Source organism: Aeromonas sp. 25-248 (assembly GCF_053005425.1).
Genome location: NZ_JBRKTB010000001.1, coordinates 1 through 57,671 on the forward strand (window position 1 = coordinate 1; position 57,671 = coordinate 57,671).

The following is a 57,671-nucleotide window of genomic DNA, read 5'->3' on the forward strand; positions in this document are numbered from 1 at the left end:
CACCGTCGTTCGGGTTGAGGGTGTAGGTGTAGGTGCCGTTGGCATTGAGCACCAGGCTGCCGTAGGTCCCGCTCAGGTTGGCGGCCGTCACCGCCGCGCCATCCGCCCCCTGCACATCGTTGGTGATGACGTTGCCATTGAGGACCAGGTTGTCCTCGCTCGCCGCCGTCGGGTTGACGTCGCTCACCGCCGTCGGCACGTCGTCCACTATCTGCACGCTCAGGGTGTTCGAGGCCGAGTCCCCGTCGCTGTCCACCAGGCTCACCGCGAAGTCTTCGAACAGGCTGTTGTTGCCGTTCGCCGTCGGGTGCGCCTCGTTGTCGTTCAGGGTGTAGCTGTAGCTCACCAGCCCGGTCGCCGGGTTGTACCCGGTGATGGTCAGGGTGTTGCCCAGCGGCGTGGTCACCCCGCTCAGCGGGAAGCCCGCCACCACCCCGTTCACCACGATGTTGATGCCACCCACGCTCAGGGTCTTCACCCCGTCCGGCGCGCTGATGGTGAAGTCCCCTGTCACCGTGGTCGACTCCTTGCTGCTGTCCGACCCCGCCGATTCGTTCTCGCCGCGGGTCGCCAGCAGGTCGTCTTCGTACACCTTCGCATCCCCGCCCTCGCCCTTGGGCGTCAGGTTGGTGATGGTCACCCCGTCATCGTCGTTCTTGATGGTCAGGGTCAGGGTCGCCGTGCTCACGTCTCCGTCCGCATCCGTCAGGGTGTAGGTGAACACTTCGCTGCCCACCCCGCCCCCGGTCAGCGCCTTGAAGTCACCGTCGTTCGGGTTGAGGGTGTAGGTGTAGGTGCCGTTGGCATTGAGCACCAGGCTGCCGTAGGTCCCGCTCAGGTTGGCGGCCGTCACCGCCGCGCCATCCGCCCCCTGCACGTCGTTGGTGATGACGTTGCCATTGAGGACCAGGTTGTTCTCGCTCGCCGCCGTCGGGTTGACGTCGCTCACCGCCGTCGGCACGTCGTCCACTATCTGCACGCTCAGGGTGTTCGTCGCCGAGTCACCGTCGCTGTCCACCAGGCTCACCGCGAAGTCTTCGAACAGGCTGTTGTTGCCGTTCGCCGTCGGGTGCGCCTCGTTGTCGTTCAGGGTGTAGCTGTAGCTCACCAGCCCGGTCGCCGGGTTGTACCCGGTGATGGTCAGGGTGTTGCCCAGCGGCGTGGTCACCCCGCTCAGCGGGAAGCCCGCCACCACCCCGTTCACCACGATGTTGATGCCACCCACGCTCAGGGTCTTCACCCCGTCCGGCGCGCTGATGGTGAAGTCCCCCGTCACCGTGGTCGACTCCTTGCTGCTGTCCGACCCCGCCGACTCATTCTCGCCGCGGGTCGCCAGCAGGTCGTCTTCGTACACCTTCACATCCCCGCCCTCGCCCTTGGGCGTCAGGTTGGTGATGGTCACCCCGTCATCGTCGTTCTTGATGGTCAGGGTCAGGGTCGCCGTGCTCACGTCTCCGTCCGCATCCGTCAGGGTGTAGGTGAACACTTCGCTGCCCACCCCGCCCCCGGTCAGCGCCTTGAAGTCACCGTCGTTCGGGTTGAGGGTGTAGGTGTAGGTGCCGTTGGCATTGAGCACCAGGCTGCCGTAGGTCCCGCTCAGGTTGGCGGCCGTCACCGCCGCGCCATCCGCCCCCTGCACATCGTTGGTGATGACGTTGCCATTGAGGACCAGGTTGTTTTCCGTCGCCGTGGTCGGATTGCTGTCGTTTACCGCCGTCGGCACGTCATCCAGCACCACGACATCCAGCCCTGCACTGGTCGTGTCGCCATCGAGGTCCGTCAACACAACGTTGAAGCTCTCCGTCAGAGCCCCATCATTTGCAGGTTTGTTATGTGTTTCGTTATCGTTCAGGGTGTAGCTGTAGGTCACGCTGCCAACCCCTGTCACCGGGTTGTAGCTGACGCCGGTCACCAGCAGTTGATTTCCCAAAGGACTGGGGATCCCCTGGGGGAAGGTGGTCAAGACCTGGCCATTGCTGATCAGCGTCACACCTCCCAGCGTCAGGCTTTGTACTCCATCTGCCGCATTGAATGTAAAGGTACTGCTCTTGGTCAAGGCGGTGCCATCGGGGGCTGAGCCATCCGGCAATGCGGCTTCATCAAGGACAAGCTCACCACCCTCGACCTGCAATCCATTCAGCGAGACAGGCTCATCTACAGGGGTGATGGTGATGGTCAGAGTGGAGTCGTTGGTATCATCCCCATCCGTTACGGTGTAATTGACCGCAGGTACAGGGCCTGTGTAGTTCAGCGCAGGGGTAAAGGTATAGGAGCCGTCCGCATTGATGATCAGCGTACCAATCCCATCCAGCGTGCTCTCAACGCCGGCAGCAATTCCCTGATTGCTGCCCCAGCTATAGGAAATGACAGACGTATCAAGGGGACCATCCGGATTATTGCTGTTGTCGAGCACATTGCCACTGATGGCCTGATCTTCCTGGGTGACAGCAGACTCATCTTGATCATCGAGCTGATTCTCGGGCAGAAGATCGTCTTCCTGCAGCACATTCTGATCGATCAACGTGTCATAGCCGGTATCGAATCCGGCCTCGGCTATGGTCGCATCTCCGATGCGATCTATGACAACAAAACCACCATTGCCACTGGCCCCAGCGACCCCGCCGATACCGCCACCACCACCGGCGGCAGGTGCCCCACCGGCAGCAGAGGCTTCGAAGTTCTTGGTCGGGTCAACCCCTTGCAGGATGGATTGTTGCAACGCCGCAATTTCTGGCGACACTTCAGGCGAGCCTTGCTGATGATTGGCAACCGATGAGGAAGATTGCCCCTCTGGAGGCATCTCTGTCCCTGCCGGAACACCATTGTCCGCTGCAGGTTTGTCATCGTAGGGCGCCAGCATCAATTTGGCATCATCAGCGATATTGAGTCTGGCGCCAGGCTGCAGTATCTCGCCAGGCTGGAGAGGACGACTGCTGCCATCGGCAAGCAGGATCTGAACGTTGCCTTCTACGGAAGAGACGACCACGGTTTTGTCGATGATTTGGGTGCGCATATCCATTGCTCCAGGGTGACAGATCTTGATGCCTACACTCTAGATACGCCCCCGTCCTGCTTCCGTTGCAAAAATGTACAGGGTTGAGTCTCTTTGACTTCATCCGATGCAGCGAATCGAACGAATATTTTTTACATATAAAAATCAAATAAGTAACAGCGCGAGTTTTAGTGATATTACCTATATGTCGCGTAAAAATGATGTACATATTCTAAACAGATATAAAAAAGGGCCCTTAATGGGCCCCTTTCTATCGAGTTGTACCGCTTATACCAGTGGAAATGCAGGGTGAACGAACCCCTGATAACCATCGATATGCAAACTGGACAACAATTCAACCTGCCGTTGATCTTCCACCCGGGTGGCGATGGTCGTGACACCCGCGTTGTGGGCAGCCCGACAGACAGCCGCCAGGAAGGAGGTATCGGCGCCTGGTTCCATGACCTGGCTGGTATACCCGTGGTCCACCTTGACATAAGCGGGGGTCAGCTCTTCCAGATAGCCGAGGGACTGGAAGTGCCGGCCATAGTGATCGACCCCCCACAAGAAGCCGTGCTCTCGCAACAGCTCAACCAGATGAGTCACATACTCTTTGTGTTTCATGATGGCCGCTTCCGGGATCTCGAACAGCAGTCGCTCCTTCAGCTCCACGTTCAGCGGCAGATAGCCTCTGAGCCATGTCAGGAACTCATCCGAACAGAGAGAACCCGCCGTGATATTGACTGCCAACACCAATTCCGGTTGCTGCTTGAACAAGGGGACGCAGGCTTCCAGCACCGCCTTGTCAAACTCGGCCCCCATCTTGAACTGCTCGATCGCAGGCAAGAACTGCCCTGCGAAGTAATCCGTTCCATCTCGCGAGATGGCCGCGAACAACTCGGCATGCAGGCGGGTACCATCATCGAAGCGGCACGCAGGCTGTGCCTTGAAGCGCCAGAGATGTCTGGCAATGGCATCCTGCACCAGGTCTCGCCAGGCAAGGCGTCCCATCAGTCCCTGCTCATTGCCGCCTTCCATCACGACGGCACCGCGCCGCTCATTGCGCGCTTTGCCAAGGGCGTTATCCGCCTTCGTCAGCAGGGCCGAGAGATCGTCATTGCCATCACGGCCAGCGATGCCGACGACGGACAGCGCTCCGCTTTCTCCCATGGGATTGACAACCAGATCGGCGATACGGCTGTTGATGAGCTCTGCCAGCTCCTTGAGCTGAGACAGATCATCGGTGGGGCAGAGCAAGGCATACTCCGTCGCCGAGATCCGGGCCAGTGCCGCGCCATCCCAACCATCCAGCAGTTCCCTGAGCACCTGTGCAATGGACTTGACCATGTTGTCCCTTGCAGCAAAGCCCTCTTCCCGATAGAGATCGTCCAGCATGTCGACGGCCACCAGCATGACCCCGCCCTGCCCGGCCTCCGCAATCCAGGCATTGACCTGCCCGACGAAGTAAGAGCGGTTGCCAAGCCCGGAGACGGCATCTACATAGACGCGGGATCGCAGATTCTCGGCCTCGTCGGCCTGCTCTTTGAACTGCACGGCAAGCTTGCTGGAAAGGGTATTGATGGCCTGTACCACTTGCCGCAGCTCGCGGGTCTTGGGCTCGGGAATGGCGTGGCCGAAATGGTGCAGCTCGATTTCAACCGCCTGATCGCAAATCAGCTTGAGCGGTTTGAGCAGATAATTGAGCGCCCGCATCAGCAAGAGAGTGGTGACGAGAAAGCCGACCAGGAACCAGGTGGCCAGTTCGCTCATTCCTTTCCAAAGCTCGTAGTAGGCTTGTCCAGGGTGGCCGACGACCTTCAGCTTGCCCAGTTGCAGCCAACCCGACGTCAAAATCGATTCATTGGCCACTTCAGGGAACAGATCAAGCCCAATGAACCACTGTGGGACCCCTTCGATATGGCTGCTGTTCTCCAGCTCGATGACATCCTTGGAGGCCAGCAGATCGAGACGGACCAGCTTGTAGTAACCCCCGTCGAACACCGCCTTGATCACGGATTCGGCACTGACCTTGTCGCCGTTCTCCAGATAGGGGGTCAGCGCCAGACCCAGTGCGGTGGACGTATTGATGACGGTGGTCTCCTGCTGCTGCGCCAGGTAGTTGCGGGTCGAATTGAATTGCACCCAATAGGTGGCGGCAAACAGCAATCCGAACAGCAGCAGCATGGTTGCCAATAGTTGTCTGTAGAGCGTCATAGGTTAATCATCCAAATTGACCGCAGGCCGAGCCAATCGCCCCGATGTCATGCGATTGCGTAAGTCTGTCCATAATCCCAAGCGGGATGATTGCCCGGCCAGTTCCCCTTGACCACGCGCCTTCATCAGCCACAAGTGACTACCGTTAAAACTGTAAATTGGCAACAAATCCGCCCGTTGGGTCGCCGGGCGAATTGATCCGACAAGATTGTCCAGAATCAGGGGTACTGCCGCAGGCGTCTCATAGTAGGCAACGACCATATGAAACTGGTTATAATCCAATGCCTTGACATATACCATTCGCATTTTTTCATCAGGGATGCCAAGTTCCAGCAAGGTAAAATACTTGGAAATGCTGAAGTCTTCACAATCTCCCCCCGCTGCGCCCAGAAATTCCAGCGGTGTCGCCCAATAATCCTTCTTGTGCCACAACTTGATGTCATCGATGAAACGCATCTGGTTGAAGAACTGGTTCACCTTCTCCAGCTTCTGCCGATCCGTCAGCCCCGCCGCCTTGTTCTGCATTGCCAAAGTGCGCCAGCTGGTGACCCGTTTGCCGGCCCTGGGGCCATAGGTCTCCTCCGCGCGCTTGACCAGTTTCATATCCTCCGGTGAGAGTGGCTGGCTGGCGCTGAGCAGCAGGGGGATCGCCAGCAGTGCCAGCCACAGCAGGCGAACCCGCCAGGGCGCACGTGCACCTGCGACAGCTCGATACCCATCACGTCGGCTGCAGCCTGTCGATGCCACTTCTTTCTGTGTCATGACGCCGCCATCATCCCCTGACCACCGGACGCATAAAAGAATGACTGCAGCACGCTGCAGCCATTCCCCTTGCCTGATATGACATCAGTGGCAGGGCCATCAGTTGTTGTTGGCCTGCCATTCAGCCGGTTGCTGCACATTCAGGGCATTGAGCAGACCACCGGTGGCATTGAGGATACGATAATCTGCCAACAGGGAGTCGTACTCGGCCGTGATGTAGCTGCGGCGAGCCTCGAACAGTTCGTTCTCCGTGTTCAGCACGTCCAGCAAGGTCCGTTGACCCAGGCCGAATTGCTTCTTGTAGGCCTGTACGGTGTCATAGCTGGCGTCCACGTGCTCTTTGAGGAAGACTTTTTGCTTGGCCAGCGACTCTTTGGCGTTCCAGGCGAGGCGGGTCCCCTCTTCCACCTGACGGAAGGCATTCATGTGAATGTCTTTGGCCTGGGAATAGAGCGCTGAGGTTGCCTTGCTTTCTGCCAGATCGGACCCACCGCGGAACAGGTTGTAACGCATCCGGACCATGGCGGTGAGATCGTCGTTACGGCCTTTGACCGCATCGATGTCCTCGTTCCAGTTCTGATCCACTTCAAAGGCTACGTTCGGGTAGAACCCGGACTTGGAGCCTTCATGCTGGTACTTCGCCTCTTCGATGTCCTGCAGGGATGACAGCAGGGTCGGGTGAACCTCTGTTGCCGTCTTCAGAGCATCTTCCAGTGTTGCGGGCAGGAGTTGGGTGTTCGGTACGGGCTGAACGAGATCCTTGGGCACTTCATTGACGACACGGATGAACTCGCTCTCGGCATCCCGATAGTTGTTCTCCGCCGCCGCCTGATTGGAGTAAGCCCGAGCCACACGACCGTCGATCTGGGTCTGGTCAGCGGTCGACCCTAGACCGGAGTCGGTCCGTTTCTGGATGTCACTGCGGATCTGCTCGTGGGTTTCAAGGTTCTGCTTGGACAGCTCCAGGATCTCCTGCTGACGCAGCATGTTGAGGTAGACCTCGGCCACGCGCAGGGCCGTGTTCTCCGCCTCGGAGATCATCGCCAGGCGTTGGGCCTGGGCGGCGGCATCGGTCCGTGCCACGTTGCTGCTGACATCAAAGCCGTCAAACAGCATCTGGCGAAGGCTGATCCCGGCCTCCTTGCGCGTCATGGAGTCATCGATCGTCTGTGAATTCGGACCTGCGGCACGGGTCGAGGGACTGTCAGTCTTCTCGTAACCGACGCCACCACGCAGATCGATGGTGGGGTAATAGCCGCCCTTGGCTCCATCATGCTGATACAGTCGTGCCTGATAGAGATCAAAAGCTTCCTTGATTTTCGGATGGGTAGCCAGTGACTGCGCCACTGACTGTTCCAGCGTCTGTGCCTGGCTCAGGCCCGGGAACAGTATGGTGCCACTAACCAGCATGGCAACAATCGTCTTCTTCATGGTATCTCCAGTCATGTTGTTTTTAGATTGTTGGCTTATCGTTCTCTCAGTGCCGACTGCTTAGCCCTCAAGATGGGTTTCAGCAAGTAGTCTAGGACACTTTTTTTACCAGTAATAATATCTGCACTGGCTAACATACCGGGGATGATGGGAAGTGCGTTAAGCTCATCGCCCAGATAACTCTTCTCGGTTCGTACTCGCACCAGATAGAAGGAATTGCCCTCCTCATCCTGGATTGAGTCGGCACTTATCTGTTCAACCTTGCCATGTAAACCTCCATAAATAGTGAAATCATAGGCAGTTATCTTGACCACGGCCTCCAGTCCGGGTCTGAGGAAAGCGATGTCCTTGGGCGACACCTTGGCTTCAACCAGCAGGGTATCTTCCAGCGGCACTATCTCCATCAGGTCCATGCCCGGCTGAACGACCCCACCCAGCGTATTAATCTTGAGCTTCTTGATGGTCCCCTTGAGAGGCGCGATCACACTGGTACGATCGACTCTGTCCCTGAGGCCGACCTGGCCCTCCGACAACTGGCTCAACTTGCCTTGACGTTCGTTCAGCTCGGTCTGGGAGTCCGCCCGGAATTTCAGGGCGATATCATTTCGCTTCGAGATGGTCTCCCGCAGTACCGAGTTGAGCTTGGGCACCAGCAGGCGGTTCGCCTCCAGCTCCCCTTGCATTTCGTTGACCTGCCGCTCCAGTTTAATTAGCTCCACTTGAGGAACTATACCCTCTTTTGCGAGAGGACGGCTGATGTTCAGCTCCTGACGAGCCAAATCAACGCTGCGACCTACGGTCCGGATCTTGGCATTGAGCTCTATGGTCTCCTGCTCTTTCTGCTCGATCTGCTGTCCCAGGATGTAGAGCTGGTTCTTGAGGTTGTTTAACCGCGCCTCCTGCACCGATCTTTCACGGGCGGCATATTCGGCAAATACATTCTCGTACCCTTCGGGGAACTCGATGGCCTGTTTGTCGATGGCTACCTGTTCACGCCAGCCCAGATTGGGCTCGTTCTTGACCACCACGCTGCGAATTTCGGCGCGCAGGCGGGCGATATCCCCCTTGAGGGTGACCAGCTCCTGCTCCCGTTCGCGAAAATCCGACTTGAAGCGGGTATCGTCGATGCGCAGCAGTGGCTGTCCCTTCTCGACGATGTCCCCCTCCTTGACGAAGATCTCCTTGACGATCCCCCCTTCCAGGTTCTGGATCACCTGCAACTGGCGCGACGGTATCACCTTGCCCTGGCCGACGGTCACTTCATCCAGCTCTGCCCAGGCTGCCCAGACGATGGCGCTGACAAAAAACAGGAAGCAGGCCCACAGCAGGACTCTGGCACGGGTGGGTGTCGTCAGCAGCACGGCGGCGGCGCCGTCATCCACGTACTCGAGATGCTCGGGTGCAGGCAAGACCGTATCTGAGGGCGTTTTCTTGAACCAGTGGTTAGCCATTCGCCGTCTCCTGCACCCGCACCTTGCCTTCCTTCAATTGCTGCAACACCACCTCTTTGGGACCATCCGCCACTATCTTCCCCTGCTCCACGACGATGACCCGGGAAGCGACATCCAGCATGGAGGTCTTGTGGGTGATGAGGATAAGGGTGGTTTCGGGGCCGAGCCGCGCCAGCTCCTGCTTCACGTGCATCTCTGACTGGTTGTCCATGTTGGAGGTCGGCTCGTCCATCACCAGAATGGGGGGATCGTTGAGCAGGGCGCGCGCCAGCAGGATGGACTGACGCTGGCCACCGGAGAGCTGACGTCCCCCTTCGCCTATCTGTCTGTCGAGGCCGTTGGGATCCCGGTTGGTAAAGTTGGTGACCCCGGCCCGCTTGGCGGCGCGCAAGACACGGGCATCATCCACCAGGGGATTACCCAGCATGATATTGTCCCGCACGGAACCAAAGAAGAGGGTCACATCTTGCGGCACGCAGCCGATGTTGCGGCGAATGATGGTCGGCGGCAGTTGGTCCAGCTCAAAGCCGTCCAGACGCACCAGACCGTCAGTCGGACGGTAGAGACCCATCAGCAATTTCTCCAGCGTGGTTTTACCCGCACCGATGCGCCCGATGATGGCCACCTTCTCACCCGGCTCGATGCGCAGGTTGATGTTGTGCAGGGTGCTGCTCTCCATGCCCGGATACTTGAAGGAGACATTTTCAAACTCGATGCGCCCCTGGATGACCGGATGGTGGATGTACTGCCTGCCCTCCTCCTGCTCACCCGGCGTCATCATGATCTTCTCCAGGATTTCGAGCGCCGACTTGGCCTGGTTGTAGCGGGTGGAAAGCACCGAGAGCTGCACCATGGGGGCGATGGCCCGGCTCGACAGCATCACGGCCGCTATCATGCCCCCCATGGTCACCAATCCTTCCGAGATCTGGTAAACACCGACGATCACCAGTCCCACTGTCACCACCTGCTGGATGTAGCTCGCCAGAGAAGACATGGAGTTTGTGATGCGCCGGGTCTGCACGCCCCAGGTCGAGATGTGGGACACCGCCTGCTCCCAGCGGTGCTGGAACATGCTCTCGGCCCCGAAAATCTTCACGGTCTCAAGGCCCGAGATGCTTTCGATCAGATTGGCGTTCTTCTGGGAGGCGAGCCGGGACCCCTCCTCGATGGATTGCTTCAGCGGTGCCTGAATGTAGAAGCTGTAGGCCACCAGGATCAGGATGGCGATGATGGGCACCACCACCATCACACCGGCGAAAATCCAGATGATGAAGAGGAAGAAGATGGCAAACGGCAGATCGATCAGGGTGGAGACGGTGGCCGACGTGAAAAACTCGCGCACCGATTCAAACTCCTGCAAGTGCTTGGCAAAGGCACCGGTCGACGCAGGCCTGGACTCCATCTTCATGCCCATCACCTTGGCAAAGATTTTGGCCGACAAGAGCACGTCGGATTTCTTGCCTGCAATATCGATGAAGTAGCTGCGCAGCTGGCGCATCACGAAGTCGAAGGTGAACACCACCATGGCTCCAACCGCCAGCACCCAGAGGGAGTCGAATGCCAGGTTGGGCACAATCTTGTCATAGACGTTCATGGTGAACAGGGGGCTGGCGATAGCAAACAGGTTGATGAGGATCGAGGCCACCAGCACATCCCGATAGATACCGCGGGACTCGAACAAGGTGCTCCAGAACCAGTGACCATCACGGGTCTCCAGCACTTTGGGCGAGCGCTCATCAAATTTGAACTGCCGCTTGACGTAGAACAGACGACCATTGTACTCGTCACCCAGCTGGGCAAGACTGACCCATTGAGCCGCGTCTCCGGCCTGGGGAAAGATGACCCTCGCCTGGGTCCGTTCTTCATTCCATTCAAGCAAGATGCAGGCGCCGCCATTGCGCGTCTGCAAGACGCAGGGCAGCAGCAGGGAGGAGATCTGTTCAAGGGGCTGGATCACTTCGCGGGCAGAGAGACCGCCCCGCTCGGCGGCACGACTGAAGAGCGCCGTGCTGAGACGCCCGGAGACCAGTGGCAAGCCGGTGGTGAGAGCATCCTGACTGTTGGGCACCCCGTAAAAGCGGGTCAAAAAGACCAGGCACTCCAACAGTTCATCTATATGGCTGGTTTCTGCTTGCATAGCATCCCATCAAACATGATTCAGAAGGTTGTCTCGGGGCCGAATATCCAAAGCCCGGTGGCGATCCGGAAAAACAGAACAGACCTCGCCACCCAGACCCACAACCCGATTAGCGCACAGAGCCGGGACACTGCATGTCTCGCCTCCCTTACAGATTTTCATGCCGGAAACGGAGGGGACATACCAAGCACCTGATGTTGCCAAGAAATATGCCACCCGGTTCGAAGAGACACCGCCCGGTATACAAACTGCAAAGAGTTATTGATAACTATATCTTTTTTCAAGCCGACCATCTTATCAAGGTGACTTGAACGAAACTATACTCCAAAGACTGAATTTCATCTAATAACCCACTGTTTTTTTGACAAAATTAGAGTTGGCACTCGCCCGTGGAAGGGAGAGAAAAAGGGCGTCCCAGGCAGTGCCCCTGAGGGCCTGAGCGTGCCAGCGCCGCGGCAATGGCGGTCATGGCGCTCCAGCGATTCTCGCACCAGGCGGGGGCCAGCAGGGTCGGGCGGCGCGCCGACGCCGAGACCCTGTGATAGACCACCTCGGGAGGCGTGTACTGGATCATGGCGACCGCCGCCGCCACATACTGCTCCATCGTCAACACATCCAGCCGTCCCGCCTGCCACGCCTTGCCAAGGGTGCTCCCCTCCACCACATGCAGTGGGTGAAGCTTGATCCCCTCGACGCCGGTCTCCACGACACGGTGCAGGGTTTCCAGGCTGTCCATCGGCGCCTCGCCGGGCAGGCCGACGATGAGGTGGGCACACACCTTGATGCCCCGCAGATGGGCTCTGGTTACAGCGTCAACATAGGCGGCATAGCCGTGGCCCCGATTGATGCGTTGCAACGTCTTGTCGTTGGCGCTCTGCAGCCCGAGCTCCAGCCACACCTCGTAGCCGCGGGCCTGATAACCTGCCAGCAGATCCAGCACCGCATCGGGTACACAATCAGGGCGAGTTCCGACGCAGAGCCCCACCATGTCGCTCACCGACAAGGCTTCTTCATACATGCGCTGAAGGTACTCCACTTCGGCATAGGTGCTGGTATAGGCCTGAAAGTAGGCCAGATAGCGCCTGGCCCGGGTCACCTCGTCCCGGCGTGCCAGCAGTTGCTGCACCACGGAGAGTTGCTGGGCCGACTCGTCGGCAAAGGAGGAGACATTGCAGAAAGTGCAGCCACCCCGGCCCAGGGTGCCGTCCCGGTTGGGGCAGGTAAAGGCCCCATGGATGGAGAGCTTGTGGATCTTCTGGCCGTGGCGCTGCTTGAGATCCTGGCCAAATGTATTGATGAGTTCGTGTAACTGCATGACACCTCCGAAATGAGGTGTCATTCTAGCGACGCAGCCCGGCGGGCAGGCTGCGCTGGATCAATCCCGCTCTCTACCCAAAAATCATATAAATATTCACGTTAGATGCGATAAATACCCAACAGTCAGCATTCACGGTCACTTTTGACAACCTGTCACTCCTGCCACCTGGAGAAAAGTGCCATAACCTCTCGCCCATAACCGGCTGTAACTACTGAAAAAATCCTGTTTAGCCTGCTTATGGACAAATGCAAGACGCAGGATCCTGAAATGTGATCCCCGCCAAGCACACCAGAGATGACTTTGTAAAATTACTACAGTTTCCCGCCACCATGCAGTCAACCACTAAACCGTCCACAACCAGAATATAAATCCAACAAATAAATAAAAAGCAGTTATAAATACACAAAAATGCTGATTGAGTCTCAAAAACCCACATTTTGTTATGGCGATGTAACATTGCAAACAAGCGGGATGTCCAATTGACCTTGCCCGAAAATCCCATTAGTTTGGAGATTCGCCACCTCAGGCGGACGGAACCACAAGAGCCAATCGCAATTTATGCAGTCTGTTGATGACAGTGCGATGGAAGGCCGAGCAAGGGAGAAATGCAATGTCACTATATGATCCAAAGCTGGAGAGGGATAACTGTGGCTTCGGCCTGTTGGCCCACATGGAAGGGGAAGCCAGCCACAAGCTTGTCCGTCTCGCGATGTCAGCCTTGGCTCGCATGCAGCACCGCGGCGGTATCTCCGCCGATGGCAAGACCGGCGACGGCTGCGGCCTGTTGCTGCAAAAACCCGACAGCTTCTTTAGAGCGGTCGCCGAAGAGAAGGGATGGCACCTGGGCCGCAACTACGCGGTCGGCATGCTGTTCCTCAACCCCGATCCCATCCTGGCCCAGGCCACGCGCGACATCATCGACGAGGAGCTGGAAAGAGAGACCCTGAGTCTGGTCGGCTGGCGCAAGGTGCCCATCGATACCAACGTACTCGGTTCCATCGCCAAGGCGTCCCTGCCCAGTATTGAACAGGTCTTTGTCAACGCGCCTCCGGGCTGGGTCGACAAGGATCTCGAGCGCCGCCTCTATATCGTGCGCCGCCGCATCGAGAAGCGCATCAGCGACGACTACTTCTATGTGGTCAGCCTTTCCAACCTGGTCACCGTCTACAAGGGACTGTGCATGCCGGTGGATTTGCCGCGCTTCTATCTGGATCTGGCCGACATCCGCATGCAGGCCGCCATCTGCGTGTTCCACCAGCGTTTCTCCACCAACACCAGCCCACGCTGGCCGCTGGCACAGCCGTTCCGCTACCTCGCCCACAACGGCGAGATCAACACCATTGCCGGCAACCGCCAGTGGGCCAAGGCGCGCAGCTACAAGTTCGCCACCCCGCTGATCCCCGATCTGCAAGAGGCCGCCCCCTTCGTCAACACCACGGGGTCGGATTCCTCCAGCCTCGACAACATGCTGGATCTCTTCCTGGCCGGCGGCATGGACCTGTTCCGTGCCATGCGCCTGCTGATCCCGCCTGCGTGGCAGAAGCACCCGAATATGGATGACGACCTGCGCGCCTTCTACGACTTCAACTCCATGCACATGGAGCCCTGGGACGGCCCGGCCGGCATCGTCATGACCGACGGTCGCTACGCCACCTGCGCACTCGACAGAAACGGTCTGCGTCCGGCACGTTACGTCATCACCAAGGACAAGTTCATCACGCTGGCCTCCGAAGTGGGCACCTGGGACTACACCCCGGACGAAGTGCTGGAGAAGGGCCGTGTCGGCCCGGGGGAGCTGTTCGTGGTCGATACCAGCAACGGCAAGATCTGGACCAGCTTCGAAATTGATGACGATCTCAAGAGCCGTCACACCTACAAGCAGTGGATGGACAAGCACTGCAAGCGCCTGGTGCCCTTCGAGCAGATGGACGATGCCAGCACGGGATCGCGGGAATTCCCGGATGACCGGCTCAAGACTTACCAGAAGCTGTTCGGCTACTCCTTTGAAGAGCTGGATCAGGTGATCCGCGTGCTCGGCGAGAATGGCCAGGAGGCGGTGGGCTCCATGGGGGATGACACCCCGATGGCGGTGCTCTCCTCCAGCCAGCGCACCCTGTACGACTACTTCCGCCAGATGTTCGCCCAGGTGACCAACCCGCCCATCGATCCCCTTCGGGAAAATCACGTCATGTCCCTGGCCACCTGTATCGGCCGCGAACAGAACGTATTCAACGAGACCTTCGGTCACGCCCACCGGGTGCTGTTCCAGTCGCCGATCCTGCTCTACTCCGACTTCCATCAGTTGCTGGCCCTGGAAGGGGAGCACTACCGCCATGCGGTGCTGAGCCTCAACTACCTCCCCGAAGAGGGGCTGCAAGCCGCCCTCGAGCGTCTCTGCCACGAGGCAGCTGAAGCGGCCCGCAGCGGCGCCGTCCTGCTGGTCCTGTCAGACCGGGACATCAGCCCGGATACCCTGCCCATCCCGGCCGCCATGGCGGTGGGGGCGGTGCAGCGTACCCTGGTGGACAACAACCTGCGCTGCGACGCCAATATCCTGGTGGAGACCGCGAGCGTGCGCGACCCGCACCACTTCGCCGTGCTGCTGGGCTTTGGCGCCACCGCCATCTACCCCTACCTCGCCTACGAGACCCTCGCCAAGCAGGTAGAAGAAGGCGTGCTCAAAATGAGCCTGCGCCAGGCCATGCTTAACTACCGCAACGGCATCAACAAGGGCCTCTACAAGGTGATGTCCAAGATGGGCATCAGCACGGTGGCAAGCTACCGCTGCTCCCAGCTGTTTGAGGCGGTGGGCCTCTCCAGGGCTGTGGTCGAACTCTGCTTCCGCGGCGTATCGAGCCGCATCCAGGGTGCCGACTTTGCCGACATCCAGCAGGATCAGATCAATCTGTCCCGTCTGGCCTGGCTCGGCCGCAAGCCGCTGACCCAGGGCGGCCTCTTGAAATTCGTCCACGGTGGCGAGTACCACACCTACAACCCGGACGTGGTGCAGACCCTGCAAGTGGCGGTGCGCTCCGGCAACTACGCCGATTACAAGGAGTATGCCCGTCTGGTGAACGAGCGCCCGGTGGCGACCCTGCGGGATCTGCTGTCGCTCAAACAGGGCACCACCCCGGTTGCGCTGGATCAGGTGGAGCCAGCCGCCAGGCTGTTCCCCCGCTTCGACTCCGCGGCCATGTCCATCGGCGCCCTCGGCCCTGAAGCCCACGAGGCCCTGGCCATCGCCATGAACCGCCTCGGCGGTCAGAGCAACTCCGGCGAAGGCGGTGAAGATCCCAAGCGTTTTGGTACCGAGAAAAACTCTCGCATCAAGCAGGTGGCGTCCGGTCGCTTTGGCGTCACCCCTCACTACCTGATGAACGCGGACGTGGTGCAGATAAAAGTCGCCCAGGGTGCCAAGCCCGGTGAAGGGGGCCAGCTGCCCGGTGACAAGGTCACCGCGCAAATCGCCCAGCTGCGCTACTCGGTGCCCGGCGTGACCCTGATCTCCCCGCCGCCCCACCACGACATCTACTCCATCGAGGATCTGGCCCAGCTCATCTTCGACATCAAGCAGATCAACCCGAACTGCCTGGTGTCGGTGAAACTGGTGTCCGAACCTGGCGTCGGCACCATCGCCTGCGGCGTGGCCAAGGCCTATGCGGACTTCATCACCGTCTCCGGCTACGACGGCGGCACCGGCGCAAGCCCGCTCACCTCGGTCAAATACGCCGGCTCCCCCTGGGAGCTGGGCCTGGCCGAAACCCAGCAGGCGCTGGTGGCCAACGGCCTGCGCCACAAGGTGCGCCTGCAGGTGGATGGCGGCCTCAAGACCGGTCTGGACATCATCAAGGCGGCCATCCTCGGCGCCGAGAGCTTTGGCTTCGGTACCGGCCCCATGGTGGCGCTCGGTTGCAAATACCTGCGTATCTGCCACCTGAACAACTGCGCCACCGGCGTCGCCACCCAGGATGAGAAGCTGCGCCGCGAACACTTCACCGGCCTGCCGGAGATGGTGATGAACTACTTCAAGTTCATCGCCGAGGAGACGCGCGAGCTGATGGCCGAGCTGGGCGTCACCCAGCTCACCGACCTCATCGGTCGTACCGACCTGCTGGAAGCCCTGCCCGGCCTCACCGCCCGTCAGGCCAAGCTGGACTTGTCCGGTATCCTGGCGGCCCCGGTTGCACCGGCAGGCTCCAGTCTGTTCAGCCAGCAGCACAACCCCACCTTCGACAAGGGGCCCTTGAACCTCAAGATGGTGGAAGATCTGCTGGAGGCGGTGGAAAACATGAGTGGCGGCGAGTTCCGCTACGACATCCGCAACACCGACCGCTCCGTGGGTGCGCGTCTGTCCGGCGAAATCGTCAAGCGCCACGGCAACCAGGGCATGGCGGCCGATCCGGTCAAGGTGCACTTCAACGGCACCGCCGGCCAGAGCTTCGGCGTCTGGAACGCCGGTGGCCTTGAGATGATCCTCACCGGGGATGCCAACGACTACGTGGGCAAGGGGATGACCGGCGGCAAGCTGGTGATCAAACCCCACGTCGGCGTGGCGTTCAAATCCCACGAGGCGGCCATCATCGGCAACACCTGCCTCTATGGCGCCACCGGCGGCAAGCTCTATGCCGCAGGGACCGCAGGCGAGCGGTTCGCGGTGCGCAACTCAGGGGCCTTGGCGGTGGTCGAGGGGATTGGCGACAACGGCTGTGAATACATGACAGGCGGCATCGTCACCGTGCTCGGCAAGACCGGTGTCAACTTCGCGGCGGGCATGACAGGCGGTTTCGCCTACGTGCTCGACGAGTGCGGCAACTTTGCCAAGCGCACCAACCCCGAGCTGGTCGAACTGCTGGAGGTGGCGGATCTGGCCATCCACCAGGAGCACCTGCGCGGTATCATCACGGCGCACCTCAACGAGACAGGCAGCTCGCGTGCCGAGGAGATCCTGGCCAACTTCGACTCCTATGTGCCCAAGTTCAGGCTGATCAAACCCAAGTCCAGCGACGTCAAATCGCTGCTTGGCCACACCAGCCGTTCCAGTGCAGAACTCAGAATCCAGGCGCAATAAGGAGGGAACCCTATGAGCCAGAACGTATTCCAGTTTATCGATGTCCAGCGGGTCGACCCGCCCAAGAAGCCGCTCAAGATCCGCAAGATCCAGTTCGTGGAGATCTACGAGCCCTTCAACCAGGCCCAGGTCGGCATGCAGGCGGATCGCTGCCTCGACTGCGGCAACCCCTATTGCGAGTGGAAGTGCCCGGTACACAACTACATCCCCAACTGGCTGAAGCTGGCCAACGAGGGACGCATCCTGGAGGCGGTGGAGCTCTCCCACCAGACCAACAGCCTGCCGGAGGTGTGTGGCCGCGTTTGCCCACAAGACAGACTGTGTGAGGGTGCCTGCACCCTCAACGACAGATTCGGCGCCGTGACTATCGGCAACATCGAAAAATACATCACCGACAAGGCGTTCGAGATGGGCTGGCGCCCGGATCTCTCCAAGGTGGTCAAGACCGGCAAGCGGGTCGCCGTCATTGGCGCGGGCCCCGCGGGCCTTGCCTGTGCCGACGTGCTGGCACGCAATGGCGTCACCCCTGTGGTGTTCGACAAGTACCCGGAGATCGGCGGCCTGCTCACCTTCGGTATCCCCTCCTTCAAGCTGGAGAAAGAGGTGATGCAACGCCGCCGCGAGATCTTCGAGGGGATGGGGGTGGAGTTTCGCCTCGAGACCGAAGTGGGCCGTGACGTCACCTTCGCCGACCTGCTCGGTGAGTTCGATGCGGTCTTCCTCGGGGTCGGCACCTACAAGTACATGAAGGGCGGCTTTGCCAACGAAGAGGCGCCGGGGGTCTACGACGCCCTGCCCTACCTCATCTCCAACGCCAATCGCTTGCTGGGCTTCGAGAAGGCCCAGGCCGATTACATCGACTTCGCCGGCAAGCAGGTAGTGGTGCTGGGGGGCGGCGACACCGCCATGGACTGCGTGCGCACCGCCATCCGCCAGGGGGCAGACAAGGTGATCTGCGCCTACCGCCGCGACGCCGAGAACATGCCGGGCTCCAAGCGGGAGGTGAAGAACGCCCAGGAGGAAGGGGTGGAATTTATGTTCAACCTGCAACCTGTCGGGGTCGAACTGGACGCTCACGGCCGTACCTGCGGCATCAAGGTGGTGAGCACCGAGCTTGGCGCCCCCGATGCCAATGGCCGCCGCAATCCGGTAGTCATTGAAGGCTCCGAGCAGGTGCTGGCTGCCGATGCGGTGGTGATGGCGTTCGGCTTCCAGCCCAACCCCCAGCCCTGGATGGCAGAGCACGGTGTCGAGCTCGACGGCCGGGATCGCATCAAGGCGCCCGAGAAGGCCGAGTACGCCTTCCAGACCAGCAACCCCAAGGTGTTCGCCGGTGGTGACGCGGTGCGCGGCTCTGATCTGGTGGTGACCGCCATTTACGAGGGTCGCAAGGCGGCCGAAGGGATCATGGACTACCTGGCCGTGTGATCTGCCGCCATAACCAAGCAGCCATGCAAACAGCCCCGCTCCTGCGGGGCTGTTTTTTTATCTCGCTCTCAATCCGCCAGAACCGGCTAGATACTCCAGCTCTCCGGCAGCCGTTCGGTGAGGGTGGAGATGTATTCGAAGGTACGTGCCCGCTTGGGGGTGGTGAACATCTGGCGCGCACTGCCCGCCTCCACCACCTCCCCGGCCTCCAGGAAGATCACCTGCTGCGCAATCTGGGCGGCAAGACGCAAGTCATGGGTGGCGATCAGCATGGTGGTCCCCTCACTGGCCAGCTGGCGCAGCACGGCCACCACCTCCTGGGCAAGCTCGGGATCCAGCGCCGAGGTAGGCTCGTCACAGAGCAGCACCTTGGGAGATGGCGCCAGCGCCCGGGCAATGGCGACCCGCTGCTGCTGACCGCCGGAGAGGGTGGCAGGCACCGCCTCGGCCTTGTGCCTGAGCCCCACCTTGTCGAGCAGTTGCAGGGCGCGCGCCACTGCCCTCTCCCTGGGCCACTTCAACACGGTCACCAACCCTTCCATCACGTTCTCCAGCACCGTCATGTGCGGGAACAGCTGGAAATTCTGGAACACCATGCCGGTCTGCTGGCGCAGGGCCAGCACGCTTTGCCGTGACAGATGCCGGGTAAAGTCGAGCTCGCTGCCCCCCAGCACCAGCTGGCCTGCATCGGGTCGCTCCAGCAGGTTCACGCAGCGCAGCAAGGTACTCTTGCCGCTGCCGGAGGGACCGATCAGGGCGGTGACGCTGCCCGCGGCCATCGCCAGCCCCACCCCTTTCAACACGCGCTGCCCCGCAAACTGTTTCTCGATGCCACTCAAGCGGATCATAGGGCGACCTCCCGGGTCTCTTTGTGAGCCAGTCGCTGCTCCAGCCTGTCTTGCAGGGTGGAGAGCACCGAGCTGAACATCAGGTAGATGAGGGCCGTCTCGATATAGAGAATGAGCGGCTCATAGGTGACGGAGGCGAGGCGCTGGGCCGCCTGAAACAGCTCGGGCACGGTCACCGCCGCCGCCAGCGACGTGTCTTTGACCAGGGAGATGAAGGTGTTGGAGAGCGGTGGCACCGCGATGCGCGCCGCCTGCGGCAGGATCACCCGCCACATGACCTGGGGCCAGTTCATGCCGATGGAGTAGGCTGCCTCCCACTGCCCCTTGGGGATGGCCGCCAGGGTGGCACGAATGATCTCCGAGCTGTAGGCACCGATGTTGAGGGTGAAACCGATGACGGCGGCGGTGAAGGCGTCCAGCACGATGCCGGCGCTCGGCAGACCGTAAAAGATCAGAAACAGCTGCACCAGCAGGGGCGTGCCCCGAATAAGCCAGACATAGAAGCGGACCAGCATCACCAGCGGAGCCGGACCATATAATCTGGCCAGCGCCACCGACAAGCCGAGCACGATTCCCAGCACGAAGGTAATCAGAGTGAGTGGCACGGTAAAAATAAGCCCCGCACTGAGCAGGGGCCAAAAAGAGTCGATCATTAACTGCAACCAGGCCGGCACGTTAATATCCTCAGTTGTTATTATGTTGCCACGATATTATTGCGAGACGTCGGTGCCGAAATATTTCTGCGATATTTTCTGATATTCGCCATCCTGCTTGGCATTGCGCAGCGCCTGATTGATGGCAGCCAGCAACTCGGGTTGCCCCTTGGCGAGCAGGGCGGCTGATTGATCCCCCTTGGCCTCGCTGGCCGCCACCTTCAATTTGGCGTCCGGCTTCTGTTTCTTGAAGTCGAGGAAGGAGAGGCTGTCGTTGATGGTGGCATCCACCCGCCCGGTCAGCACCAGTTCGAGTGACTGGTTGAATCCCTCGGTGGCCACCACCTCGGCGCCCGATGATTTCGCCAGCTGGGCGAAGTTGCTGGTCAGGGACTGGGAGGATTTCTTGCCCTTCAGATCGGCAAAACTCTTGATGCTTTGGTTGTCGCTGTGCACCACGATCACCGCCTTGGAGGTGATGTAGGGATCTGAAAAATCATATTTTTTCAGCCGCTCAGGGGTGATGGCCACTTCGTTGAGCACCAGGTCGTAGCGCTTGGCGTCCACCCCGGCGATGAGCCCGTCCCACTTGCCCTCGACGAACTGCGGCTTCACGCCCAGACCGCTTGCAATCAGCTCGCCTATCTCCACGTCAAAACCCACCAGCTTGCCGCTCTTGTCGTGGTAGGTGAAGGGAGGATAGGTCCCTTCGGTGCCGATCTTGATCACTCCGGCCCGCTGGATCTCGGCCAGGCTTGACTGTGCCTGTACCGATGTCATCAGTGCCAGCGGAAGTGCCGCCATTAAAAACAGGAAGTGCCGTTTTTTCATTATTCACCTCGTTATATTTATGAACATCCAGAGCGCTTGCCAACCACCACAAAATAAAACCAGCCGGTTATCATGTTTAATTTAAATTAATTATCGGCAGAGATAACCTTCATAGTGCTTGCTGGCGGTATGGATGAAACATAACGTGGCTCATGGCATGACCCAACCATGAAATACGGGGATATTTAGCGAAATAATGGATAACGAATAAATAATGGCCGGGCTGGCCGAGGAATTGCCCCGCTGGCGGCGCTCCGTCAGCGGAAACCATATCAGGCGGGTTGCAGCTCCCGCGGGATGGCAGTGGCCCAATCACGACACAACGTATCAATCGTGCCAAAATTCAGTCTGATGGCAAATGGGATTGCCACGCACCACGTGGAAGGTAAAGGCGCGATGGCGCGCGCCTTGACGTCACCGTCAGTGATCACCCCTTCGGTCACCACCTCCCGCCCTGCTCCAGCAGGCGGACGATGTCGATATTCCAAGGCCCGGCCGCCGGGTAGCGCCGATGGAACTCGACGAAGTTGACCCGCCCCGCGCGCCGCTCCCCCAACGTTGGCCAGTCACAGAGGAAGTCATCGCTCAGCCACCTGGGGGCCCTGACGAAACCGCTGCTCTGCATGGCCTGCCAGTGGTCTGCACCACGGTTTTTGGTTCCATGGTCCTGTTTTCCATGCCTTTCCCCTACAACCGCACCACCAGAAACTCCCCCTTGCCCACCGGCACCAGGGAAGTCAGGAAATCGGGGTCACGCCGCACCTGTGCCATCCACTCCCTCATCTCGTCTTCATGGGAGATGGCATTGTCCACCACCAGCAGGCCACGAGGGGCAAGCAGGCGCTGGATCTCGGGCCACCAGGCCTGGTAGTGGCGGCGATCGGAGTCCAGAAAGATGAGCTGATAGCCCGCCGTCGGCAGGCAGGGCAACAGGCTGCCGGCCTCCCCCGCCAACTGCTCAATCCAGGGAGTGAGCCCGGCCCGCTCAAAGTTGGTCGCCGCCATGGTCCGTTTGCCCTCGTCCAGCTCGATGGTGGTGACCCGGCCCCCCAGCCGTTTCACTGCCTCGGCCAGCCAGAGGGTGGAGTAACCGTTGGAGGTGCCGATCTCCAGCACAGCCTGCGCCCCCCTCGTCTGCACCAGCATCGCCAGCAGTTCGCCGGTATCGCGGGTAATGTTGAGCATCTTGCTGCCACGAGAGTGTTGCGCTCCGTCATTCTGCTCGCCAAAGCGCTCCAGCTCCCGTTTCAGTTGTTCCAGTGCCATGTCCCCTCCTTGACGGTGTAAACGAGTCGGCCCGGTGCATGGCATGGCTGGACCGCCCCTCATGTTCATCATTTTGCTATCGACCCACTCGGTGGCCCATCCCCTGTATCATCCGGATAAAGACGATACCCTGGATGACCATGTGATCACGTTGGTGCACTGCTGCTGGCGGGAAAGCCAATCGTCACGCGGTCTGGCGGTGGCCCCCCGCGCCGTCGGGCTGCTGGATACCAAGGGCAAGCCGCAGATCGCCTAGGGGGCCACCCGGGTAAAGTCGATGGCGGGGCAGCTGGGCGCCACGCCCTTGGTCAGCGTCAGGGGCTGGGCACGATAGCTGAGCCGGTAGCGGCCCGGTTGGGACAGGTCGTAGGCCTGCGCCAGATCCGCATCGGCCTGGCTCTGCTCCCCCGCCCCCAGGTGCAGGAAGTCGCCGTCCCCGGGGGTACCTCGCTTGGCAAGCGGCCCTCGATAGTCCAGCGGCTGCCCATCGCGGGTCAGGTCGATGGCATCGGCAAACCACCCCTCGAAGGGGGTGAACCAGGTCAATACCTCGAGGGGCGTCTCCCCCCGGTTGGTCAGGGTCATCACCAGGGGCAGGGGTTCGTTCACCCCGCTCTCTGCGCTGACCGACAGCTCGCACTGCAAGGGCGCCAGTGCCAGGGTGGTGAGCAAGAGTGTCATCATGGTGCCTCCGTCAAAAAAGGGGCCATCCGGCCCCTGTTTGCAACTCAATTTTCGCTCGGGGTATTCTCGGCGAAATATTCATGGTTGTCGGCATTGTTCAGGGCCTTCTGGGGATCCGTGCTCGCCAGATTGCGCGCATTGGCCTGACCGTATCCCAGATCGTCGGTGCCCGCCACCACGTTGAAGTGGCTCAACTCGTGGACAATGGTGCCGGCGCGGGAATCGGTCCCGGTGACCGGCGCAGTCCAGAAGCTCTTGCACAGATAGACCTTGTAGGGCTGGTCCGGATAGACATAGGCAAAGTAGCTCTGCTTGCAACCGCAGTCGAAGGTGAGCGGCTTGTTGTCGATGGCATCCTTGATCTTGCTGAAGTTGGTCTCGGCCTGGTTCCAGCGGGTGGCGTCATAGGCGCCAAACCAGCTGCGGTAGCGCTGCCCATTCGGCTTGTCCACCGCGAGGTAGCTGCTGGAGTTGTTGGCGATGCCACTCGCGGCATCGAGCGCCGCCAGGATGTCGCTCTTCTGGGTATTGGTGCAACGGCCGCTGAAGCTGACCGAGGCGCTCACCGCCTGGGGCTCGGCCACCGCCGCCTTGGCCAGCACCCGATCGTCGCTCACCCCTTCGACCCAGAGGGTCACGGCATTGGACTCGCTCGCCTGGGCCTGTTTGGCCTTGGCCGCTTTCCCCTCCTGCGCCACGGTCGGCAGCAGGTAACGGATGCTGTACTGGCCCTGGGCGCTCATGTCGTAGAGACCGGAGACCTCCGCCTGCACTGTCAGGCTCTGGCCCGCCTTGAGCAGTTGGTAGTCCTTGTCACTCGGTGCGGCCCGCTTGATCAGGGCCCCTTCGTAATCCACCGGCTGGCCGTCACGCTCCACCTGGAACAGGGGAGCATCCTCGCTGCCCGGCAGTTGCCATTTGAGCAGACGAACCGGCTTCTCCCCGGTGTTGGTCAGGGTCAGGTTGACGCGCACATCGTCTGTGCTGCCCTCCACCAGAGTGAGCCGGGCATCGAGTCCGGCGGCGCAGAGCGGGGACGCCAGCACGCCGGCCAGCAACAGGGCAATTGGAGTCGCTTTCATCATGTTTCCTCATTCATTGAGTGTCGCCTTGTCAGGCGGTCTGCTTCCTTTAAGGCCCTCTTTGGGGCCCATCCACCCTAGAGCAGAAGCACCACCCCACCATCCCTCCATATGGGGGACGCCCCCCATCAGAGGGGGAGCTCCTTGGCTGCGACAAAGATTGCCCGCCCGGCCCGAGCGTGCAGGCAACCCCGTGGGGTGCATTTGCCATAAAAAAACCCGGCGCAGGGCCGGGTGACGGGATGAGAAGGCGGGATCAGGAGGACAGCAGCGCCAGGGCAGGCTGCGCGTTGCCCGGCATCAGCCGATAGGCCTTGTGGTGCTTGACCAGGGTGGTTTTCTTGTTGCCCTGGCTCAGCAGCAGGCCCCGGGCAAATGCCGCCTCGGCCAGTACCTGCTCGTCCCCGCGCACATAGAGGGTGAGGGGCTTGACCAGCTCACCTCCCTCGATATGGCCCTGATACTCGCTGGCCGAGATGATCAGGCTGGATTGCCCCTGGCTCAGCAGCCGCTGCCGGGTGTTCAGTTCGCTGTCGGTGAACACCAGCCAGCCCGCCCCCTCCAGCGCCAAAAGCAGATCGGCCAGGCGCGCCCCCAGCTGTACCGGCTCATGCATGGCACGCTCATACTGGCGCTGCACCCGCTCAAGCAGCCCCTTGAGATCGGCCCCCGCCCCCAGCGTCCGCCCCAGTTGCACCCAGGCCTTGAGATCCTCCATCACCAGCCGAGAGAAGCGTTTCTCCTTGAGAGAATCCGCCATCCAGGTACAGAGAAAGTGGCTCTCCTGGGCGGGGGTGCGTTTGCCCGTCTTCTGGGCAGCGGTGCGCTCCAGCTCCGCCAGGCTCTGGCGGGCCATCTCGAGCAGGGCCTGATTGTAAGCAGGAAGGGTCATCTCGGATCCTCTGAAACGGGGCGGCCAGGGGCCGCGTCATCGACAGCACAAAGGCGCCAGTGGCGCCTTTGGAGAGTAAACGCCCCTCCCCGACCGGGAGGGTGCGACGTTGCCTTATTTCGGCTGACGGGGCTTCTTGGCCGCCGCCAGACGCTTGAGGCGCTGACCTTGCAGTTTCGCCTCGGCCATGGCCTGGGCGGCGGCATTGTCTTCACGCTGCGGGCGCTTGCCGAAGCGGCGGCGCTCCTGCAACTGCTTGATGAGGTCGTCACGGCTGCTCACCTCGTAACCCGGCACCATGATGCGGCGGATCTTCTGGCCGATGAGGGCCTCGATCTCCAGCAGGGTGCGCTCCTCCTCGCGACTGACGAAGGAGATGGCCATGCCGCTCTTGCCAGCGCGACCGGTTCGGCCGATACGGTGCACGTAATCTTCCGCGAGGAACGGCAGATCATAGTTGACCACGTATTCCAGGCTCGGAATGTCCAGGCCGCGGGCGGCCACCTCGGTGGCCACCAGCACCCGCAGCTTGCCTTCGGTGAATTCACGCAAGGCGCGGCGACGGCTCCCCTGGGCCTTGTCACCGTGTACCACGGCAGACTTGATGCCGTCGAGGTTGAGCTCCTCCACCAGTTCATCGCAGCTCTCGCGGGTGCTGGCAAACACCAGCACCTGCTGCCAGTTCTGCTTGCCGATAAGCTCGGAGAGCAGCTCGCGTTTGCGCTTCTGTTCCACCGGATAGACGGTGTGGCTCACGGTGTCGGCAGTGGAGTTCTGCTTGTCGACGGCCACCACCTGGGGTTTGTCCAGCATGAGGTTGGCCAGCTTTTTTACCGCCTCGGAGAAGGTGGCGGAGAAGAGCAGGTTCTGGCGAGTCTTGTTGACCGCCTGCAGGATCTGCTGCACATCGGCGCTAAAGCCCATGTCGAGGATGCGATCCGCCTCGTCCAGCACCAGAGTCTCGACCCCGGAGAGGCTCAGGTTGCAGGCGGTGAGGTGCTCGAGCAGACGGCCAGGGGTGGCCACTATGATGTGTGCGCCCGCTTTGAGCTTCTTGGCCTGCACATCCTGTTTGCCGCCACCCACGATGGTGAGGGTAGTGATATCAAGATACTTGGCGAAATCGTTGATATTGCTCGTCACCTGGGCCGCCAGCTCGCGGGTCGGGGTCAGGATCAGCACGCGGGCATTGGAAGGCTGCACCGGCACCGGGTTGTCTACCAGGCGTTGCAGGATGGGCAACGCAAAGGCGGCTGTCTTGCCGGTACCGGTCTGGGCACTGGCCAGCACATCGCGGCCACGGCGAATGGCCGGGATGGCCTGGCTCTGCACAGGGGTCATCTCCTGATAACCGCAATCTGAGATGGCGCGCAAAATCTCGGGGGCAAAATCGAACGATTCAAATCTCATGTTGGGTTCCTGTGTTCCAGCGGAGCTGTAGTTGGCGTGGATGGCCTGGGCCGGCGTGTGGCCTGGCATCGGCGAGGCGTGGAGCCAAGGACGGCTGGGTCTGACATCAGATCAGAAGATGAGCCGGAAAATGGCGGGCGCGAAGTGTAACAGATAGGCGACAGGAATGCCGCCTCAAATGGCCTGTATTTTTCCGGGGGCTGCGCTCTCCAGACGCAGCAGCAGGCGCAGCCCGGGCAGTGAGATCAGCGCACCCGCTTGCTCGGACGCTTGAGCAGCCGCATGCCGATGGCCGCCACCGCGATGACGAACAACCCGAAAGAGGTGACAAGCAGGCACTTGGTCAGCAGCTCCTGATGATGGGCAAAGACCGGGGTCGCCATCACCATCTTGCCGGCCATGCTCAGCACCAGGGACCAGAGGAAGGCGCTGGCAAAACTCGCCACGGCCACCCGCAGCAGGTGCAGGCGGGAGACTCCCATCAACATGGGGGTCAACACTCTCACGAAGGGGATGAAACGGGACACGAACATGGCCCAGAAGCCGTAACGATCCAGCAGTCGGGAGGCCCTGGGCAGGCTCCCTTCCGGGATCATTCGCTCCACATGGCCCATGAAACGGGTGCCATGCAGTGCCTGCCCCTGCCAGTAGGCGAGCACACTCCCTATCCCGGCCGCGAGCGGCAGATAGAGCAAGGTCACCTCGGGCCCCAGCACCCCCATGCCCACCAGACCGCCCGCCAGCAGCACCAGGCTGTCACCGGGCAGGGGCAGAAAGACGAAGCTCGATTCAAGGAAGAGGATCACCACCAGACAGGTGACGAGCAGACCGATTGCCTGCATTTGTATAAGCTGATCAAAATCCTGATGCCATATGGCAAGCAGCATGTCCTGCATCTGGTGTGACTCCCATCAACGTAATGCGCATTCGTCATGATGACCCGAAGGCCCCGTCTGGTAATCCATCCCTGCTACCACCCCAATGTTCGTATGGGAGGCCTCTTATACACCCGGGGAACTGAACAATAAATTAATGTCTGTGATTTCTGCCCAGCGGTTCACCCTTCTCGCGGCCCCCTGCCCCCGCCAAAGCGAGGGCAGCTTGGCCCATCAGGCCAATGCGCCCCCCCAAAACAGGACGGGTCGGCCCTTGCCTGGCTGCCAAGCCAGATGAAACCCGTTACAGTGTGAACATGCCCCAATGGACGGGGTACTCATGGAGCCAGGTATGGCAAGACAGCTCTCTTCTCACACACTTTCCTTGCTGGCGGTTATTGCCGGCGTCTCTGTCGGTCTTATGACAAAGGCCCGTGCCAGCGACGAGAGCCTGGTTCAACAGCGCGCCAACGCCGTCGTCTCCCTGATGAGCTACGCCGTGGTGCCAGATATCACCGCCAGCAACCTGAATATCGGCAGCGGCACCAACGACACCTCTGCCCTCACCATCACCCAGCTCGGGGGTGGCGCCACCCTGAGCGAGGATGTTCCCCTCTATCTGGAGGGCACCCTGGGCTACAGCCGCTACGATCCCCAGTTCGTGTTCACCGATGGCAACGAGACCCGCACCATTCCCACCAAATGGAACAGCCTGAGCGCCACCGGCGGCATCGGCTGGGATGTCAGCGTCCACCGGGATCGCTTTGGTGGCAATCTGGTGCTGCGGCCCATCGCCAATGTCACCCTGGGCACGGTGGCCAGCGACCTTCGCATCGGGGCCGCCCTGCTCGAGCACAGGAGCGGCAAGAATCTGGACTTCCTCGACGGCGGCACCCTCAATGTCTATGGCCTCGGCGGCTCATTGATGCTGGACTATGAGCTCTTCTCCGCCGCCCAGGACATCGATGCCGAGCTGCGCTACTCCTACCAGCATCTGCAAAGCTTCACCGGCACCGCCGAGAGCGTCAGCGGTCAGGCCGATGCGGAAAACCTCGGGCTTTACCTGCGCCGCCGCGCCCCCCTGTGGCACTGGACCCTGCTGGACAGGCCCCTTCGCTACGTGCTGGAAGGGGCCAGAACCGAATACCTGGGGCAGCAACGGGGGCTGCTCGGTTTCAACAGCCTCAACTCCCTGGGACTTGGCCTCGAACTCGACAGCAGCAAGTACGACATCTTCATCACCCGCACCCGGCTGGTGGCCCGCTATATGTTCAGCAACAGTACCAGCGGCTACTCCATCGGACTGGCGATGAGTTTCTAGCGCAGCAAGGCGACATGAACCGTCCCCATCACCAAATCTCTGACTGAACGCACATTTGACTCAATTGCCACTGTCAGGCCCCACCTGTATCTCCTAGCATGGGGATACGGGAAGGCGTTGAAGACGTGAAGCTGAACCACGCCGGGGATTGTGGTCAGGCTGACTGCCTACTGTTGAGCAGAGAACACATGACATTTCCAGGGACAGGGAGCTTGTTATGGCCAAATTTCTGAATACCAGCGCAACCAACTATTTCCTCGAAGAGCTGATAAAGGACGCCAAGGAGCGGTTAATCCTGATCAGCCCCTTTCTCAAACTCAATGACAGGATCAAGGAGCTGCTGACCGACAAGAACCGGCTCAAGATCGATGTGCGGATCGTCTATGGCAAGAGCGAACTCCAACCGGAAGAGATCAGCTGGCTCAAGGAGCTCACCTTTATCCGCACCAGCTTTTGCAAAAATCTCCATGCCAAGTGCTACCTCAATGAGGAGATGTGCATTGTCACCAGCCTGAACCTCTACGAATTCAGCCAGGTGAACAACAACGAGATGGGGGTGTTGATCCGGCGGGCGGATGACAGTGAGCTGTACCGCGATGCCTACGATGAAGCCCAGCGCATTATTCGGGTGAGCGAGGAGGTGCGCATCACGTTGGAGCGCGTCGCAAGCGACAGTGACCCGCAGGACAACGTGGCCGCCCATGCAGGTACAGCACCGGTTTGTCCAAAATGCGGCACAACCATGGTACTGAGGACCAGCAAACGGGGAGATACCAAGGGCAACAGCTTCTGGGGCTGCCCCGAATACCCCAAGTGTCGCAGCATCATCCCCATCGAGACCCATCCCTGACCGGGATCTGTGAAGGCTAAATCACATGGATATCACTGCTGCCATAGCGCCTCTGCTGACTCAGCTCTGGTTTTTCCTGCCACTGCTGTTGATTGCCACCCTGCTCAAAACGGCCTGGTTCAAAGGGATGGTCGGGGAGTGGTTTATCAATCTCTGTATCCGGCTCTTTCTCGACAAGCGGGAATATCGCCTGCTCAAGGACGTGACCCTGCCCACCCCCCAGGGCAGCACCCAGATAGACCATGTGATCGTCTCCCGCTTCGGGCTATTCGTGATTGAGACCAAGAACATGAAGGGCTGGATATTCGGCAACCCGACCCAGAAACGCTGGACCCAGCAGATCTATCGCCGCAAGCACAGCTTCCAGAACCCGCTGCATCAGAACCACTTGCATATGATGACCCTCAAATCCCTGCTGGGGCTGGCGGATCACCAGTTGCATTCCATCGTCTATTTTATTGGCGACTGCACCTTCAAGACTCCCATGCCGGAAAACGTCATGCGTCGCGGACTGGTCAGCTATATCAAGAGCAAGACCACTCCCGTCTTGAGCACCGCCGACGTCGATCGGATTATCGACACCATTCAGCAAGGCCGCTTGACCGCCAGTTGGCAAACCCACCGGCAGCATGTCACCCAGCTCAAGACTCGTCATGCCGACCCATCCGCCAACCATGTTTCCACCCGCGAACCTGTCAGGCAATCAGTTGCAAACCCACCCTCACAGAGCGTATCGCCACCGGACAATCCACCCCCGATCTGCCCCAGATGTGGCAGCACCATGGTATTGCGCACTGCAACTCGGGGGGAGAACAAGGGCAATCAGTTTTGGGGATGCAGCGGATACCCAAAATGCCGATTTATTAAGCCACAATTATTTTAGCTAGTCTGTAGATACTTGTGTCTACACTCAAAAGTTATTTGAGAGGTTCTATGAGTGAAAAGAAAAGAAAAAGAAAAAGAAAGGAAAAGTTGTCCATTTATCTTGTTAGAGACCCGAATAAAATTGAATCGGAGATAATCAATACTGAAAATGCTATGCAACCTATTGATATTGAGCTCCCGGATATAGAATCCGCTCGCTTATACATAAAAAAACATCCACCTAAAAATATACCACCATGGACGCGATTGTTTACCGATAATACCTCTGTAGATAAACTCGCTTTTGGAACCTCATCTAGTGTGGGAGCTGTTTTTATCGTCAAGCTGCTAGGTAATATTTTCATACTATCATTTGGAACTGGGTTCCATCTTTTAAAAGATGATGCTATTGAACGTGATTTTGGATTAAAGGTGACACTAAACTCTGTTGATCCTGATAAACTACGAAGTCTAGATAAAGCCAGTTATGACCATAACCCATTAAATTCAAGAACCCAGAGCACTATTGATGTAGACATATTTAATCTACATCTTGATTCTGAAACAGAAATGTTATACGCCATAACAGGAACCTCTTTAATCCCCGAGTTTGGTCTGAACGTAACAGGTCGAGATGCTCTCACTGTAGCAGTGGAGACAACATTAAATACACTCCCCAAAATATTGGAAATATCCCTATCACAATATAAGAAAAAACTACCGAGTAAGTTCAGTTGGGTTGAAAATATAAATAGGGTAAGAGACCTAGATGAAATTGAAATTCTTGATATGGAACTAGACTCCTGTCTATCAAGCAACAACTATAACGGTATTTGGCTTGGTGAGCCTGAAATAATCGATTGGGAAAATCAAATAGGATACTCGTTTGGTACAGGACAACGAGTGCCAAGGCACCCCGTTTTATCATTAAATGATTATATCGATCATATTGACAGAGACGAACTTACTGTTGAAAGAATGAAGTTAGACACAATATATGTAAACAACAATGACTACCAACCAACAAAGCAATGGTCAGTCTATAGATGTATATATGCAGAAATAGTTTATAGTGGTAACACTTATATACTTAGAAATGGTACTTGGTATCGGGTCAATACAACTTTCACGGAGAGCATTGATAAATACCTGATGGATATAAATATCTATCCTAACGATCTTCCAGAATATTCTCATGAGCGTGAAGAGGATTACAACTTATTTGTGTGCGACTCAGATAGTAGTTTTTGCTTGATGGACAAGAAAAATATTAAAATTGGTGGCGCATATGACAAGATTGAACATTGTGATCTTATTAGAAATGGAAACGAATTCATTCATGTAAAATTTTATAGGAGTTCGGGTACATTAAGTCATTTGTTCTCTCAAGGCCTTGTTGCCGCAGAGGCATTTATTAAAGATGCTTGGTATAGAGAGCAGTTAAATCCAAAATTACCTATTTCAATAAAACTAGATGATCCAACAAAACGACCAACCCCTAGCAATTATAATATTGTATACGCAATTGCTACAAACAAAAACATACCAAATGAATTACCATTTTTTTCGAAAGTCACGTTGAAAAATGCACTAATCATGTTAAGGGCTCTTGATTACAAAGTATCTCTGGCTCAAATTAAAATAGAACCATCGCTCTTTGCAAAGAAATTTTTCCGCCCACAAAAAGTCAGAAAATAACAAAGGTGGCCAATTGGCCGCCTTTGTTACTTCTGCAAATCAGCGGATCGTTGCCATCTTCTGCACGCAGCGCTGCTCGCGTTCATCCACCCGCTTGGCAAACCAGGCGGTGGTGAGGTTGCGGGTGATCTTGGGGCTCTTTAGCTGGATGCCGGGCAGGATGGCGCGGGGTTGCCGTGTCCCGGCCTGTTTGTCGGCCAGGGCGAAGACCCTGTGGTAGAGATCGCTTTTGGCAAAGTCGCTGCTGTCCCCCAGCTTCAGGCTCTGGTGAATGGCCTGCTTGCTCATGTTGACGCGGCTGGCGATGCTGTGGACCGCGAGTTCGGTCTTGCCGGGCAAATCCGAGTCGTAGCGGATGAGATCCCCGTCCAGGGCCAGGGGCTTGCCACTCACCCGGCTTACCGCCGCCTGGAAGGCCGCATTGCGGCTCGCGTACCAGCCCGCATTGAAGTCGGCGAAGCGATAGAGGGTATCCGGGTAGTCGGCGGGATAGCCGAAGATGTGTTTGGTGCCAAACCAGATGCCGCCGCGACGAGTGAACACCTCGTGGCGAATGGACTCCTTCACGGGATAGGGGTAGCCACGGGCGTTGGCTTCGGCAAAGGCGACGCTCACCTGCATGGGGCCGCCGGTGCGCACCGGGTTGAGGTTGCCAAAGAGCTGCTTGCCCATGGGGACGCTGCCTATCATGTCTTCGAAGATCTCGCTCATCTCCCGCTCGGTGCGAAGCTTGTCGATGCGCTCGGCATAGCTCTTGCCGGTGGGGGATTGGATGGAGAGGGCCGTGCGCACCATGAACTCGGGGATGAGCAGCTTGCCGGCCCGGGCATTGATCTCCTTCCAGGCAATCTTGTTGAGGTTGGGCACCACGGGGTCCGCCTGATAGGTCGCCTCCTGCTCCGCCACCGCCAGCACGCTGCAGACGTTGTGATCGCTCACCGTCAGCCCCTGGGTGGTGAGCGCCGTCACCACGTCATTGGCCCAGCCCGGCTTGTCCACCACGTTGCGCGGCAGGAAGCGCACGATGCGGCTCTTCATGTCGGCCGGTTCTTGCGGCTGCATCGCCTTGGGAATGGGGCGCCCCGCCGGCGTCGCCGGGCTGGTCGTGGCGAGAGGCTCGCTGGCACAGCCCGACAGCAGGGCAAGGGTAAGCAGTGACAGCCAGCGCCAATGGGCATGAAACAAAGAGTAAGAGGGGATCATGAAGGCTTCCTGAAGAGCGGGACCTGCCCCTCATCGCGAATGAGAGGGCTCGAATGCATGGAGGCGGACATTGTAGGGAACAAGTCTGACAAGATGAAGGCGGATGAACCTGCTGGCCCGCTGGCTGCGGCATCCCCTGGCGCCATCACGCCAGCTCCACCCGGTTGCGTCCCAGGTGCTTGGCCTGATAGAGGGCGAGATCGGTACGCTGGAGCAGGGCATCCACCCCCTCCCCGCTCTGGCTGATACCCAGGGCAAGGCTCACGGTGAATCTTACCCCGTCACCTGAGACCAGCTCTTCGGTCGCGCACCTTATCTGCTCCGCCAGCGTACGGGCCTTGTCGCCCGTCATGCCGGGCAGCCAGATGGCAAACTCCTCTCCCCCAAGGCGTGCCACCACCCCATCCAATGGGCAGAGCTGGCGCAGCAGGGTGCTGAATTCACGCAGCACATTGTCGCCGATGGCGTGGCCATAGCGATCGTTGATCAGCTTGAAGTGATCGAGATCCAGCAGCAGGAGCGGCGTCCCCTCCTCTCCGTGCGCCTCCAGCACGGCGCGAAACGCCCGGCGATTGGAGAGCCCGGTCAGCTCGTCTGACATGGCGAGGGAGGAGAGCCGCATCTGGGTGCCATACATCTGCTGCACCATCAGCAGCACACCCCAGGCCGAGGCCAGCATGCCGATCGTGCGCAGGCTGTCTTCCACCGTGGAGAGCCACCAGGGCTGGAAATAGGCCTCATCCATCAGATCGATGACGCCGGAAACGAGCCAGAGGGTCAGCCCGCCGGTGAGGGAGAGATAGGTTCTCAAGGTGATCTGGGCACACTGCACCACCCAGAACATGAACATCAGGGTCAGCACGTTGAGCGCTTCGGCCAGAGCCCCGACGGTATAGAGGTTGTGCTCTGCCAGGGGATCAAAGCTGACCCCGGCCAGGATCCCCGTCAGCAGCAGCAGACAGGGCAGGCTCACCAGCGCGAGACGACGGCAGGGAGGAAGCGAGAAGAACCGGGCGGGGTGAACGGATAACCTGAGGGGAGTCTTCATCATGTTTTGGGCTCCAAGCGCGCATGTCTTCTATCCCGAATGGCAGCCGTTGGCTGCCATCGCCAGCGAACCCCGACGGCATTCCTGGTGGCAAATCACTGATATTGTGGGCCGATTTTTCCATAAAAAACAATCCCCTCACCATATGGGTCAGGGGATTGTTGCAACGGGGACGGCGCGATCTGCCGTGACATCGGGGCGGGCGGCCCTTCCCTGCTCGCCCTCACGGCAAGCGGGCAGTGCCGCCTCAGGCGCTCTGGCGCAGGGCCTGATGCTGGGCGGCGCCGTTGATCACCGCCTGCAGGGAGGCGTTGACCACGTCGCGACCGACGGCGACGCCACACATCCGGGTGCCCTCGACGCTCAGCAGCACATAGGCGGCGGCGCGGGATTCGGTGCCGGCGGTGAGCGCATGCTCGGAGTAATCCAGCACGTCGATGTGCATGCCGGTCTGGCGCTGCCAGCCGTTGACCAGGGCGGTGATGGCTCCCTCCCCTTCACCGCACAGTTGCAGGGTGCCGTGGGGGGTCTGCAACTCCAGGCGCAGGCTCTCCTGACTGTCATGACCGAGCTGGAAGCGCCCGATGCGATAGCCGTGGGCAGGCTCGAGATAGTGCTGCTCGAACAGGGTACGGATCTGCTCCGGGCTGATTTCGCTACTGCTCGCCTCAGCCTCGGCCTGCACCCGGCGGCTGAAGTCGATTTGCAGCCAGCGCGGCAGTTGCAGACCGAGGTCACGTTCCAGCAGATAGGTCACCCCTCCCTTGCCGGACTGGCTGTTGATGCGGATCACCGCCTCGTAGCTGCGACCGAGATCGGCAGGATCGATGGGCAGGTAAGCCACGTCCCAGTAGTGATCCGGTTTTTCTGCCGCGAGAGACTTGCGGATGGCGTCCTGGTGGCTGCCGGAAAACGCCGTGTAGACCAGCTCGCCGGCATAGGGGTGGCGCGGGTGCAGGGCAATCTGGGTGCAGGCCCCCACGGTGGCGACGATGGCATCCATGTCGGACAGGTCCAGCTCGGGGTCAATCCCCTGACTGTAGAGGTTCATGGCCATGGTGACGATGTCCATGTTGCCGGTGCGCTCCCCGTTGCCGAGCAGGGTGCCCTCGATGCGATCCGCCCCCGCCAGCACCGCCAGCTCGGCGGCGGCCACCCCGCAGCCTCTGTCGTTGTGGGTGTGGATGGAGATGCTCACCTCGGGTCGCGCCTTGAGGTGTCGGCAGAACCACTCCACCTGATCCGCAAACACGTTGGGGGTGCTCACCTCCACCGTGGCGGGGAGGTTCAGGATCATGGGACGGGCAGCGGCACGCCACTCGTCGATGACGGCGTCACACACCTCGACGGCGAACTCCACCTCGGTACTGCTGAAACTCTCCGGGGAATACTGGAAACTCCACTCGGTGCCCGGATTGCGGGCCGCATACTCCCTCACCCAGCGCGCCCCCTGCACGGCGATGGCCTTGACCCCTTCACGCCCCGAGTTGAACACGTAGTTGCGCTGGGTCGGGTTGACCGAGTTGTAGACGTGAACGATGGCCCGCTTCGCCCCCTTGAGGGCCTCGAAGGTGCGGGCGATCAGATCTTCGCGCGCCTGCACCAGCACCTGGATGGTGACGTCATCGGGGATGAGGTTGCGCTCGATGAGTTCGCGCACAAAATCGAAGTCGGGCTGGGAGGCCGCCGGGAAGCCCACCTCGATGTGCTTGAAACCGATGTGGGTCATCAGCGCCCACATTTGCAGCTTCTGGGCCACCGTCATGGGCTCGACCAGCGCCTGGTTGCCATCGCGCAGGTCCACGGCGCACCAGAGCGGTGCCCGCTCCAGTACCCGGTTGGGCCACTGGCGATCCGCCAGGTTGATCACGGGGGCACGGCGGTATTTGCGATGATCGAAGCTCATATTCAGATTCCCTTGACGGATGGGCGAGGCGCCGGACGACCGGGCCGACAGGCGGGTGGGGCAAGGAGGGGAAGCGGGTTGGTGCGGTAACACCGTCCCTGACGAGTCGCGCGGCGGTAACCCCGCGACCGGTTTTCCTGCGGCCCCCGTCGGTCACCGGGGCCGGCCACGGCAGCCGGATCGGGCTGCGGGCGCTGATCCTCTCGCACGCCACCTTTCGGTGTGTCGGCGCAGACGACCTTGTTTGTATGAGCACCCAGTATAGGGAGGTCGTGGGGGCGAGAGATTGCGAAGATTGCACCATTTCATGTCAATTAAGCAATATGGATGCAGTTGATGTCCAATAACGGGGTGAGTCTCACCACTCCTGATGGATTATTCGCCATCTCACCCATCTTCCTTGAAGGCGTTTCCCCGGAAGTGGCAGGGCGCAGGCAATAAAAAACCCCGCCATTGCTGGCGGGGTTTGCGTGCATCGAGCGGGCAGCGTGCTGCCGGTGCTCTTAGCGGTTGTTCACCTTCTCGTGCAGCTCCTGCACCGAGTTCACATTGGCGGTGGCATCGACACTGATGGCCATGCAGGTGGCGAAGGCCGCGTGCAGCGTGGTGGTGTAGGCCACCTTGTGCTGCAGGGCGCCACGGCGCAGCTGCTTGGAGTCCTCGATGGCCTGACGACCCTCGGCGGTGTTGACGATATAGGTGTACTCGCCATTCTTGATGCGATCCAGAATGTGCGGACGACCCTCGTGCACCTTGTTCACCAGACGCGGGTTGATGCTCGCCTCGCCCAAGGTCACGGCGGTGCCGTGGGTGGCGTCGAGGTCATAACCCAGCTCCAGCAGCTTGGCGGCCAGGTTGACCACCCGCTCCTTGTCGCCGTGGCGAACGGACAAGAGGGCGCGACCTTCGCTCGGAACCTGGTGACCGGCACCCAGCTGCGCCTTGGCATAGGCCTCGGCGAAGCTGCTGCCCACCCCCATGACTTCACCGGTGGAGCGCATTTCCGGCCCCAGCAGCGGATCCACACCCGGGAACTTGGCGAACGGCAGTACCACTTCCTTCACCGAGTAGTAGGGCGGGATGATCTCGGTGGTGAAGCCCTGTTCTTTCAGGCTCTGACCGGCCATGACGCGGGCGGCGATCTTCGCCAGCGGAGCGCCGGTGGCCTTGGAGACGAAGGGCACGGTACGGGCGGCACGGGGGTTCACCTCGATGAGGTAGATCTCGTTGTCTTTCACTGCGAACTGCACGTTCATCAGACCGACCACGCCGAGTTCCAGCGCCAGCTTGCGCACCTGCTCGCGCATCTCGTCCTGGATGGCCTTGGACAGGGTGTAGGGCGGCAGGGAGCAGGCGGAGTCACCGGAGTGGATGCCGGCCTGTTCGATGTGCTCCATGATGCCGCCGATGACCACGTCAACGCCGTCGCAGATGGCGTCCACGTCCACCTCGGTGGCGTCGTCCAGGAAGCGGTCCAGCAGCACAGGCGACTCGTTGGAGACGCTCACTGCCTCGGCGAAGTAGCGGCGCAGGTCCTGCTCGTCATAGACGATTTCCATGGCGCGGCCACCCAGCACGTAGGAGGGGCGAACCACCAGCGGGTAGGTGATGCGCGTGGCCAGTTGCACGGCCTGCTCCAGGGCGGTGACAGTGCCGTTTTCCGGCTGCTTGAGGCCGAGGCGCTCGACGGCGGACTGGAAGCGCTCGCGATCTTCCGCGCGGTCGATGGCATCCGGGCTGGTACCAATCACCGGCACGCCGTTCGCTTCCAATGCCCGCGCCAGTTTCAGCGGAGTCTGGCCGCCGTACTGGACGATGACGCCCTTGGGCTGCTCGACCCGCACGATTTCCAGCACGTCTTCCAGGGTCACCGGCTCGAAGTAGAGACGGTCGGAGGTGTCGTAGTCGGTGGAGACGGTTTCCGGGTTGCAGTTGACCATGATGGTCTCGTAACCGTCTTCGCGCAGGGCCAGGGCCGCGTGCACGCAGCAGTAGTCGAACTCGATGCCCTGACCGATACGGTTCGGGCCGCCACCGATGACCATGATCTTGTCGCGGTTGGTGGGGTTGGCCTCGCACTCCTCGTCGTAGCTGGAGTACATGTAGGCGGTGTTGGTAGCGAACTCGGCCGCGCAGGTATCGACCCGCTTGTAGACCGGGAAGATGTTGTGGCGGGCACGCAATTTACGCACTTCCCCTTCGGCCACGCCGAGGATCTTGGCCAGACGGGCGTCGGCAAAGCCTTTGCGCTTGAGGGCGCGCAGGAAGTCGGCGTCAAGACCGGCCATGCCGCGCTCTTTCACCTGCTCTTCCAGTTTCACCAGCTCTTCAATCTGCACCAGGAACCAGGGGTCAATCTTGGTCAGCTTGAACACGCCGTCCATGGAGAGGCCGGCGCGGAAGGCGTCGGCGATGTAGAAGATGCGCTCGGCACCAGCATCCTGCAGCTCGTGACGGATGCGGGTCAGGGAGTCGGGGGCGTTCAGGTCAACCATGGGGTCGAAGCCGGTCTTGCCGGTCTCGAGACCACGCAGGGCCTTGTGCAGGGACTCCTGGAAGTTGCGGCCGATGGCCATCACTTCACCCACGGACTTCATCTGGGTGGTCAGACGGTCGTTGGCACCGGCGAACTTCTCGAAGTTGAAGCGCGGCACCTTGGTCACCACGTAGTCGATGGCCGGCTCGAAGGAGGCCGGGGTACGACCACCGGTGATGTCGTTCATCAGCTCGTCCAGGGTGTAACCGATGGCGAGCTTGGCGGCGATCTTGGCGATGGGGAAGCCGGTCGCCTTGGAGGCCAGTGCAGAGGAGCGCGACACCCGCGGGTTCATCTCGATGATGACCATGCGGCCGTCTTTGGGGTTGATGCCGAACTGGACGTTGGAGCCGCCGGTCTCGACGCCGATCTCGCGCAGCACCGCCATGGAAGCGTTGCGCATGATCTGGTACTCCTTGTCGGTCAGCGTCTGGGCTGGCGCGACCGTGATGGAGTCACCAGTGTGGATGCCCATGGGGTCGAAGTTTTCGATGGCGCAGACGATGATGCAGTTGTCGTTGCGATCCCGCACCACTTCCATCTCGTACTCTTTCCAGCCGATGAGCGACTCGTCGATGAGCAGCTCCTTGGTCGGGGAGAGATCCAGACCGCGCTCGCAGATCTCCACGAACTCTTCGGTGTTGTAGGCGATGCCGCCGCCCGAGCCACCCATGGTAAAGGAAGGACGGATGATGCAGGGGAAGCCTACCATCTGCTGCACGCCCCAGGCCTCTTCCATGTTGTGGGCGATGCCGGCACGGGGGCACTCGAGACCGATGCTGCGCATGGCCTTGTCAAAGCGGGAGCGATCTTCGGCCTTGTCGATGGCGTCGGCGGTGGCGCCGATCATCTCCACACCGAACTCCGCCAGCACGCCGTGCTGCTCCAGCGCCAGGGCGCAGTTCAGCGCAGTCTGACCACCCATGGTGGGCAAGATGGCGTCCGGGCGCTCTTTCTTGATGATCTCGCGCACCACTTCCCAGGTGATGGGCTCGATGTAGGTGGCGTCGGCCATCTCCGGGTCGGTCATGATGGTGGCCGGGTTGGAGTTCACCAGGATGACGCGGTAGCCCTCTTCTTTCAGGGCCTTGCACGCCTGGGCGCCGGAGTAGTCGAATTCGCAGGCCTGGCCGATGACGATGGGGCCGGCGCCGAGGATCAGGATGCTCTGTAGGTCGTTACGTTTTGGCATGGCTCTCTTTATCCTCTTAGGCGCGATACTGCTTAATCAATTCAATAAAGTGGTCGAACAGACCGGCACAATCGTGCGGGCCCGGGCTCGCTTCGGGGTGACCCTGGAAGCTGAAGGCCGGACGGTCGGTGCGATGGATGCCCTGGAGCGACCCATCGAACAGGGAGACGTGGGTGGCACGCAGGCACTCGGGCAGGGTCTGCTCGTCCACCGCAAAGCCGTGGTTCTGGGCGGTGATCATCACGGTGTTGTCGTCCAGACTCTTCACCGGGTGGTTGGCACCGTGGTGGCCGAACTTCATCTTGATGGTCTTGGCGCCGGAGGCCAGGCCCAGCAACTGGTGGCCCAGGCAGATACCGAACACAGGGGTGTTGGTATTGAGGAAAGCCTTGATAGCTTCGATGGCGTAGTCGCACGGCTCGGGGTCGCCGGGGCCGTTGGAGAGGAAGATGCCATCCGGGTTCATCGCCAGTACCTCGGCGGCCGGGGTCTTGGCCGGCACCACGGTCAGGCGGCAGCCACGGTCCACCAGCATGCGCAGGATGTTGCGCTTCACGCCGAAGTCGTAGGCCACCACGTGGTATTTCAGCTCATCGGCCGCCGGGGTGACGTGACCCTTGCCGAGCTGCCAGCTGCCTTCAGTCCAGCTGTAGGATTCGCTCACGGTCACTTCCTTGGCCAGGTCCATCCCCTTCAAACCGGGGAAGGCGCGGGCCTGTTCGAGGGCATGGGCTTCATCGAGCTGCTTGCCGGCCAGGATGCAACCGGCCTGGGCGCCTTTTTCACGCAGGATGCGGGTCAGCTTGCGGGTGTCGATGTCGGCGATGCCAACGATGTTGTGAGACTTGAGGTAATCGGAGAGGGATTGCTGATTGCGGAAGTTGGAGGCCAGTATCGGAAGGTCCCGGATGATGAGGCCCTGAGCATGGACCTGACTGGACTCTTCATCTTCGCTGTTGGTGCCGGTGTTGCCTATATGGGGGTAAGTGAGGGTAACGATCTGACGGGAATAGGAGGGATCTGTGAGGATTTCCTGATAACCCGTCATCGACGTGTTGAAAACCACTTCACCAACGGAACATCCCTCGGCGCCTATCGACACGCCTTTGAACACAGTTCCATCTTCCAGCACTAGCAATGCAGTGTGATTCAAGACAACCTCCAGTTATTTAGCTTTAAATTCAGCAATTTACCTGGGTGTTGCGGGCTCGGTTCCGGTCTTTGACAGGACTCGAACCCGGCAGATTTCTGGCAAATTGGGCGCATTCTACTTAAAAACGATCTCATTTCAACGTCTTTTCTCGTTTGAAATGCATCTAAATTCAATAAACAAGCAACATTACCCATTATCTATGCACTCACTCGCTTTGCAACCCCCTCTTCAAAAAGAAAAGCCAAACACAGACAACAAAGCGGCACCCGATGCCATGCAACGCACAAAAATCCATATTTATTACTTAATAAACAGCAAGATAGAAAATTAAAAAACAAACAACACAACAGCAAAAACACCATTTGAAGCCAGAAAAGTGAACACAAAGAATGGAAAACGTTTTTCTTGGATTGCATTTTTAGTCTATTTCACATCAAGGCGAAATGCCCCCCGCAGGGGAATATTGAGACCCAAACCCGTTACCCCTTGATGACATTTTTGTCGCAAGAGGGTGGCAGGCTTGTAAGAATGGCAGGATTTAGCGAGGTTCACTCAAAAAGTGATGATTAAGGCTTATTTCTACAAAAAAGTGACAAAAAACCCCGGCGGACCGGGGTTTGGCAACCAGTACGGGAGTCTGCACTCCCCCTGAAGACGGTTTATTTCAGACCGAGCACATCCTGCATGTCATAGAGACCGGCCCCTTGCTGGCCGAGCCACTTGCCCGCCCGCACTGCACCGTTGGCGAAGGTCAGACGGCTGGAAGCCTTGTGGCTGATCTCGACCCGCTCGCCGATGTCGGCGAACATGACGGTGTGCTCCCCCACCAGATCCCCGGCGCGGATGGTGGCAAAACCGATGGTGTTGCGATCCCGCTCACCGGTGATCCCCTCACGGCCATAGACGGCGCACTCTTTCAGATCCCGGCCCAGGGTTTTCGCCACCACTTCCCCCATGGAGAGCGCAGTGCCGGACGGAGCATCCACCTTGTGTCTGTGGTGCCCCTCGATGATCTCGATGTCGGTGTACTCCCCCATCACCCTGGCCGCCTGCTCCAACAGCTTGAACACCAGGTTGACCCCGACCGAGTAGTTGGAGGCGAAGACGATGCCGATCTGCTTGCCGGCCTCGTGCAGGGCCGCCTTGCCCGCCTCGTCAAAGCCGGTGGTGCCGATAACCATCTGCTTGCCATGAGCCAGTGCAAAGGCGAGGTTCGCCAGGGTCACCTCGGGGCGGGTGAAGTCGATGATGAGATCGAACTCGTCCTTCACCTTCTCCAGACTGTCGCTGATGATGACGCCAAGGCGCCCCAGGCCGTTGAGTTCACCCGCATCCAGACCGATCACGGCAGAGCCCGGTCGTTCCAGCGCCGCTCCCACCACCACGCCCTCGGCGTTGGCGATAGCCTCCAGCAGCACCTTGCCCATACGACCATTACAGCCCATCACGGCCACACGGATCGGATTGTCCATCTCCACCCTCTCATCTCTTTATTATGGAAAGAGACCGTTTTACCAGCCCGCGTCCCCTTTGAAAAGCCCGATCTGGCCCGCCAAACCAACCCGACATTTAAACGATACATCCATTAAAAACAGAATAAATAACGGAATAACCAGACAAGTCAGAATCACGAAGCAAAAAGCCCTATCCATCTGGACGGCTATCTTGACCCGGGCGGGCCGACTCACTACTGTTGGCCCCCCATGGTGGCAGGATGCCCGCCCTGTGCCCGCCCCGGAGGCGCCACAGGCAACGACAGGAGGTCATTGTTCAAGTTTCGAGGAACACATGATCCAGACCCAACCCCGTGCCAGAGCCCTGCTGCCCCTTCTGGTCTTTCTTGCCCTCTTCATCGGTACCGGTACCTGGCTGACCCTGCAGGGGGTCGAGTTCGCCTTCTACCAGCTCCCCGCCCCCGTTGCCGCCCTGCCTGCCGTCATGCTGGCCCTGCTGATGGGACGCGAGGGGTTCAACAAGAACCTCGAGACTTTCTTCAAGGGGGTGGGCGAGAGCAACATCATGGCCATGTGCCTCATCTATTTGCTGGCGGGCGCCTTCGCCACCGTGGCCAAGGCCACCGGCGGGGTGGATGCCACGGTCGCCCTCGGCCTCTCCCTCATTCCGGGCTGGTGCCTGCTGCCGGGGCTCTTCCTCATCTCTGCCTTCATTGCCACCGCCATGGGTACCTCCATGGGCACCATCGGCGCCGTGGCACCGGTGGCGCTGGGCGTCGCCCAGGCCGCCGGCATCGATCCGATGCTGATGGCGGGGACCATCCTCTCCGGCGCCATGTTCGGCGACAACCTCTCCATCATCTCAGACACCACCATCGCTGCCACCCGCAGCCAGGGCTGCGAGATGAAGGACAAGTTTCGCGAGAACATCAAGATTGCCGCCCCCGCCGCCGTGCTGGTGATCCTGCTCTATCTGGTGCTGGGCTCCACCGGTGAAGCGCCGGCCCCCACCGCCGAGGCGGACTTGCTCAAGGTCGCCCCCTATCTGCTGATCCTGGTGCTGGCCCTCTCTGGCATGAACGTCTTCATGGTACTGGGGCTCGGCATCCTGGCGGCCGGTGGCGTGGGGCTGCTTGGCAGCTACTCCCTCGGCCAGTTCAGCAAGGACATCTATCAGGGCTTTACCAGCATGCAGGAGATCTTCCTGCTCTCCATGCTCATCGGCGGTCTGGGTGCCCTGATGGAACGCCAAGGGGGGCTCGCCTGGATAAGTGAGCGCATCGCCGCCCTGATTGCCCGCTTCACCCGCCACCACGATGGCGAGCAGAACGAGAAGGCGGCCGAGCTCGGCATCGCCGGCGTGGTGAGCCTCACCAACCTGTGCACCGCCAACAACACCGTGGCCATCATAGTCGCGAGCAAGGTGGCCAGGGATCTGGCGGACCATCACGGGGTCACCCCGCGCCGCGCCGCCTCCATGCTGGACATCTTCTCCTGCGTGGTACAGGGGCTCATCCCCTGGGGCGCCCAGGCGCTGCTGCTGGGTTCCATCTTCGCCCTCTCGCCGATCCTGGTCGTGAGCATGAGCTTCTACCCCATGGCGCTGGCCCTGGCCGCCATCGTGGCCGTTTTCCTCAAGCACCAGATGGGTGCAGTGGCTCCCGCCCCCCACCGTTCCTGACGCCCGACCTCAGGGGCCGCCCGGCTGGCGGCCCCGCCATCGGCTTTTCATCCCGTCGGCCCCTTGCTAAGGTAGCGCCAGCCCACCTTTGCCCAGGAGTCCCCATGCCGGATACCCAACCCGAACGACAGAACCTGCGCCAGCTCATTCGCCAGCGCAGAAAAAGCCTGAGCCAGGCCGAGCAGCAGGCGGCGGCCCAGCAGCTGGTCGAGCGCTTCCAGGAACACCTCGGCATCCTCGCGGCCAGGCGCATCGCCCTCTATCTGGCCAACGACGGGGAGCTCGATCCCCTGCCCGCCATCCACTGGCTGTGGGCCCGGCAAAAGGAGGTCTACCTGCCGGTGCTGCACCCCTTCACCCCGGGCCACCTGCTCTTCTTGCGCTACACCGCCACCACCCCCATGACCCGCAACCGCTACGGCATCGCCGAGCCCGAGCTCGACGTGCAGCAGGTACTGCCCCACAGCATGCTGGACATCATCTGCACCCCGCTGGTGGCCTTCGATGAGGCTGGCAACCGCCTCGGCATGGGGGGCGGCTACTACGATCGCACCCTCGCCTGCTGGCACGAGCACCAGCTCGGCCCAAGACCCCTGGGGCTCGCCCACGATTGCCAGCAGGTGGATGCCGTCCCCCGGGAACAGTGGGACGTGCCGCTCCCCCAGATCATCACCCCCAGCCGCAGCTGGCACTTTGCCTGATGAGGCGGGGGCGCCCCCTTCGGTTCAATAAACAGGCAAACGATTTACATCTTGGGGATTTTTGCGCCGGAACGTGAGCACCATGGTCGCTCTGGGGGGGATGCTTGGATATAATGCGCCCGCTTTTTCCATAAGGATCCATCATGACTCAAGATGAAATGAAGAAGGCGGCCGGTTGGGCTGCGCTCAAATACGTGGTACCCGGCACCATCGTCGGGGTGGGCACCGGCTCTACCGTCAATCACTTCATCGACGCACTGGCGACCATGAAAGACCAGATCAAGGGCGCGGTGTCGAGCTCCATCGCCTCCACCGAGCGCCTCAAGGGTCTCGGCATCCCGGTGTTTGACCTCAACGACATCGATGCCCTCTCCGTCTACGTGGATGGTGCCGACGAGATCAACGCCAGCCGCGACATGATCAAGGGGGGCGGTGCCGCCCTGACCCGCGAGAAGATCGTCGCCGCCGTGGCCGACCAGTTCATCTGCATCATCGACAACACCAAGACCGTCGACGTGCTGGGCACCTTCCCCCTGCCGGTGGAAGTGATCCCCATGGCCCGCGAATACGTGGCCCGCGAGATCCGCGCCCTTGGCGGCAACCCGGTGTGGCGTGAAGGGGTGGTGACCGACAACGGCAACATCATCCTGGACGTCAAGGGCATGGCCATCACCGATGCCAAGGCTCTGGAAACCCGCCTCAACAGCATCGTGGGCGTGGTCACCAACGGCCTGTTCGCCCATCGTGGCGCCGACGTTGTGCTGATCGGCACCCCCGAGGGCGTGATCACCAACTAAGGCCTGCTCCCCGGACCTCCCCCTCCGGGCAAGCCCCCGCCCCGGTCAGTCAATCTGACTGCCCCAAATGGACAACGGCGCCTCATGGCGCCGTTTCTGGTTATCCCTCAATGGCTTGTAGCAGCACATCTGCAACAATCGTTGATAACTTCAAAGAATTTGACTTTCGTCACAAATATTCCCTCTCCCAAACGTTTTTGCTACTTTACGGTTTTCTTCACACTGCAAGCCTGAACGCATTTTTCAAAACAATAGAGGGAACGTCATGACAGCCAAGTTTTCGCTGGACAAGGATAAGATCAAGGTACTGCTGCTGGAGGGAGTCCATCCCAATACGGTGGAGACCTTTCGGGCAGCCGGCTACACCAATGTGGAATATCTGAAGACGTCCCTGTCGGAAGAGGAGTTGATCGAGCGCATTCGTGACGTGCATTTCGTGGGCCTGCGTTCACGCACCCAGATCACCGAGAAGGTGCTGGATGCCGCCACCAAGCTGGTGGCCATCGGCTGCTTCTGCATCGGCACCAACCAGGTCTCCCTCGACGCCGCCCACGTGCGCGGCATTCCCGTCTTCAACGCCCCCTTCTCCAACACCCGCTCCGTGGCCGAACTGGTACTGGGGGAGATCCTGCTGCTGCTGCGCGGCATTCCCGAGAAGAACGCCAAGTGCCATCGCGGCGTCTGGGAGAAGCTGGCAAACCGCAGCGTCGAAGCCCGCGGCAAGAAGCTCGGCATCATCGGCTACGGCCACATCGGCACCCAGCTTGGCATCATCGCCGAGATGATCGGCATGAAGGTCTACTACTACGACATCGAGAACAAGCTCTCCCTTGGCAACGCCATCCAGGTGCCGAACCTGGTGGAGCTGCTCAACATGTCTGACGTCATCAGCCTGCACGTACCGGAAACCGCCTCCACCAAGGATCTCATCGGTGCAGAGCAACTGCGCATGATGAAACCGGGCGCCATCTTCATCAACGCCTCCCGCGGCACCGTGGTGGACATCGACGCCCTGGCCGACGTCATCAAGAGCGGCCACCTCTCCGGCGCCGCCATCGACGTCTTCCCGGTGGAGCCCAAGTCCAACGACGAGGAGTTCCTCACCCCCCTGCGCGGCCTGGACAACGTGATCCTGACCCCCCACATCGGCGGCTCCACCCAGGAAGCCCAGGAGAACATCGGTCTGGAAGTGGCCAACAAGCTGGTCAAATACTCCGACAACGGCTCCACCCTCTCCGCGGTCAACTTCCCGGAAGTCTCCCTGCCCGGCCACAAGGGCTCCAGCCGCCTGCTGCACATTCACCGCAACCAGCCCGGCGTGATGAACCAGATCAACCAGATCTTCGCCGACGAGGGGATCAACATCGCCGGTCAGTACCTGCAGACCAGCAGCGAGATCGGTTACGTGGTCATCGACGTCGAAACCGAGCACAGCGAGAAGGCCCTGGCCCGTCTCAAAGAGATCAATGGGACCATCCGTGCCCGGATCCTGCACTGATAAGCCCTTATCTGCGCAGTAAAAAGCCCGTCGTGATGACGGGCTTTTTTATGTCAGAAGAAAGCTTGCTCTCGCAACCTACCACCAGCCCAGCAGGTTGCGGCCCACCAGGGCGCCCCACACCAGGGCATTGAGGGCCAGGGCGATGAAGACGGCGGCGGAGCCCAGATCCTTGGCGCGGCCCGAGAGTTCGTGATGCTCGGAGCCGATGCGATCCACCACCGCCTCCACGGCGGAGTTGAGCACCTCGACGATCACCACCAGCCAGCTGATACAGACGAGCAGCAGGATCTCGTTGAGGGAGTCACCTATCCAGAATGCCAGCGGCATCAGCAGCAGGATGAGCAGCAGCTCCTGGCGGAAGGCGGCCTCGTTGATCCAGGCCGATTTGAGACCTTTCATGCTGTAACCGGTTGCGTTGATGATGCGGGTGATCCCGGTCGCGCCTGGCTTTGCCACGATAACTACCTCATTTGAAATGGCTTTTGGGTTCACATCCTATCAGAGCCGCCCAAGGTTTCCATCGGGTGACTTTTGCTTTATTTTATTCCCTTGCATTTTGGCATCCCGCCCACCTTATCCACTCGAGAATTGAGTCGTATGTCCATTCACACCGATGAATTGCGCACCCGTCGCCTGGAGGCCCTGATCACCCCCAGCGAGCTGGCGCACGCCTTCCCGTTAACCGACACCATCGCCCAGAACCTGCTGGATGCCCGCCGCCAAGTGGAAGCCATTCTGTCCGGTGAGGATCAGCGCCTGCTGGTCATCGTCGGCCCCTGCTCCATCCACGATCCCGCCGCCGCCCACGAATACGCTCTGCGTCTGAACACCCTGCGTGAAGAGTACAAAGAGAGCCTGTGCATCGTGATGCGCACCTACTTCGAGAAGCCGCGTACCATCGTCGGCTGGAAGGGGCTCATCAATGATCCGCGCCTGGACGGCAGTTTCGACGTCAATGAAGGGCTGAAACTGGCCCGCAAACTGCTGGTGGACATCAACGAGACCGGCATGCCCACCGCCACCGAGTTCCTGGACATGGTGACCGGCCAGTACATCAGCGATCTCATCACCTGGGGCGCCATCGGGGCGCGCACCACCGAATCCCAGGTTCACCGGGAGATGGCCTCCGCCCTCTCCTGCCCGGTGGGGTTCAAGAACGGCACCGACGGCAACACCCGCATCGCCATCGATGCGGTGCGCGCCGCCCGTCACAGCCACATCTTCTACTCCCCGGACAAGGACGGCAAGATGACCATCTACCGCACCGCCGGCAACCCCTACGGCCACGTGATCCTGCGCGGCGGCCACAGGCCCAACTACGACACCGCCAGCATCGACGAGGCGTGCGAGGCTCTGGCCCAGGTGGGCCTGCCTGAGCGCCTGGTGGTGGACTTCAGCCACGGCAACAGCATGAAGGATCACCGCCGCCAACTGCTGGTGGCCCAGGATATCTGCGATCAGCTGCGCCGCGGCCGCACCGGCATCGCCGGCATCATGGCCGAGAGCTTCCTGGTGGAAGGGCGTCAGGACGTGGAGAACGGCTGTGCCGCCACCTTCGGCCAGAGCATCACCGATGCCTGTCTGTCGTGGAGTGACACCGAAACCCTGCTGGCCATGCTGGCAGAAGCCGCCCAGGTGCGGCTGGACAAGCAGAAAGCCTGAGCAACCGCTCAACGCTCTCTCTACCAAAAGAGCCAGGCATCACGGATGCCTGGCTCTTTTCATTTCCACAGTGATTCACTCGCCCCCTTGGCTTCACTCAGCCTCTGCAGGTTTTCAATGCTGTATCCGTAGTCGACGGAGCGGCTCCCTTCTCGCACTTGTTTCAAAAGAATGGGAGAAGGGCTGGGGATGAGGGGGAAGACCGCCTCACAGGCTCGGCATAAACCAGGTGCGGCCGGCCGCCTCGATACGATCGGTGCGGATCTGGAACACCCGCTCCAGCAGCGCCTCGTCGATGATCCCGACGTCCCCTTCCCCCACCACGCGGCCCTGTTGCAGGCAGAGCACGCGATCCGCCCAGTCGATGGCCAGATTGATGTCGTGGATGGCCACCACCACCAGCAATCCCTGCGCGGCCAGTTGCTTGAGCAGCCGCAGCAGCGCCATCTGGTGATGCAGATCCAGCCCCGCCAGGGGTTCATCCAGCAGCAGCACCCGCCCGGTCGGATTGAGGCTTGGCCACAGTTGCAGCAGGGTGCGGGCGATCAGCACCCGCTGCTGCTCCCCCCCGGACAAGCGGCTGAAGTCCCGTGCCAGCAGAGGAGCCAGTTCCAGGGCGTCGCACACATCCGCCACCGCCTGCGCCTGGGCATCGGGGCCCCCCTCCTCCAGCCCCAGGCTCAGCACCTGGAACACCGGGATGTGGAACAGCTGGGGCTGGCGCTGGGGCAGCATGGCGCGCCGCGTTGCAAGCTCGGGCCAGCTCAGGGTCGTGATGACCTCTCCTCCCAGCAAGACGGCGCCATCGGCGGGCAGCAGGCCCGCCAGGGCCCCGAGCAGGGAGGACTTGCCGCTGCCGTTGGGGCCGAGCAGGGCCACCAGCTGACCACCGGACCAGGCCAGATCCAGGGGGGCGAGGCGATGGGGGATGGCCAGGGCGCGGGCCTCCAGCCTCCAGGGGGCGGGATCAGCGGGACACATCGGCATCTTGTCTCAGCAGCAGATAGATAAAGAGCGGGGCGCCCACCGAGGCGGTGATGACCCCGATGGGCAGTTCACCGGCGTGCAGCGCCGAGCGGGCCACCAGATCGGCCCCGAGCAGCAGGGCGCCGCCCCCCAGCGCCGAGGCGGGCAGCAGGAAGCGCTGATCGCTGCCACCGCACAGGCGCAGCAGGTGAGGCACCACCAGGCCGACGAAGCCGATGACGCCGCACAGGGAGACCGCCACCCCGGTGAGCAGGCAGACCGCCAGCACCAGGCGTACCCGCATGCTGTCCACGTTCAGCCCCATGAGGCGGGCCTGGGTCTCTCCCAGCAGCAGTTGTTGCAGTGCCCGCCCCTGCCAGCAGAGCCAGCCGAGGGTGAGGGGCAGCACCAGCCACCACCAGGCGAGCTGCTGGCTGCCGTAGGCGAGGCTGCCCATCATCCAGAACATGAATTCCCGCAAGGCGCCGTCGTCGGCGAAATACATCAGCCAGGTCATGGCCGCATTGGTGAGGATGCCGATGGCGACCCCGAACAGCAGCAGCCGCCCATGGCCGAGCCGTGCCCGGCGTGCGAGACGGATGAGCAGCATGGTCACCACCAGGGCGCCGCCAAAGGCCGCCAGCGACAGCCCCCAGCCCGGCAGATAGAGCCCGAGCCCCTTGGCCACCGCCATCGCCACCATGGCGGCGAGGCCTGCGCCGCTCGAGACGCCGAGCAGGCCGGGTTCCGCCACCGGATTGTGCAGCATCACCTGGAGCACGGCACCGCCGCAGGCAAGGGAGGCCCCCGCCAGCAGAGCCAGCAGGGCGCGCGGCAGGCGCAGCTCCAGCAGGATACGCAGCTCCAGATCCCCCAGCGGCTGCCAGGGCAGCAGCACGAACTCCCCGAGGGCGAGGGAGAGCAGGAACAGGGCCAGGGTCAGCAGCGACAGCAGGAGCAGCCAGCGGCGCTGCCAGCGCTGCTGGCGACGGATGAGAGCGAGATACACGGGATCCCCAAGAAGCGAGGCCCGCCGGGGGGCAGGCAGGAAAGCTGCATGATAACAGCGCGTTACCACCCAAGGTCAAGGCTGGTAGGGCTTGGCCAGCGCCGCTATCTCGCCGCTCTCCACCATGGCTTGCAACGCCTGCGCCAGCTTGGGGCCTAGCTCATGGTGGGGTGAGTGCTTGCTCATCCCGAGGTAGAGCACCACCGGGTTGGGGGGCTGGAAGGGCGCCTTGACGAGGCCGGCGTCGTTACGCTGGCTCAGGGCGTAATCCACCTGGCAGTCGGTCCCTATCATCAGGGGCAGGTGACCCCGCTCCACCATGCGCTGCAACTGGTCTTCGGTGGGGACCCCGTGCTTGTCGAGCTGGGTGTCGCCATCGAAGGGGGGGAAGTAGGCGGAGTTGAGCACATAGCCTATCTCGCGGCCCCGCAGATCCTCGTAGCGCCTGAGGCCGGCCACGGCGGCGGGCTTGCCATAGAAGGCAGGCCGGCACTGGTAATAGGACGGCTGCAGGTAGTCGATGAAGGCGGCCCGCTCCTCGGTGTGAGCCAGCCCTATCATCAGATCCGCCTGACCGGTCTGCATCTGTTTAAGTGCCCGTCCCCAGGGCACCCGTTTGAGGGTGAGCACAATGCCGCTGCGTGCCTGCAACTGGCGCAGAATGTCGATATCCAGCCCCTGGAAGTCGTCGTTCTCTGCCAGCATGCGAAACGGCGGCCAGACATCGGTGGCCACCGTCAGGGTCGGCGCACCTTGCGCCCAGCAGGCAAACAACAGACAAAGCGCACCCCAGCTTGTCTTGCCCATCCAGCTTTCGCCTTCTTTTGTTACATCCTTGTGAGCTAAAAATACCCTCAAGCACCACTTATGAAAACCCATGGAGTCGAGATAAAATGCATTGATTTAAAAGGAGAACCTAATGAACCCCATCATGACCAGTATCGGCCTGCTCATCTGCAGCAACGTCTTCATGACGTTTGCCTGGTACGCCCATCTCAAGAGCATGAATCACAAACCCTGGATCATCGCCGCCCTGGTGAGCTGGGGGATAGCCCTGTTCGAATACCTGTTGCAGGTGCCCGCCAACCGCATCGGCCACACCGTGCTCTCCGTCGGCCAGCTCAAGATCCTGCAGGAGGTGATCACCCTCACCGTGTTCGTTCCCTTCTCCATCTTCTATCTGAAAGAAGATCTGAAGTGGGACTACCTCTGGGCGGGTCTGTGCATCCTGGGCGCGGTCTTTTTTGTGTTCCGCGAAAAACTGACCGGCGCCTGAGGCTGTACACTCAAGCCATTCATCATCCCCCAGCCCTTTGAGCGACGAGGCCCCTCATGGAATTGAGAGACATGCTGCAGATCCTGGCCAAACAGGACGGTTCCGATCTCTATCTCTCCACCGGCGCCCCCCCCTGCGCCAAGTTCAACGGCGCCCTGCGCCCCCTCACCCAGGAGCCCCTGGGGCCGGGCGAGGTGGCCCGCATCGCCTACGACATCATGGATCTCGAGCAGAAACAGCAGTTCGAGAAAGAGCTGGAGATGAACCTCGCCATCTCCCTGCCCCAGATAGGCCGTTTTCGAGTCAACATCTTCAAGCAGCGCAATGAAGTCTCCCTGGTGGCGCGCAACATCAAGACCGAGATCCCCCGCTTCGAGGATCTCAAACTCCCCCCGGTACTCCTCGACACCATCATGGAGAAGCGGGGTCTGGTGCTCTTCGTCGGCGGCACCGGGTCCGGCAAGTCCACGTCGCTCGCGGCCCTCATCGATCATCGCAACCGCAACAGCGGCGGCCACATCATCACCATCGAAGATCCGGTGGAGTTCGTCCATCGCCACCAGAAGAGCATCATCAACCAGCGGGAGGTGGGGGTGGATACCCGCAGCTTCCACGCGGCCCTGAAGAACACCCTGCGCCAGGCGCCGGACGTCATCCTCATCGGTGAAATCCGCGATCGGGAGACCATGGAGCATGCCCTCGCCTTCTCGGAAACCGGGCATCTGGCCATCTCCACCCTGCACGCCAACAACGCCAACCAGGCGTTGGATCGCATCATCAACTTCTTCCCGGAAGAGCGCAGACCCCAACTGCTCAACGACCTTGGCAACAACCTCAAGGCCTTTGTCTCCCAGCGGCTGGTGAAGACCACGGACGGCGGGCGCCGGGCGGCGGTTGAGGTGATGCTCGGAACCCACACGGTGCGCGATCTCATCAAGCGCGGCGAGTTTGGCGGCCTCAAGGAGATCATGGAAAAATCCAGGGCCCTTGGCATGGTGACCTTCGACAGTACCCTGTTCGATCTGGTGGTCGAGGGGGTGATCGACGAGGAGGAGGCGGTGAAGAACGCGGACTCCCAGAACAACCTGCGCCTCAAGATCAAACTCTGGCGGGAGAAGGGCCAGATAGGCAACAGCGCGGCGGCGAGCGGCTGGAGCCTGGAGCCCACCAAGGACGAGGGCGACCTCTTCTAAGACGAGCCCGGCGGCCACGAAAAAGGGAACCCTCGGGTTCCCTTTTGCATATGGGCAGGCGTCAGCCCTTCTGGATCAGCCCTATCTGGCCGGGCTCGCACCACTCGAACGTCACCTCTTCGTGCTTGCCGCAGCAGGAGCCGCCACACAGGCGGCTCTCCCGCTTGGCGACGCGCCCCTTGCGCATCCAGACCCCGAGCATGGCCTCTACCGCATCCTCGGAGGTGTGAAAGTGGCGGGCCAGCGCCCGCCGGCTCACCTTCTTGTGAAGGGCCAGATAGTCCCCCAGTTCACGCAGGATCACAGAATACCCTCCCTCTCGGCGCACTCGCCCCTGACCATGAGCCCCTTCACAGGGTCACCACCTTGCGGGCGACGATGTCGCCGTGACGACGCCCCAGCCACCAGAGCAGCCCCAGGGAGAACAGATAGCTCAGGCTCCAGACCAGGCTCTGCGCCGGGTGGGCGGCGAAGGTCGCCAGTTGATAGAAGAGAGTGGCGCACAGGAAGGCGACGTAGTTGCACCAGGCGGCGGTGAACAGGGCCCACTGGCGACCGGTCTCTCGCACCAGAGCCCCCATGGCGGCGGCGCAGGGCATGTAGAGCAGCACGAACAACAGGTAGGCAAAGGCTCCGGCCACGCCGTCGAAGTGGGTCTGCATGTTGCCGTAGGTGGAGGTGTCCACCTCCTGGGCCTCGGCTGCCGCCTGCTTGTCCTCCAGATCCCCCACCTTGAGCCCCATGGGATCGGCAGGGTCGATGTCCGCCAGGTTGGCGGGAATGGTGGCCAGCGCCGCTTTCAGGCTGCCCAGCAGGGAGTATTCACTCTCCTCCTCATCACCGGCGCCGCCGGCGTAGAGGCTGTTGAGGGTAGCGACCACCGCCTCCTTGGCAAAGATGCCGGTGAGGATGCCCACCGTGGCCTGCCAGTTGTCGTCCCGCACGCCTATGGGATGCAGCACCGGGGTCACGGACTGGCTCAGCTTGCTCAGCACCGAGTTCTCCTGATCCTGGTTGCCGAAGCTGCCGTCGGTGCCGAGGGAGTTAAGCACGCTCAGCACCGCCACCATCAGGACGATGGTCTTGCCCGCGCCGAAGATGAAGCCCTTGAGTTTCTGCCAGGTGCGCAGCCCCACGTCCACCGGACGGGGCCACTCGTAATCGGGCATCTCCATCACCATGGAATCGCTCTTGCCCGGCAGCAGGGTGCTGCGCAGGAAGAGGCCGGTGAGCACCGCCACCAGGATGCCGAACAGATAGAGACCGAACACCAGGTTCTGCCCCGACTCGGGGAAGAAGGCCACCGCGAACAGGGCGTAGACCGGCAGACGGGCACCGCAGGACATGAAGGGCGCCATGGCCGAGGTCATCAACCGCTCGCGCTCCGACCCCAGGGTGCGAGTCGCCATCACCGCGGGCACGGTGCAGCCAAAGCCCATCAGCATGGGGACGAAGGCCTTGCCGGGCAGGCCGAGGCGACGCATCAGGGCGTCCACCACGAAGGCGGCGCGGGCCAGATAGCCGGAGCTCTCCAGCACCGCGAGGAAGAGAAAGAGGCAGCCCACCACGGGGATGAAGGTCGCCACCGTCTGCAAACCGGCACCCACGCCGTCCGCGAGCACGGCTCCCAGCCAATCGGGGGCACTCATCAGCCCCAGCAGGTGGTGCACCCCGTCCACGAAGAGGGCCCCCCCGAGGATGTCGAAGAAGTCGATGAAGGCGCTGCCCACCTTGATGGCGAACATGAACATCAGGTACATCACCAGCAGGAAGAAGGGGATGCCCACCCAGCGGTTGAGCAGCACCCTGTCCAGCCGTTCGCTCTGGGCGACGGTGAGCTTGTCCTGATGGCGGCACGCCTGCTGGCACCAGTGGTGGATATGGCCGTAGCGCAAATCAGCGAGTTGCAGGTCGATGTCCTGGGCGTGGTGGGCGCGACTCACCACGTTGTCGGCCGCCGCCTGCTGCCCCGCCGCCAGGGTCTCCTGCATGGCGATGTCTTCCTCCAGCAGGCGCAGGGCGCGGCCACGGCGATGCAGATGATGAGGGGCGAGCAGGGTCTCCAGCTCGGCGATGTCCCCCTCGAGGGGCTGACCGTAGTCGAGCATCAGGGCGGGCTGGGACTGACCGATAAACTGATGGATCCCCTCTTTGAAGGCCGCTACCTGCTGGCGATTGTGGGCCGAGAGCGACACCACGGGGCACCCCAGCGCCTTGGCGAGCAAGGCCTCGTCGATGGTGATGCGCCGCTTTTGCAGCAGATCCATCTTGTTGAGCACCACCACCATGGGCAGCCCCAGCTCCCGCAGTTGCAGGGTGAGGTAGAGGGAGCGCTCCAGGTTGGCGGCATCGATGACGTTGAGCAGCAGATCCGGCTGCTGGCGCTGGACGAAGCGGCTGGCGATCTGCTCGTCCAGGCTCGCCTCCTGGTTGGCCAGGGCATAGATGCCGGGCAGGTCCACCAGGGTGTATTCCTGCCCGCGGGCAGCAAAGGCCCCCATCTTCTTGTCGACGGTGACCCCGCTCCAGTTCCCCACCTGCTGGCGGGAGCCGGTCAGGGCGTTGAACAGGGAGGTCTTGCCGCTGTTGGGATTGCCCACTGTGACCAGGTTGTAGCTCATACCGGCTCCACCTCGATTTGCTGGGCCAGACTCCGCTGCATGGAGAGGCAGATGCCCTGGCACTGGATCTGGAGCGGGTCCCCCAAGGGGGCGGCCCGCAGATAGAGGATCTCGGTCTGGGGCAGCAGCCCCATCACCATCAACTTGCGCCGCAAGGCGCGGCCAAGGTGGTTCATGTGCGTGATGCGAGCGCTCTGTCCCGGCGACAGCTCTGTGAGTACCATGACGGGCTCCTGAAGTTAAACAAGAATAATTCGCTTTTAATGGGGGGATTATAAGCTGTGCCCTCAACATTTATTTGCGTAAAATCAAACTCCGCTTAGCTAACCGACAAAGTATTGCCATGAGTCACGACAACAACAGCCGCCTGGTCTATAGCACGGACGGCGGCATGATCAAGGAATCCGCCCCTGCCCAGCACGCCTCCCCCTTCCCCGCCGACGGGGTCGTGCGCATCCGCCGCGAGACAAAGGGACGCAAGGGGGCCGGGGTCATCAGCATCCACGGCGTTCCCGCCGACCAGCAGAAGGCCCTCGCCACCCTGCTCAAGAAGAAGTGCGGTACCGGCGGCGGTCTCAAGGAGGGGATCATCGAGATCCAGGGGGACAAACGGGACCTCATCAAGGCCGAACTGGAGAAGGCCGGCTTTCAGGTCAAACTGGTGGGGGGATAATTCCCCATCCCGCGCCTTGCCTCACCGGGGGTTTTTCCCTAGAATGCCCGCTCCCATCGAGGGGGAGTAGTCTCGCCACGGACCCGTTTCGTGCGCGATCCTGATCAACATACTTGGTGCCAACTCACCATGGTCAGGGTGATCCGGGCAATGCCGGATTTGACAAGACCTTTGACGGGCCAGTGCCAAAACCGGGGACGGATGGCGCAGGCTTGTCTTTGGTTTATAACAATTCCGTCCCCCGGTCATTTTTATGGAAGCCTTGTTAACCTCCACCATCAGCGTTGCCATCGCCGAGATCGGCGACAAGACACAGCTGCTGGCCCTGTTGCTCATCTGTCGTTTTCGCAAACCCTGGCCCATCATCGCCGGCATGCTGGCTGCCACCCTGCTCAACCACGCAGGGGCCGCCTGGATAGGGGAATTCATCAGTCGCTGGATGGATCCCAAGGTGATGACCTGGCTGGTCGCTGGCGCCTTCATCGCCATGGCCGCCTGGATCCTGGTGCCGGACAAGATGGACGATGAAGAGAGTTCCCTGGACAAGTACGGCCCCTTCATGGCCACCTTCGTGCTCTTCTTCATCGCCGAGATCGGTGACAAGACCCAGATAGCCACCGTGCTGCTGGCAGCCAAGTACGACTCCCTGATCCAGGTGATCACCGGCACCACCCTCGGCATGATGCTGGCCAACGTGCCCGTGGTGCTGCTCGGCAAGCTCGGGGCCGACAAGCTCCCCCTCAAGGGGATCCGCATTGCCTGCGCCATCCTCTTTGCGGGGCTTGGCATCTCCACCCTGATCTTCGCCTGACCTCCATACAAGCCGGCGGGGGATCAGCGTGAGCACTGATCGCCACCGCCGCCCCGGATGTCCTTCAGGCCCCCTCCTCACGGCGGGGGCCTTTTTAGTACAAAGACATGGCCCCGTGCCGCGACCTGTGTCGCAGCGCCGACGGCGCCCCTGCCCCGAGACGCGGCGCCGTGCCATAATGCCTTATCTTTCAGGCATCACGGCTTCAGGAGC

45 protein-coding genes and 1 pseudogene are annotated in these 57,671 nt (G+C 60.7%); 16 read left to right on the forward strand and 30 right to left on the reverse strand.

Annotated features, from left to right (window positions below; genetic code table 11):
- The 7 genes from ACVDHI_RS00005 to ACVDHI_RS00035 all read right to left on the reverse strand — a co-directional run.
- A partial coding sequence (locus ACVDHI_RS00005) for a retention module-containing protein (RefSeq protein ID WP_447211538.1) occupies window positions 1–3,013 on the reverse strand: 3,013 nt, incomplete at its 3' end.
- 267 nt (window positions 3,014–3,280) lie between these two features.
- A complete protein-coding gene (locus ACVDHI_RS00010) occupies window positions 3,281–5,206 on the reverse strand; it encodes an EAL domain-containing protein (RefSeq protein ID WP_447211539.1) in 1,926 nt (641 codons plus the stop codon).
- Window positions 5,207–5,209: 3 nt separating this feature from the next.
- Window positions 5,210–5,968 (reverse strand): transglutaminase-like cysteine peptidase, encoded by a 759-nt coding sequence (locus ACVDHI_RS00015; protein WP_223952717.1) that lies wholly within the window; start codon window positions 5,966–5,968, stop codon window positions 5,210–5,212.
- 99 nt (window positions 5,969–6,067) lie between these two features.
- The gene (locus tag ACVDHI_RS00020; protein WP_010675164.1) at window positions 6,068–7,399 is read right to left on the reverse strand and encodes a TolC family outer membrane protein; all 1,332 of its coding nucleotides are present in this window, start codon (window positions 7,397–7,399) and stop codon (window positions 6,068–6,070) included.
- A 35-nt stretch (window positions 7,400–7,434) separates the two neighbouring features.
- On the reverse strand, window positions 7,435–8,850 hold the full coding sequence (locus tag ACVDHI_RS00025; protein ID WP_010675165.1) for an HlyD family type I secretion periplasmic adaptor subunit: 1,416 nt from the start codon (window positions 8,848–8,850) through the stop codon (window positions 7,435–7,437).
- Entirely contained in the window at window positions 8,843–10,987 is a 2,145-nt protein-coding gene (locus ACVDHI_RS00030) for a type I secretion system permease/ATPase (RefSeq protein ID WP_039040368.1), read from the reverse strand. Before ACVDHI_RS00030 ends, ACVDHI_RS00025 begins: the two co-directional genes overlap by 8 nt.
- 370 nt (window positions 10,988–11,357) lie before the next feature.
- On the reverse strand, window positions 11,358–12,302 hold the full coding sequence (locus tag ACVDHI_RS00035; protein ID WP_109422169.1) for a TIGR01212 family radical SAM protein: 945 nt from the start codon (window positions 12,300–12,302) through the stop codon (window positions 11,358–11,360).
- 613 nt (window positions 12,303–12,915) lie between these two features.
- On the opposite strand from ACVDHI_RS00035, the gene gltB reads away from it, so the two are divergent.
- Entirely contained in the window at window positions 12,916–17,373 is a 4,458-nt protein-coding gene (gene gltB / locus ACVDHI_RS00040; RefSeq protein WP_111896888.1) for a glutamate synthase large subunit, read from the forward strand.
- 12 nt (window positions 17,374–17,385) lie between these two features.
- Window positions 17,386–18,801 (forward strand): FAD-dependent oxidoreductase, encoded by a 1,416-nt coding sequence (locus tag ACVDHI_RS00045; protein WP_323920445.1) that lies wholly within the window; start codon window positions 17,386–17,388, stop codon window positions 18,799–18,801.
- Between the two features lie 86 nt (window positions 18,802–18,887).
- Here the strand turns inward: ACVDHI_RS00045 and ACVDHI_RS00050 are convergent, their stop codons facing one another.
- The 5 genes from ACVDHI_RS00050 to ACVDHI_RS00070 form a co-directional block, all read right to left on the reverse strand.
- Window positions 18,888–19,649, reverse strand: coding sequence for an amino acid ABC transporter ATP-binding protein (locus ACVDHI_RS00050; RefSeq protein WP_010675170.1), 762 nt, complete (start codon window positions 19,647–19,649; stop codon window positions 18,888–18,890).
- On the reverse strand, window positions 19,646–20,302 hold the full coding sequence (locus tag ACVDHI_RS00055; RefSeq protein WP_174217478.1) for an amino acid ABC transporter permease: 657 nt from the start codon (window positions 20,300–20,302) through the stop codon (window positions 19,646–19,648). Before ACVDHI_RS00055 ends, ACVDHI_RS00050 begins: the two co-directional genes overlap by 4 nt.
- A 57-nt stretch (window positions 20,303–20,359) precedes the next feature.
- A complete protein-coding gene (locus ACVDHI_RS00060) occupies window positions 20,360–21,133 on the reverse strand; it encodes an amino acid ABC transporter substrate-binding protein (RefSeq protein ID WP_048207933.1) in 774 nt (257 codons plus the stop codon).
- Between the two features lie 439 nt (window positions 21,134–21,572).
- Window positions 21,573–21,758 (reverse strand): hypothetical protein, encoded by a 186-nt coding sequence (locus ACVDHI_RS00065; RefSeq protein WP_447211540.1) that lies wholly within the window; start codon window positions 21,756–21,758, stop codon window positions 21,573–21,575.
- A 62-nt stretch (window positions 21,759–21,820) separates the two neighbouring features.
- Window positions 21,821–22,399, reverse strand: coding sequence for an O-methyltransferase (locus ACVDHI_RS00070; RefSeq protein WP_447211541.1), 579 nt, complete (start codon window positions 22,397–22,399; stop codon window positions 21,821–21,823).
- 127 nt (window positions 22,400–22,526) lie between these two features.
- On the opposite strand from ACVDHI_RS00070, the pseudogene ACVDHI_RS00075 reads away from it, so the two are divergent.
- Window positions 22,527–22,655, forward strand: a pseudogene (locus ACVDHI_RS00075) (questin oxidase family protein); the annotation flags it as partial.
- Here the strand turns inward: ACVDHI_RS00075 and ACVDHI_RS00080 are convergent.
- From ACVDHI_RS00080 to ACVDHI_RS00100, 5 genes are all read right to left on the reverse strand, one after another.
- Entirely contained in the window at window positions 22,652–23,083 is a 432-nt protein-coding gene (locus ACVDHI_RS00080; RefSeq protein WP_041213092.1) for a hypothetical protein, read from the reverse strand. The pseudogene ACVDHI_RS00075 and the gene ACVDHI_RS00080 sit on opposite strands and share 4 nt — an antisense overlap.
- 44 nt (window positions 23,084–23,127) lie before the next feature.
- Entirely contained in the window at window positions 23,128–24,168 is a 1,041-nt protein-coding gene (locus ACVDHI_RS00085; protein WP_171865007.1) for a M35 family metallo-endopeptidase, read from the reverse strand.
- Between the two features lie 253 nt (window positions 24,169–24,421).
- The gene (locus ACVDHI_RS00090) at window positions 24,422–25,057 is read right to left on the reverse strand and encodes a DUF2913 family protein (RefSeq protein ID WP_041213094.1); all 636 of its coding nucleotides are present in this window, start codon (window positions 25,055–25,057) and stop codon (window positions 24,422–24,424) included.
- A 114-nt stretch (window positions 25,058–25,171) separates the two neighbouring features.
- Window positions 25,172–26,467, reverse strand: coding sequence for a DEAD/DEAH box helicase (locus tag ACVDHI_RS00095; RefSeq protein ID WP_447211542.1), 1,296 nt, complete (start codon window positions 26,465–26,467; stop codon window positions 25,172–25,174).
- Window positions 26,468–26,712: 245 nt separating this feature from the next.
- The gene (locus ACVDHI_RS00100; protein WP_039040377.1) at window positions 26,713–27,363 is read right to left on the reverse strand and encodes a DedA family protein; all 651 of its coding nucleotides are present in this window, start codon (window positions 27,361–27,363) and stop codon (window positions 26,713–26,715) included.
- Between the two features lie 400 nt (window positions 27,364–27,763).
- Here ACVDHI_RS00100 and ACVDHI_RS00105 point away from each other — a divergent pair, with 400 nt between their 5' ends.
- The 4 genes from ACVDHI_RS00105 (at window position 27,764) to ACVDHI_RS00120 (ending at window position 32,075) form a co-directional block, all read left to right on the forward strand.
- Complete coding sequence (locus tag ACVDHI_RS00105; RefSeq protein WP_447211543.1) at window positions 27,764–28,663, forward strand: hypothetical protein; 900 nt, start codon at window positions 27,764–27,766, stop codon at window positions 28,661–28,663.
- Between the two features lie 217 nt (window positions 28,664–28,880).
- Window positions 28,881–29,513, forward strand: coding sequence for a topoisomerase DNA-binding C4 zinc finger domain-containing protein (locus ACVDHI_RS00110; protein WP_447211544.1), 633 nt, complete (start codon window positions 28,881–28,883; stop codon window positions 29,511–29,513).
- 25 nt (window positions 29,514–29,538) lie between these two features.
- Window positions 29,539–30,396: a nuclease-related domain-containing protein gene (locus ACVDHI_RS00115; protein WP_324045424.1), complete on the forward strand. Its 858-nt coding sequence runs from the start codon at window positions 29,539–29,541 to the stop codon at window positions 30,394–30,396.
- 50 nt (window positions 30,397–30,446) lie between these two features.
- The gene (locus ACVDHI_RS00120) at window positions 30,447–32,075 is read left to right on the forward strand and encodes a TIGR04141 family sporadically distributed protein (RefSeq protein ID WP_447211545.1); all 1,629 of its coding nucleotides are present in this window, start codon (window positions 30,447–30,449) and stop codon (window positions 32,073–32,075) included.
- A 39-nt stretch (window positions 32,076–32,114) separates the two neighbouring features.
- Here ACVDHI_RS00120 and ACVDHI_RS00125 read toward each other — a convergent pair whose 3' ends face one another.
- The 6 genes from ACVDHI_RS00125 to dapB form a co-directional block, all read right to left on the reverse strand.
- Window positions 32,115–33,278 carry a DUF1615 domain-containing protein gene (locus ACVDHI_RS00125; RefSeq protein ID WP_447211546.1) on the reverse strand — a complete coding sequence of 388 codons (1,164 nt, stop codon included), beginning with the start codon at window positions 33,276–33,278 and terminating at the stop codon, window positions 32,115–32,117.
- 145 nt (window positions 33,279–33,423) lie between these two features.
- The gene (locus ACVDHI_RS00130) at window positions 33,424–34,329 is read right to left on the reverse strand and encodes a diguanylate cyclase (RefSeq protein WP_439833034.1); all 906 of its coding nucleotides are present in this window, start codon (window positions 34,327–34,329) and stop codon (window positions 33,424–33,426) included.
- 244 nt (window positions 34,330–34,573) lie between these two features.
- Window positions 34,574–36,232 (reverse strand): 2-isopropylmalate synthase, encoded by a 1,659-nt coding sequence (leuA, locus tag ACVDHI_RS00135; RefSeq protein ID WP_301481079.1) that lies wholly within the window; start codon window positions 36,230–36,232, stop codon window positions 34,574–34,576.
- Between the two features lie 503 nt (window positions 36,233–36,735).
- Window positions 36,736–39,960: a carbamoyl-phosphate synthase large subunit gene (gene carB / locus ACVDHI_RS00140; RefSeq protein WP_447211547.1), complete on the reverse strand. Its 3,225-nt coding sequence runs from the start codon at window positions 39,958–39,960 to the stop codon at window positions 36,736–36,738.
- A gap of 16 nt (window positions 39,961–39,976) precedes the next feature.
- Entirely contained in the window at window positions 39,977–41,113 is a 1,137-nt protein-coding gene (gene carA, locus ACVDHI_RS00145) for a glutamine-hydrolyzing carbamoyl-phosphate synthase small subunit (RefSeq protein WP_048207941.1), read from the reverse strand.
- 659 nt (window positions 41,114–41,772) lie between these two features.
- A complete protein-coding gene (gene dapB, locus ACVDHI_RS00150; protein WP_010675190.1) occupies window positions 41,773–42,585 on the reverse strand; it encodes a 4-hydroxy-tetrahydrodipicolinate reductase in 813 nt (270 codons plus the stop codon).
- Between the two features lie 316 nt (window positions 42,586–42,901).
- Between dapB and ACVDHI_RS00155 the strand changes: the two genes are divergently transcribed.
- The 4 genes from ACVDHI_RS00155 (at window position 42,902) to serA (ending at window position 47,244) form a co-directional block, all read left to right on the forward strand.
- Window positions 42,902–44,248, forward strand: coding sequence for a Na+/H+ antiporter NhaC family protein (locus tag ACVDHI_RS00155; protein ID WP_039040381.1), 1,347 nt, complete (start codon window positions 42,902–42,904; stop codon window positions 44,246–44,248).
- Window positions 44,249–44,352: 104 nt separating this feature from the next.
- Entirely contained in the window at window positions 44,353–44,949 is a 597-nt protein-coding gene (locus ACVDHI_RS00160; protein ID WP_042014685.1) for a 5-formyltetrahydrofolate cyclo-ligase, read from the forward strand.
- Window positions 44,950–45,092: 143 nt separating this feature from the next.
- Window positions 45,093–45,746: a ribose-5-phosphate isomerase RpiA gene (gene rpiA, locus ACVDHI_RS00165; RefSeq protein WP_039040383.1), complete on the forward strand. Its 654-nt coding sequence runs from the start codon at window positions 45,093–45,095 to the stop codon at window positions 45,744–45,746.
- Between the two features lie 265 nt (window positions 45,747–46,011).
- The gene (gene serA, locus ACVDHI_RS00170; RefSeq protein WP_039040384.1) at window positions 46,012–47,244 is read left to right on the forward strand and encodes a phosphoglycerate dehydrogenase; all 1,233 of its coding nucleotides are present in this window, start codon (window positions 46,012–46,014) and stop codon (window positions 47,242–47,244) included.
- 78 nt (window positions 47,245–47,322) lie between these two features.
- On the opposite strand, the gene ACVDHI_RS00175 is transcribed toward serA, so the two are convergent.
- Window positions 47,323–47,703, reverse strand: coding sequence for a diacylglycerol kinase (locus ACVDHI_RS00175; RefSeq protein ID WP_039040385.1), 381 nt, complete (start codon window positions 47,701–47,703; stop codon window positions 47,323–47,325).
- Between the two features lie 141 nt (window positions 47,704–47,844).
- Between ACVDHI_RS00175 and ACVDHI_RS00180 the strand changes: the two genes are divergently transcribed.
- Window positions 47,845–48,909: a 3-deoxy-7-phosphoheptulonate synthase gene (locus ACVDHI_RS00180; protein ID WP_010675196.1), complete on the forward strand. Its 1,065-nt coding sequence runs from the start codon at window positions 47,845–47,847 to the stop codon at window positions 48,907–48,909.
- A gap of 207 nt (window positions 48,910–49,116) precedes the next feature.
- Here ACVDHI_RS00180 and ACVDHI_RS00185 read toward each other — a convergent pair whose 3' ends face one another.
- The 3 genes from ACVDHI_RS00185 to ACVDHI_RS00195 form a co-directional block, all read right to left on the reverse strand.
- Window positions 49,117–49,890 carry an ATP-binding cassette domain-containing protein gene (locus ACVDHI_RS00185; RefSeq protein WP_042014689.1) on the reverse strand — a complete coding sequence of 258 codons (774 nt, stop codon included), beginning with the start codon at window positions 49,888–49,890 and terminating at the stop codon, window positions 49,117–49,119.
- A complete protein-coding gene (gene btuC / locus ACVDHI_RS00190) occupies window positions 49,877–50,884 on the reverse strand; it encodes a vitamin B12 ABC transporter permease BtuC (protein WP_039041213.1) in 1,008 nt (335 codons plus the stop codon). Before btuC ends, ACVDHI_RS00185 begins: the two co-directional genes overlap by 14 nt.
- 75 nt (window positions 50,885–50,959) lie before the next feature.
- Complete coding sequence (locus tag ACVDHI_RS00195) at window positions 50,960–51,691, reverse strand: substrate-binding periplasmic protein (protein WP_039041212.1); 732 nt, start codon at window positions 51,689–51,691, stop codon at window positions 50,960–50,962.
- Between the two features lie 112 nt (window positions 51,692–51,803).
- On the opposite strand from ACVDHI_RS00195, the gene ACVDHI_RS00200 reads away from it, so the two are divergent.
- Window positions 51,804–52,160 carry a DMT family protein gene (locus ACVDHI_RS00200; protein WP_010675200.1) on the forward strand — a complete coding sequence of 119 codons (357 nt, stop codon included), beginning with the start codon at window positions 51,804–51,806 and terminating at the stop codon, window positions 52,158–52,160.
- A 56-nt stretch (window positions 52,161–52,216) separates the two neighbouring features.
- Complete coding sequence (gene tapW, locus ACVDHI_RS00205) at window positions 52,217–53,353, forward strand: type IVa pilus ATPase TapW (RefSeq protein ID WP_029314740.1); 1,137 nt, start codon at window positions 52,217–52,219, stop codon at window positions 53,351–53,353.
- 61 nt (window positions 53,354–53,414) lie between these two features.
- Here tapW and ACVDHI_RS00210 read toward each other — a convergent pair whose 3' ends face one another.
- From ACVDHI_RS00210 to ACVDHI_RS00220, 3 genes are read right to left on the reverse strand one after another with little or no spacing between them, the layout of a single operon-like run.
- Window positions 53,415–53,657, reverse strand: a complete 243-nt coding sequence (locus ACVDHI_RS00210) for a FeoC-like transcriptional regulator (RefSeq protein WP_010675202.1) — start codon at window positions 53,655–53,657, stop codon at window positions 53,415–53,417.
- A 46-nt stretch (window positions 53,658–53,703) separates the two neighbouring features.
- Entirely contained in the window at window positions 53,704–55,974 is a 2,271-nt protein-coding gene (gene feoB, locus ACVDHI_RS00215; RefSeq protein ID WP_323921354.1) for a Fe(2+) transporter permease subunit FeoB, read from the reverse strand.
- Entirely contained in the window at window positions 55,971–56,198 is a 228-nt protein-coding gene (locus tag ACVDHI_RS00220) for a FeoA family protein (RefSeq protein WP_010675204.1), read from the reverse strand. The genes feoB and ACVDHI_RS00220 overlap by 4 nt, the downstream gene beginning before the upstream one ends.
- 119 nt (window positions 56,199–56,317) lie before the next feature.
- Here ACVDHI_RS00220 and ACVDHI_RS00225 point away from each other — a divergent pair, with 119 nt between their 5' ends.
- Window positions 56,318–56,647 carry a translation initiation factor gene (locus tag ACVDHI_RS00225; protein WP_039041208.1) on the forward strand — a complete coding sequence of 110 codons (330 nt, stop codon included), beginning with the start codon at window positions 56,318–56,320 and terminating at the stop codon, window positions 56,645–56,647.
- A 253-nt stretch (window positions 56,648–56,900) separates the two neighbouring features.
- Entirely contained in the window at window positions 56,901–57,458 is a 558-nt protein-coding gene (locus ACVDHI_RS00230) for a TMEM165/GDT1 family protein (RefSeq protein ID WP_010675206.1), read from the forward strand.
- Window positions 57,459–57,671: the final 213 nt, after the last annotated feature.

What these genes read in the sequence shown, in the direction of transcription:
- ACVDHI_RS00100 (WP_039040377.1), bottom strand. Translation starts at nt 27,363, where the DNA reads ATGCAGGACATGCTGCTTGCCATATGGCATCAGGATTTTGATCAGCTT.
- ACVDHI_RS00090 (WP_041213094.1), bottom strand. Translation starts at nt 25,057, where the DNA reads ATGACCCTTCCTGCTTACAATCAGGCCCTGCTCGAGATGGCCCGCCAG.
- ACVDHI_RS00130 (WP_439833034.1), bottom strand. Translation starts at nt 34,329, where the DNA reads ATGATGAAGACTCCCCTCAGGTTATCCGTTCACCCCGCCCGGTTCTTC.
- serA (WP_039040384.1), top strand. Translation starts at nt 46,012, where the DNA reads ATGACAGCCAAGTTTTCGCTGGACAAGGATAAGATCAAGGTACTGCTG.
- ACVDHI_RS00105 (WP_447211543.1), top strand. Translation starts at nt 27,764, where the DNA reads ATGACAAAGGCCCGTGCCAGCGACGAGAGCCTGGTTCAACAGCGCGCC.
- ACVDHI_RS00055 (WP_174217478.1), bottom strand. Translation starts at nt 20,302, where the DNA reads ATGATCGACTCTTTTTGGCCCCTGCTCAGTGCGGGGCTTATTTTTACC.
- tapW (WP_029314740.1), top strand. Translation starts at nt 52,217, where the DNA reads ATGGAATTGAGAGACATGCTGCAGATCCTGGCCAAACAGGACGGTTCC.
- gltB (WP_111896888.1), top strand. Translation starts at nt 12,916, where the DNA reads ATGTCACTATATGATCCAAAGCTGGAGAGGGATAACTGTGGCTTCGGC.
- ACVDHI_RS00020 (WP_010675164.1), bottom strand. Translation starts at nt 7,399, where the DNA reads ATGAAGAAGACGATTGTTGCCATGCTGGTTAGTGGCACCATACTGTTC.
- ACVDHI_RS00195 (WP_039041212.1), bottom strand. Translation starts at nt 51,691, where the DNA reads ATGGGCAAGACAAGCTGGGGTGCGCTTTGTCTGTTGTTTGCCTGCTGG.
- ACVDHI_RS00080 (WP_041213092.1), bottom strand. Translation starts at nt 23,083, where the DNA reads ATGATGACACTCTTGCTCACCACCCTGGCACTGGCGCCCTTGCAGTGC.
- ACVDHI_RS00125 (WP_447211546.1), bottom strand. Translation starts at nt 33,278, where the DNA reads ATGATCCCCTCTTACTCTTTGTTTCATGCCCATTGGCGCTGGCTGTCA.
- ACVDHI_RS00230 (WP_010675206.1), top strand. Translation starts at nt 56,901, where the DNA reads ATGGAAGCCTTGTTAACCTCCACCATCAGCGTTGCCATCGCCGAGATC.
- ACVDHI_RS00030 (WP_039040368.1), bottom strand. Translation starts at nt 10,987, where the DNA reads ATGCAAGCAGAAACCAGCCATATAGATGAACTGTTGGAGTGCCTGGTC.
- ACVDHI_RS00160 (WP_042014685.1), top strand. Translation starts at nt 44,353, where the DNA reads ATGCCGGATACCCAACCCGAACGACAGAACCTGCGCCAGCTCATTCGC.
- ACVDHI_RS00155 (WP_039040381.1), top strand. Translation starts at nt 42,902, where the DNA reads ATGATCCAGACCCAACCCCGTGCCAGAGCCCTGCTGCCCCTTCTGGTC.
- feoB (WP_323921354.1), bottom strand. Translation starts at nt 55,974, where the DNA reads ATGAGCTACAACCTGGTCACAGTGGGCAATCCCAACAGCGGCAAGACC.
- leuA (WP_301481079.1), bottom strand. Translation starts at nt 36,232, where the DNA reads ATGAGCTTCGATCATCGCAAATACCGCCGTGCCCCCGTGATCAACCTG.
- ACVDHI_RS00200 (WP_010675200.1), top strand. Translation starts at nt 51,804, where the DNA reads ATGAACCCCATCATGACCAGTATCGGCCTGCTCATCTGCAGCAACGTC.
- rpiA (WP_039040383.1), top strand. Translation starts at nt 45,093, where the DNA reads ATGACTCAAGATGAAATGAAGAAGGCGGCCGGTTGGGCTGCGCTCAAA.
- ACVDHI_RS00035 (WP_109422169.1), bottom strand. Translation starts at nt 12,302, where the DNA reads ATGCAGTTACACGAACTCATCAATACATTTGGCCAGGATCTCAAGCAG.
- ACVDHI_RS00050 (WP_010675170.1), bottom strand. Translation starts at nt 19,649, where the DNA reads ATGATCCGCTTGAGTGGCATCGAGAAACAGTTTGCGGGGCAGCGCGTG.
- ACVDHI_RS00120 (WP_447211545.1), top strand. Translation starts at nt 30,447, where the DNA reads ATGAGTGAAAAGAAAAGAAAAAGAAAAAGAAAGGAAAAGTTGTCCATT.
- carB (WP_447211547.1), bottom strand. Translation starts at nt 39,960, where the DNA reads ATGCCAAAACGTAACGACCTACAGAGCATCCTGATCCTCGGCGCCGGC.
- ACVDHI_RS00185 (WP_042014689.1), bottom strand. Translation starts at nt 49,890, where the DNA reads ATGTGTCCCGCTGATCCCGCCCCCTGGAGGCTGGAGGCCCGCGCCCTG.
- ACVDHI_RS00010 (WP_447211539.1), bottom strand. Translation starts at nt 5,206, where the DNA reads ATGACGCTCTACAGACAACTATTGGCAACCATGCTGCTGCTGTTCGGA.
- ACVDHI_RS00085 (WP_171865007.1), bottom strand. Translation starts at nt 24,168, where the DNA reads ATGATGAAAGCGACTCCAATTGCCCTGTTGCTGGCCGGCGTGCTGGCG.
- ACVDHI_RS00015 (WP_223952717.1), bottom strand. Translation starts at nt 5,968, where the DNA reads ATGACACAGAAAGAAGTGGCATCGACAGGCTGCAGCCGACGTGATGGG.
- ACVDHI_RS00220 (WP_010675204.1), bottom strand. Translation starts at nt 56,198, where the DNA reads ATGGTACTCACAGAGCTGTCGCCGGGACAGAGCGCTCGCATCACGCAC.
- ACVDHI_RS00110 (WP_447211544.1), top strand. Translation starts at nt 28,881, where the DNA reads ATGGCCAAATTTCTGAATACCAGCGCAACCAACTATTTCCTCGAAGAG.
- ACVDHI_RS00065 (WP_447211540.1), bottom strand. Translation starts at nt 21,758, where the DNA reads ATGCAGAGCAGCGGTTTCGTCAGGGCCCCCAGGTGGCTGAGCGATGAC.
- ACVDHI_RS00180 (WP_010675196.1), top strand. Translation starts at nt 47,845, where the DNA reads ATGTCCATTCACACCGATGAATTGCGCACCCGTCGCCTGGAGGCCCTG.
- ACVDHI_RS00045 (WP_323920445.1), top strand. Translation starts at nt 17,386, where the DNA reads ATGAGCCAGAACGTATTCCAGTTTATCGATGTCCAGCGGGTCGACCCG.
- ACVDHI_RS00070 (WP_447211541.1), bottom strand. Translation starts at nt 22,399, where the DNA reads ATGGCACTGGAACAACTGAAACGGGAGCTGGAGCGCTTTGGCGAGCAG.
- ACVDHI_RS00095 (WP_447211542.1), bottom strand. Translation starts at nt 26,467, where the DNA reads ATGAGATTTGAATCGTTCGATTTTGCCCCCGAGATTTTGCGCGCCATC.
- dapB (WP_010675190.1), bottom strand. Translation starts at nt 42,585, where the DNA reads ATGGACAATCCGATCCGTGTGGCCGTGATGGGCTGTAATGGTCGTATG.
- ACVDHI_RS00025 (WP_010675165.1), bottom strand. Translation starts at nt 8,850, where the DNA reads ATGGCTAACCACTGGTTCAAGAAAACGCCCTCAGATACGGTCTTGCCT.
- ACVDHI_RS00060 (WP_048207933.1), bottom strand. Translation starts at nt 21,133, where the DNA reads ATGAAAAAACGGCACTTCCTGTTTTTAATGGCGGCACTTCCGCTGGCA.
- ACVDHI_RS00225 (WP_039041208.1), top strand. Translation starts at nt 56,318, where the DNA reads ATGAGTCACGACAACAACAGCCGCCTGGTCTATAGCACGGACGGCGGC.
- ACVDHI_RS00115 (WP_324045424.1), top strand. Translation starts at nt 29,539, where the DNA reads ATGGATATCACTGCTGCCATAGCGCCTCTGCTGACTCAGCTCTGGTTT.